This is a genomic window from Tenacibaculum litopenaei (genome assembly GCF_964514025.1).
Lineage (GTDB): Bacteria > Bacteroidota > Bacteroidia > Flavobacteriales > Flavobacteriaceae > Polaribacter > Polaribacter litopenaei.
Genome location: NZ_CAZEQT010000001.1, coordinates 461,372 through 518,867, shown reverse-complemented (window position 1 = coordinate 518,867; position 57,496 = coordinate 461,372). Strand labels below are relative to the sequence as shown.

Here is a 57,496-nt window from a genome sequence, read left to right as displayed (position 1 = left end):
CAAAGTCGATGCTTTCATTAGCCTCCTCATGGTGCAAACTCCCAGGTATTTCTTTGTATTGTAGGGCCAATACACATTTAATAAATCCTGCCACTCCTGCTGCTTCAAACAGATGACCTATATTACTTTTCACTGCACCGAGGGCAATTGACTTTTGCGTATACGTTTCACCTATTGCTTCACAAAGCGCTTGAAATTCGATAGGATCACCTAGGGCGGTTCCGGTTCCATGGGTTTCAACAAACCCTAAACTATTCAAGGCTACCCCCGCTCTTTGTGCTGCCTCTTTAATTACGGCTGTCTGCGCTTTCGGGTTGGGTGCTACCACTCCAGAAGAGGTCCCGTCTTGGTTTACTGCCGAGCCTTTTACAACCGCATAAATTCGATCGTTATCGGCAATGGCTCGGTCCAATTTCTTCAATACAACGGCCGCTACACCTTCTCCAATTCCTGCCCCATCAGAATCTTTTGCAAAGGGCTTGGTTTTTCCAGTTGGCGACTCAAATCCTACTTTGTATTTCTCTAATTCTGGTGAAATATACACTTTAGCTCCCCCTGCTATAGCTACTTCACAATCACCGTTAAACAGGGCATTTGCCGCCTGATGTATGGCTACCAATGACGAAGAACAAGCGGTATCTAAAGTAATGGCAGGTCCTTTTAAATCCATAAAATAAGACACTCTACTCGAAGCTATCGAACTGGTATTTCCCATTAATGACGCTGGGTTAATTGAACTGTCCGATTTTTCAACTATGTTTAAATATTGTGAATAGGCCAAATCACCTGAAGCTCCAAAAAACACCCCTACCTTGTCGTTATCCGGATGCAGACATCCAGCGTCTTCAAGAGCCCTCCACGAAGTTTGTAAATACAAACGTTGCAACGGGTTCATAGTCGTTGCTATCGACTTTGAAAACTTAAAAAACTCATGGTCAAAATGGTCAATACGCTCTAAAAAAGCGCCTTCACCAAAATCCTTATCAGAAGGACGAATACCGGCATTCTTATAAAATGGCGCCAGTTGTTCCTTACGACTTTCGGGAAACGCTGCTATCAAATCTTCTCCGTTTTTTAACAGTTCCCAATAGCCTTCCAACGTATCGGTTTTAGGAAGGTCTACCGCCATTCCAACAACGGCAATATCACCAGTATTTTTAACTGACTGTAAAGCATTTAACTCCGACTTATATTTTTCAATTTTGAACAAGGCTTTCTTCAACGGGCTTAAATTATTAAACCGTTCTTCAGGTGAATTCATCATGTCAATAGGTATTTTAAATGGTTAGTTATGGAAAAACCGACCTAAGAAATTTTCGTAACGTATCCTTAATCGTTTAGTAATTTTAAAACTTCTTCATCGGTCATGGCCTCTACACTGGCCAGTAAATCGGCATCGGTCATCGGTTTAGATTCAACCGTTTGAGTTACCGTAATGGAAGGGTACAATTGCTCTTCTACATAAGATGCCAATTGTGTAATTGTCGGGTGTTTGTATACTACTGTCGGTACTGAAGGCACCCCTAATCTTTTCGTTAGTAATTGATTTAATTGAATGGCGTGCATAGATTTAAAGCCCTGATCGCTCAACGGAGTTTCCAAAGCCAAATCGTCTGGTGCCAACTGCAGTAAACTCGCGCATTTCTCTTGCAACCAATTCATAATTTTCGCCCAGCGTTCTCTGGAGTTTGCTATGGATTTCCACGCTTCAGTAGTGCTTGTGATCAATGCTTGTTGCACGTCGCTTAGCACAGTATCAAATTCGCGATTCACATATTTTTTCAACAAAAAACTGTGCTGCACTTTTCCGCTGGTCGTTTTGGGAATTTCCCTTACTGGAATTACTTCATCCGGAATCATTCCTATGGCTTCTGAGAGTCTGTTTTGCACAGCTACTAGGAGTGGTATAAAGTGCTCTGGCTTCTTTTTAAACAAAACAAAGACCAATAGCTTTTCGCGTTCTTCAGCATTTCCTGGTATCCCACAAACCGCAACTTTTCCTAAGCTTATATCTGCAGTTCCCAATAAATACGATTCTATATCGTGCGCGTAGTAGTTTTGTCCTTGTAAGATCATCATGTTCTTTACACGACCTGTAATGACCACCGTATTGTTTTTCAGTAAAAAACCGAGATCTCCTGTCCTCAACCAACCGTCTTTTACAAAAGCATTGGCTGTAGCGGTTGGATTTTGATAATATCCTTGAGTCACGTTCATTCCTTTGATATCAATATACCCCAAGGTTTCGCGCGGAAGCTCATTCCCAGCCTCATCGTGAATCGCTACTTCGCAACTTAACAAAGAAGGTCCAATCCCCACAAAACTCAGTGTTTTTCCTTCTTCACTTTCTTCTTTAAATACCACCTGGTCACCAACATCTGTACTGGCTCTGTCTATGATATATTCGCGTACTGAAGTACGATTGTCTCCCATACTTACTCCTACTGAAGCTTCTGCAAGTCCGTAAGACGGAACGATACAGGTCTTTAGCAATTGATGTTTCCCCAAGGTCGTTGTAAACTCGTCACAGAGACTTGCGGATATGGGCTCTGCTCCATTAAAAATAGACTTGACACTGGAGAGGTCCCAGTCGATCTCTTTGTTAGCACGATAATATGCCTGTAAAAAATACTGGTATCCAAAATTGGGAGCGCACAATTTGCTGGCGCGATGTTCATGGGTTTTTTCCATCCACAACAAAGGACGGCGGATAAATAGGTACGTAGGCATCATCACATGCGTGCAGCCTGCCACGACACTGGTTAAATGAAAGGCGATCATTCCCATATCGTGAGTCAAGGGAATCCAACAGAAATAAACATCATCGCGGTCGATGTCCATACTTACTGTCAAATCGTATCCGTTGTAAATTAAATTTTCATGGGTGAGCATCACGCCTTTAGGGTCGCCGGTTGACCCTGAAGAAAACTGGATAAATGCGAGGTCTTGAGGTGCGGCTTCTACAATGTCTCCATCGAATTCGCTCTCAAATAAAGCGCCTGAATCGATCCACATATCCTGCATGGTGGCTACCGAAGTAAGTTCTGTCTGTTCTCCAAATTCGATAAGGCGATCTAAATTCGTAGTATCGCAAAACACAAAAGGGTTTACCAAGGTATCTACCACCTTAAAAAATTTGTGTTTGTGCTCATTTTTACCTCCAATAGCTAGAGGAACAGGCACAAATCCACCGAGCAAACAGGCCCAAAAACAACGGAGGAATTTAAAATTATCATCTTCGTAAATGATTACTTCACTTCCTTTTTTTAGTTCGTATTTAGACTGTAAGACGTATAAAAACTTTTTACACTGATCAAAGAAATCAGCGTATGAGACAAACATCTCTTCGGTACTTCCTTTTATAAATCGAATTCCATTGGTTGAATCCGAGGCGCGCGCGCCCATTAGTTCGTTTAAACTTCGGTAGTTATAAAGTGTATTCATAACTGTTCAATTATTAAAAAATTAAAAGAAAAAAAAGAGGAAAAATACGCTGAGAGCGCTAGGCCATATTGGCTAAATCTGCAATATAAGCTGCAGGTACAGTGGCGATAATATTTTGCTGAAGAGAATCGATGCGAACAACAACTTTACTCACGTTATTCACCTTGATAACTTCACATTCCAACCCTTGAAGCGGTCCGTAAGTCAATCGTTTAAAATCCCCCACACATGGCAAACCGGTATCGGTTTCAATGTCCATAATATTCTGATCTTCCACCAAAAACTTGATATTGTTAATCTCCCTATCAGTGACTCTTGCATACTGCCTTCCAAAACGTATAAAAGAGCAAGCTCCATCAACCGCTAAGGCTTTGTGAAACTCGGTAGGCGAGTTTAAATTTACAAACACATATGAAGGCAATAAAGGCTTCATAATCATTTTTTTCCTATCACTCCATTGTCGAAGAGTTCTAGTCAATGGAACAAACGATTCAAGACTACTCTCTTTAAGAGATTCATCGACTCGTTTCTCCCAACGGGACTTGACATACATAACATGCCATCCGCTAGCGTAATTCATAGTCTAGTAAGTTTTAAGGTTTGATTAAGAATGGATACGGCTTCGCCTCTCCCAATTACATGGGCTGAATTTCTTATCTTAATTTGATGGAATGCAATATCCCTTATAAGAATAGTTATTTTTTGTAGTAGGTGGTAAGGGTAAAATAACTATCATTTATTCACAGGTACAAGTATAGTAATTTTTTAGCTTATAAACCTACTTTAAGATTAAAAAACTGTAAATCTCCAATCACTAAGTTGTTAATTTACAGTTACTAAAACTTAACCAAACCAAACAAACAACTGAAAAACAACCACTTAGACCCCGATGGTTTATCCTTAAAAAAAGGAGTTTTTTTTCCAAATCTTCATTTATTTTACCCCAAACTGACAATTTCACAATCCACTTCCAAAGCCTTTATTTAAAAAAGAACACAAAAAAACCTCGATTAAAAAACCGAGGCTGTATATAATTCTGTTTTAATTTAAACTCAAAACGTTATTCTTTTTCTAATTTCTTTACACGTTGCTCTAATTTACTTAGCAAGAGTAGTAACTTTTTATTAGTTTCTTCAGCAACCTTTAAAGTAGTCTGTTGTTCTTTTAATTGTCGCTCCTGTTGCAAGGTATACAAGGTTAATTCTTCTATTTTCTGGAGGAGTTTCTTATTCATTTCTCCCAATTCAATCCCTTGAGCTATCTCAACTTCTTTTGCGCTTGGTATATTGATTAAGTGGCCTTTTTCACGGATATGTGCTTCAACTTCCGCAAGTGTAGGTAAGTCGTAATTTTCCTCAAAAACAAAATCGGGCCATTTACCATACAATGCTACCTTTACTTCCTCTGCAGCTATTTTACCCTTAACTCCTAATTTATATCCATGAGTATCTTTCGTTCCAATTCCTACGTTTCCGTTAGCATCAATTAGCATACGTTCTGCTCCGTTCGTTGAAAGTCCCAAAAACCCACCATTTGAACTCCCTCCTCTATAAAAGGAAATAAATCCATTGCGTTCATCCGCATCGTACTTCATTCCAAATCTAAAAGCTTCATCATTAGTGTTTGTAGTTCCTAAAGTTTTAGCATACAAATTAAACTTAAACTCATTGGCTGTAGCTAAAATAGCACCGTAACTATTATTCCCATTAACCACGTGTAATTTTGCACCTGGTGTAGTACTTCCTATACCTACATTACCCGTAGCATCCATAAAAAATTTCGCGTACTTCTTTTGACCAACTGCATCTGTTTGTTCCGATGCCGGTGCTACTCCAATCATAAAAGCATTCGCGTGATCAGTATAGGCATTTCCCATAAACCATTTATTGGTTTGACCAATACTAAAAATACCTGTCCCACGATAATTATTATGCGAATTCAAGTAGATTTTTGAGGCCATAAAATCCGTTCCGTTATTCGCTCCAACTTCGAGCAAACTATTTCCGTTGATAAAGAATTCTCTCCAGGTTTCCCAACTGGCATGATTCTCAGCAGATCGGCGAATATAATACCCACCTCCATTGAAGTTCATTTGAAAAACGCGCCCACCCGTAGTATCTCCCCAAGGTGCAAAAGTTAATAAACTACTATAGTACCCATTTCCTGGAGATTCAATAGAAATTCTTCTTTTAAATTCAAAACGCATCTCTCCTTTATAAAAAGAAGGTAATGAATTCGTTTCTCTCGCATTTTGTTGGGCATTCAACTTATCTGCAGATTGCGCATGAACTGCCATTCCAAGGCCCAAGACAGCCAACGCAGTTGTCCCTAATTTTCTTTTCATCATTTTTTTGTTCTCAGTTTTCATATATAGTTTAATTTAAAGTCACCAAAAAGGTGGAACTCTTATCACTTTTGTTACCCGCCTTATCGTAGGCTTGAACGTACCAGTAATAAGTTCCTTTGGTTAGGTTTTCTTTTTTATAGCTTTTGTTTATCCCAATATCTTTGAATTTGAGTTGTGTTAAATTGACATCTCCGTATACAAAGACACTGTCGAGTTCTTGAGTCCCGGGCACGTCGGTTCTCGTCCAAGTAAAATCAATCGTCGTTTGCGTTTGCACCGCATTGTTTGCTGGTAAGGTATTTTGAGGATTTGATGGCTTTTTCGTATCCACCTCAAGCTTTCTCTGAGCGTATTTTCCATTTTGACTAGCGCTTTGCGGACGCACCTGCCAAGAGAATTTGCCTTCGTTAAAACTATGCGTGTAGTTTAACACTTTCAACACTTTATCAAAAACGATAGTCCCGTTCATATCCGGTTGACCAATTTGCAAGCGGTATTCTGAAGCACCGCTAACTGCAGTCCATTGCATTTTCTGCGCTGCCGTGTTTACAACTGCATTCTCTAGCGGCGAAATCAACGTAGTTTCAGCATTAGAAAGATCTGTACTCGTCAAGGTAAATTTTCGGGTGGCATAATTAGTAGCATATTCACTATTTAGTCCTCGTACTCGCCATTCATAAGCTCCTGTTGCCAATTTTGTACTAAACGTACTTTTAGTAATAGTGGTATCTAGCACCACCTGTTGTGCGTTTGCAAATCCAGGGCGTGCCACTTGCAGTTGGTATCGTTCAGCTCCTTCTACCGATTCCCATAAAAAATTTACAGTAGTTTCTTGCACCGTGGCATTGTTTGCTGGTGCTGTCAAATTGATAACTTTGGTCGAAATATCATCGACAAAAATGGCTTCGCAGCCCATTAACAATCCTACCAATAACAGTATTATTAATCGTTTCATATCGTAAAAAAATCGTGTTCGTTAATTCGTAGTATTCTTAAAAACTCAAGTACTCTTGAATTCTTCGCTCTTCCAGTTTTTTAGGATCTCTCAACATTTTCTGAGAGCAACGCTCCCCATCACCTACCAAAGCACCTAATCGCACTTGTTTTTCTTCAGAAATATCCCAACAAAAGGAAGCCATTTTGTACCCAAAAGCGAAACTATTGTCCAAAGAGAGCGTTCCTATTTGTCGCTCCTTCTTATATAACAAAACTATGTTCTTATTGCGCTTATTAGAAGTCAAATACAAGGCATCGGCAGCTTTTAACTGCGTTTTCATTTCAGCAGTTAACACCATGCGAACTCCTGTAATAATCTTAGTATTAGGACGGTTTTTTATATAAGTTCTCGACGTCCTATTAACATCTTTATTGAGTTGCGAAAGCAATAGTACCTTATCCATAATCTCCAAGACGACAAACTTCGGTTTATTTTCCAAGCTATCGACGTACTTTACTACAGGGGCTGGCTGCCCTGAACTCATGTTAGTATATTCCTTAAATAAGTCCTCAGTAAAGTTGTGTACGCTATAGTTTAAGGCTACGGGCTTTTTTAATACCGGTATGCCTACAGTCTCAAAATCCGTCTTTCGAAACGATCTTTCCTTTGTACCCAACACAGCTAGTGAAACCTTTGTACTCGTCGCTTCAAAGGCATCTTTTTTAGGCAATACACTACAAGAAGTTATGAGTGCGATCAATGGCAGAAAGCACAGCAATTTTCTATAATTCATTATCAATTTATTAGCAATATAGTAGGGACAAAAGTACACTTTTTCGCATAGTTTTGAAAATCAGGTTCGTTAATCTTTACCCAGCGCTATTAACAACTTGCCACAGCCCGCCAGTAGTAGTAAAAACCAAGGAGTTCCGTGCAATACTAAATCGAACCAATCCATGAGCTTCATCCCCGATTCCGAGGAAAAGGCATTGCCTCCTAACAACCAACGTATTTTACCAACTATATGCGGTGATTGAAACGGTGCTAATCCTAGGGTCAAACAAGCCCCTAAAATATACAACCAGTAGTTACTGAGCTTTTTCATAAAACTAAATAAACCAATTCCACACTACTCCAAAACGAATGACAAAATCGCGATAAGGATGATTTGGAGCCGACAAATAATTTTTCTTCAAAAAGAAAGAACTGATATTATCCGCCTTAAAATAAATACGCGTTCTCCTTACCCTACCATTAAAGAATAAATCTACGGTCGGATACCCTATATCCGTAGTATTTTGCAGAGTAAATTCACCTAATAAAGGATTGTAGGCATTGGCTTTATAGGCTGAAAAATATTTCAGTGTGGCACCTATTTGTACATATAAAGGCTTTCCTTTAAACCAATGGTCGCTGTAATAGAGAGTATTTCTAGTCACAAACTCAGGAACTCTCAAAACACTAGCTCCACTTGCCACCTTTTGATACATTACGGTATTATCGAGTCCGAGCTTCCACCATTTAAATTCTTTGGAAGCTTTTAATTTCAAGTAATTGACATTCCCTGAAAATTGTTGTGGTAGTCCGTTCTCATCAAAATAAGTATACTTATCAATATTGGTCAAATCCAATGAGACATTTCCCCATTTACTAGTAAAATCTCCTCCGAGTACGCGGGTACCCACCGAGGTAAAGTTTTTCTCCCAGTTGTATTTTTGATAGCTACTTTGATGAAACAAAAAGTTGAAGTTTGGCTGACGGTCACTAATTTTTAATCGGGCTTTAACGGTAAAAACGCTATCTTTTTTATAGTAAGCCTCTGCCTCTAGAGAATTCCCTGCCAAGCGACCACTTCCCGGACTTAATAAACCACTCGCATTGACGTAAAAATTACCTACTTTACCTCTCCAGTCGGCCCCAAAAGACAGTGCCTTTCCTTTGATTCTATTGTTCTGCATAGGCACCGTATTATTCTGTAAATTCTCATACCCGTAATCATAGGTAGTATACATGGTCTTGATACGGAACCTACCGAGTACATACCTCGAATTAAAATCGACAAACAATGCATTATTATACATTAAAAACGTCGTTTTATTGGCGATGGTTCCCAGCATTCTATTGGTATCAAAAATATCAGATGCTGTGGTTTGTTTAAATTCAAAATACTTAGAATCACGTGTAAACTCGTGTCCTACTTTCAAATTTGAAAAATTACTAGTATTGGTCGTATCCTTGGTTTGTAAAAGTCGATAGCTTTGTTCAAAATACAAGCGTTTTCCTTCCAATATACTTTCTGCGTCGTTAAAATTAACGTCCAATCGCCCTCGATTCCCACTAAAATTTGGATTGTCTGTAAGGAAATTAGTAAGCGATTCAGCGGTTAACCCACCGTTTTCTTGATTTGTAAAATCCTGATTCACCGCATGCCCACGTACAGCGTATTGCCCTTTCGGGCTTTCGTAATGAAAGGTCAATCTAAAATTACCGGTGCTCGCCAAGGAACGCCTGTAGGCTCCCAAAGAACGCAATCCTCTATAGGCTATTCCGATATTAAATCGCTTTGAAAAATTGGTCGTAAACAAGGCGTCCAACACCTGCCCCTGTTCCAGTCCCGTTCGATACATAATTTCTGTGGTCGGGGTGGGTACCTGGTAGTACTTTACATCTTCTACCTCTAAGTAATTGAACTGTTTGGCTCGAAATCCGATATCTGGAAACAGGCTTTGACGAGAAAAATCGTATCCTAAATTATTAAATGTCTGCCCTTGGTTATGAAAGGCCAACAATTCAAAATTGTCTTTGCGTAAAAAATTGAACTTATAATACTTTTGAATGGTCAAAGTGGTATCGACGATCGTGGTATCGTTGCGGTGCGAAATTATTTTATAATCGGTGTACTTCGTTTTCCCGGTAAGTTTCACCTTAATTTCTCCATTATTCAATGAATCGATACGCTGATCTGTTCCAAGTGTTCTATCTGTTCTAGGGGAACCTCCTCCTCCATCAATGGTTCTCAACTGCGCAAAGGACTGCCATCCAAACAAACAGCACGCAAGTAACAATAGGTAATTCTTCATAGAAGCAAAAGTAAAATAATAAAACGAAAAAAAATGGTAATATTATCTTTGAAAACTGTTAATTTGTAGCATGTTGAAACTTCGTTATACAGATTATATTCACGAGGCAGGAACCGATGAAGCCGGCAGAGGATGCTTGGCAGGCCCCGTGGTAGCTGCCGCAGTTATTTTACCTCCTAATTTCAAGCATGAATTCCTCACAGACTCCAAGCAATTATCAGAAAAGAAAAGGGCTGCACTACGTCCGTATATCGAAGAGCAGGCCGTAGCCTATGGAGTGGCCTTTATCCACGAGAAAGAAGTTGATGAGCTGAATGTACTTCAGGCGTCAATAACGGGTATGCACAGGGCACTTGCTAAACTTCAAACCCCACCTGAATTTATTGCCGTCGACGGAAACAAATTCAAGCCCTATCACGATGTTCCTTACGAAACCTTAATCAAAGGGGACGGTCGTTTTTTAAACATCGCAGCCGCCTCTATACTCGCAAAAACGTATAGGGATGAATTTATGGAAAAAATTCACGAAGAATTTCCGGCGTACAATTGGCAAAAAAACAAAGGGTATCCAACCAAAGAACACCGCAATGCTATACGGGAATTTGGTCCGACCCCTTATCATAGAAAGTCTTTTAAATTACTCCCTGACCAGTTAAAATTATCCTTGTAGGCATTTATTTTGTCTTGGTCCCAGCACCCACAAAATGATCGGACTTACGCTTAAACAACACATTAAAGGTGGTTAAACTACCGTAAATACGGGTGATGTATTGCTGTAGATCTATTTTGTCCTGATCGGCAAGAGTTTTGCTTGCATTGATTTTTTGTTCCATGACACGAATTCTATCGCGAACCATCACTATTTTGTGAAAGAAAGTATCAATGGGTAATTCCTTCGCTGCCAATCCGGGGTCGGCAGGTTCTAAAATTAACTTCCCGCCTTTGTATTTATCTGCTATCGGAACAATCTCACTAATATCACTCCACTGTTTTAAAAGGGATTTCAAGGTCGTTTCTACTTCGTAAAAACTCACGGTATCTACTTCTTGATTCACTGCTTCGATAACTTCAAAGTCTTCATCTAAAGCAATGGTTTCAATTCCTTTTTTTTGAAAAGTTACCCAATAGTGCTTACTATCTACATTGGTCACTACTCCAAAGCCCATTTCAGGGTGATTAATTCTCGATCCTATTCCTAATAATTTCATAATTCATTATTTTTAACGATACTAAAATACTTATTTTTGTCTTCCAATTTTTTACAAAATGATTAAAAGAACACGAGTTGAAATAAGTAAGTGTATCATCCATAAGGTCGCAAATAAATACAATAGCGGACAAAATGCCTTATCGGAAAGCTTGGTGCGCTTTGATGAGGAGAGTTACGAATTACTAGTACCATTTTTATTAAAGCCTTTTGGCTCTGTTACTCAAAGTTACCGCTTTAGTCACCACGCAGATGTGCGTTTAAATGAGCTCAACAAATACAGCTCAGATATATTTGAAGACGAAGAAACATTTATTGAGCATTCAAAAAATATCGTAAACCACCTCTACGAACAGTCTAATTCGGCCAATATCAAAACGGGGGATGTCATTGTAGCCTATTTTGAAGGAATTGAATACAAAGATGTACTAACCGAAGCCGTTGGTGTTTTCAAAATTGAAAGTAAAGTGGACTTTTTCCAAACCTATTTGGATGAAGATAGCTTTGACGTGGTAGTTCAGAAGGGAATCTCCACAAAGAAGCTCGACAAGGGCTGTTTGATTTTAAACTCGTCAGATACGGAAGGAACGGTAGTACTATCTGTTGATAACAACAACTACGATGCCCAGTATTGGATTAAGAACTTTTTAAGTGTTAAATACGCTGACGACAGAAACTTACACACTCAAAATTACCTAGAACTTTGTAAAGAATTTTCCGAAGAGATTATCAAACCTGAATTTGGAAAGCAAGAACAAAGTACTTTTTTAGCCAATACTGTCGATTACTTTAAAGAACATGAAAGTGTGGATTACCACGATTTTAAAGACGATGTTTTTGTAGAAGACAAACACAAAGACCTTTTTGAAGACTACAAAAAACACTTTGAAAAACTCAACGACGTCTTGATCCGTAATAACTTCGACGTATCGGACGCTGTATTAAAAAAAGAGAAAAGTAAACTAAAAACAGAGATCAAGCTCGATACCAATATCCAAATAAAAATTGATGTCGATGCTCCAGATGCTCCATCGGAATACCTAGAACAGGGGTATGACGAAGAAAAGAAGATGAAATACTACAAAGTATTTTACAATACAGAAAAATAATAAAAAAGCGCTGGAGTTACCTTCAGCGCTTTTTTTATTATCGTTTATTCTTTGTCAGACATTTTCTTGACGTATTCCGTAACGATTACAATTTGCGTCCCTCCTACTTTACCTTCAATATAACGGGGATTCTCAGGATCCAGGCTAATGCGTCGCACGGCTGTCCCTTGCTTGGCTACCATACTAGAACCTTTTACCTTCAAGTCTTTAATCAGCACAACGTTATCACCCGCTGACAACACAACTCCGTTAACATCTCTATGGATTACCTTCTCGCTTTCGTCCAAATGATCTCCCGATGCCTTGGCAAACTGTAACTCTTCATCATCCAAATACATCATAGCCAGCAAATCTTGCGGCCAACCTTGATCTCTGAGACGTTGTAACATTCTCCACACCAACACTTTTACAGCTCGGAATTCACTCCACATACTATCGTTTAAACAACGCCAGTGATTTGCATCCAAAAGAGCTTCCTCAGTGATTTGCGATTTACAATTTGCACATATCAATACGGTTCCGTCAACCCCACCTGTGGAAACAGGAGGCACTTCATAGGTTGTTAAGTCCTCTGTTGCACTGCATAATTCGCACTGATTTCCACTGCGTTCTCGTAATTCTTCTACTAAGCTCATTTATGATTATTTTAAGAGACAAAAGTACATTATTAATTGATTTTCCCTATCTTTATTGTATGATATTACAAACAGAAAGACTCCTTATTAAAGAAGTTTCTCTAAATCACGCCCCTTTTTATTTTGAGCTTTTTTCAGACCCCGATTTTATCAAAAACATCAACGATAAAAACTTAAAATCCGTCGAGGAAACCGAAGTGTTTTTAGAGAACACCATGATTCCCAACCTCTGTAAAAACGGTTTGGGATTTTTCACCGTATTCGAAAAATCGACCCATACCCCTATTGGTGTCGCCAGTTTACTAAAACGCGATCAGTTAGATGCACTGGATGTAGGCTATGCTTTTTTACCAAAGGGAAGAGGTAAAGGCTATGCCACAGAAGCCACCAGAGCAGTGATGGATTACGCGCATACAAGCTTGCAACAATCCAAAATCATCGCTTTTACCATGCCTAAAAATGAAGCTTCGAAAAAAGTTTTACGAAATCTGGGCTTTACCTATGTCGGTGTAAAACGCGTGTATGAAAATACCGAAGATTGTTTGTTTGAGTACGAATTTTAATAATTTTCGCCCTATTTAGCCCGTTAAATGAGCTGAATACTTGTTTTTTTGTAAAATCCGATTTTTAGAGTTCGTGCTTTTTTGTTAAATTTGTCGTAGAAAGATTATACTTTAACAAAAAAATTAAGTCCGACCAAATGAAAATTAATTTAAGTAAGCAGAGAACTACTCGCTATAGTAAAAAAAAGCGTGAGAAGTTCTTGATCCTTCCTTTAGTACACAAAGGATCGATTTATTGGCTAGAAAACGTGCTAATCAAAAAGAACTTTAATGGAATCAATTACCAGATAACTGATGTAATTCGATTGTAGTAACCGATTCCAAAATTTTTCCCCTTTCGTTACGTAGTCCAAGAGAAGTCACTTCACTTTTATCTACATAAAGTCTCCCTTTTCCCCTTATTTTATTCTTCCAAATACAAAGAAATCAATCCTTCAGGAGTGGTTACTTCAATGGTTTTATCCTCTCTATTCACTGACTCAATAAAATCGTCAATCATTGGAATAAAAATTTCTTTACCATCTCGATCAATTTCGAAAAGAGGTTGAGCCGAAGTATCATTGATGTTTACAATAGTACCAACCGCACCGTAAGCACTGTCAATAACTGTAAAACCAATAACCTCGTGATAATAAAACTGTTTCCCAGTTAGTTTGGGTAACAAATCAATTGGCAAATAAATTCCAGCACGTAAAATGGCCTCTGCATCAGCTTCGGTATCTACATCCTCGAATTTCACGCGTAACATAGTTCCTTTACTCAGTGAAGATTTTTCAATAAAAAACGGAACCAAATTATTGCCTAAATCGACAAAAACTGATTCCATTTTTCCGTAAAGATGGGGTTCATCAGTATCTAATTTGATAATGACTTCCCCCTTAAAACTATGTTTTTTCACGATTTTGCCAAGATAAAAGCAATCTTCTTTCTGCATCATCGTTCACTAGTTTTTATTCTTCGCTATCCGCACCGTTTTCAGTTGCAACTTCCTCGCTGTCTTCAACAACAGGAGCCTTTGCAGCAATACGAGCTTCGTTTACAGCTTTTTCAGCTTCTAAAGCTTTCGCTTTAGCTTCTTCTTTAGCTTTTGCTAAACCTTCAGCTTTACCAGTAACCTTTCCAGCTTTTTCTTCTAACCAAGCGTTGAATTTAGCTTCTGCTTGCTCTTCAGTTAAAGCTCCTTTTCTTACTCCTCCAGCTAAGTGATTCTTCAACAAAGCTCCTTTGTAAGATAAGATTGCTCTAGCAGTGTCTGTTGGCTGAGCTCCATTTTGTAACCACTGTACAGCGCTATCAATGTTTAAGTCGATGGTTGCAGGGTTCGTGTTTGGATTGTACGTTCCGATTTTCTCTAAGAAACGTCCATCTCTTTTAGCTCTTGAGTCAGCAGCTACTACCCAATAAAAAGGTTTTCCTTTTTTACCGTGTCTTTGTAATCTAATTTTTACAGGCATAATTTTAATTTTTAAGGTACGCGTACCTTGATTATTAATTTTGAGTTTGCAAATTTAGTGCTTTTTTATGAAAGCACCACCTATTTAGCAATTATTTAAAAATAAAAATCACCTCAAAATGAGGTGATTACCAAATCAAAGATCGCATTTTATTAAATTATCCGAACACTCACTGCGTTTAGGCCCTTTTTTCCTTCTTTTAAATCAAATGCGACCGTGTCGCCTTCCTTAATATCGTCGAGTAAGCCCGTAACATGTACAAAGTACTCTGTGTTCGACTCTGATTCGATAATAAATCCAAATCCTTTAGATTCATTGAAGAATTTTACCCTTCCTTGTTTCATTGTAAATGTGTTAATGTTGCGCTCCTAAGTTACTACATTCTATCCAGATACACACAGCAAATCCGCATTTAAGTACCTCCCCTCTATTCACCAACTTTTAACCTGATTCAAGTGTTCTTACCACCTCCGGAAACGTTGATAACTTATTAGCGATATCCTAGAAAATCTTCGTATTTTTACCTCCTCATAATTTAGTAGGCTTCAATAAAAAAACACATCCATGTATTTAGTTTTTGATACGGAAACAACCGGTCTTCCCAAAAGTTGGAACGCGCCCATTACCGATACAGACAACTGGCCAAGAGCCATTCAAATCGCTTGGCAGTTACACGACGAAATGGGAGTGCTTGTGGAGCACAATGATTTTCTAATCCAACCCGAAGGTTTTAACATTCCGTACGATGCCGAACGAATTCACGGAATCTCTACAGACCTGGCCTTACAACAAGGAATCAGCCTGCAGGAAGGTGCCGAACTTTTTAAAGAAGCGCTGCTGAAAACAAAATTTATCGTTGGGCAAAACGTCGGATTCGACGTGAATATTATGGGCTGTGAATTTCACCGATTAGGGATGGAAACCAACCTCACCACATTGCCTGTGTTAGATACCTGTACCGAGCACACCGCTCAGCTGTGTCAAATTCCTGGAGGTCGTGGAGGTAAATTTAAACTCCCTACCCTAACGGAACTGCACAATCACCTCTTCGGTGTTGGATTTGGAGAGGCACACAACGCAACAGCCGATGTAGAAGCAACCACTCGTTGTTTCCTAGAGCTCATCCGTTTACGTCAGTACACTGAAGAGCAATTGGATGTTCCGGAAGACTATTTTAGTCGATTTTCAGAGGCCAATCCAATGCCTATTAAAGTCATTGGTCTCAAGCATCTCAACCTCAAAAAGGAAAGCGAAAAAATACGCAAACAGCAAACGAGTGCCGCCGATAGCGAATCGACACATACCTCAAGTGAGGGACTCGCAGCGCTTAAAGATGTGACTTTCGCTCATTTGCACAACCACACGCAATTTTCAGTGCTCCAATCGACCATACAAATTGGAAATCTCGTCAAAGCCGCGGCTAAAGATGGTATGCCCGCAGTAGCCCTAACGGACACTGGAAATATGATGGCAGCCTTCCATTTTGTAAAAGAAGTACTCGGCTATAACAAATCTGCAGAGACTCCTATCAAACCAATTGTCGGCTGTGAATTCTTTATTTGCGAAAACCATCTCGATAAATCTAAAAAAGACAACGGATATCAAGTTGTTTTCTTGGCTAAAAATAAACGAGGTTACCACAACCTCGCCAAACTTTCATCAAAAGCCTTTGTTGACGGGTTCTACTACGTTCCTCGAATCGACAAAGAACTGGTAAAACAATACAAAGAAGACATTATCGTTTTAACGGGTAACCTCTATGGAGAAGTACCGAGTAAAATCCTAAATGTCGGAGAAAAACAGGCTGAAGAAGCCCTGCTGTGGTGGAAAGAAGAATTTGGAGAAGACCTCTACATCGAAGTTATGCGCCACGGGCAAGAAGATGAAAATGTCGTTAATAAAACACTCCTAGAATTCTCCCGAAAACACGACATCAAAGCCATTGCCACCAATAATACCTTTTATTTAGAGAAGGAAAGTGCCAATGCACACGATATTCTCCTCTGTGTTAAAGACGGAGAAAAACAAGCTACTCCGAAAGGAAGAGGTCGAGGTTATCGCTACGGTCTTCCTAATGAAGAATACTATTTCAAGAGTACCGAAGAGATGAAAAAACTCTTCGCCGATATTCCGGACACTATTAGTAACATTCAGGAAATTGTCGATAAGATAGAAGTATTTACGCTCGCTCGTGACGTACTACTTCCAGCCTTTGACATCCCTGAAGAGTACCAAGACGCAAAAGATCAGGAAGACGGAGGTAAACGCGGTGAAAACAACTACCTAAAAGCACTCACCTATGAAGGTGCTGCCGAACGCTACGAAGAAATTACCGAAGATATTCGAGAACGACTTGATTTCGAACTCGAAGTAATTGCCAATACCGGATACCCTGGGTATTTCTTGATTGTACAAGACTTTATCAAAGCCGCCCGAGAAATGGGCGTTTCTGTAGGCCCCGGACGTGGATCGGCCGCAGGATCGGCCGTTGCCTACTGTTTAACGATTACCAATATAGATCCCATTAAGTACGATTTACTTTTTGAGCGTTTCTTGAACCCTGAGCGTGTATCCATGCCCGATATCGATATCGATTTTGATGACGAAGGACGTGGGCGCGTAATGGACTACGTGATCGACAAATACGGTGCCAATCAGGTAGCTCAGATCATCACCTACGGAACCATGGCGGCAAAATCGTCCATTCGAGACACCGCAAGAGTTTTGGATTTGCCTTTATTCGAGGCCGATAGGATTGCCAAACTAATTCCTGGAATCAAGCTACAAAACATCTTTGGAGATGACGAAAAGAGCAAAGGAAAGGTAGCTGGACTTCGATCGGAAGAAAAGGAAATGGTCCAAGAACTCCAGCGCATAGCCGACAGTGGTGGTTTAGAAGGCGAAACGATTAGTCAAGCACGCATTTTAGAAGGCTCCGTTCGAAATACGGGAATTCACGCCTGTGGGGTTATTATTACCCCAGACGACATTACCAATTTCGTACCAGTATCCGTTGCGAAAGATTCTGACATGTACGTCACTCAGTTTGACAACTCCGTCGTAGAAAGTGCCGGATTGTTAAAAATGGATTTCTTAGGGTTAAAAACACTTACCCTTATCAAAGACACCGTTAAAATTGTCAAAGCGCGTCACGATGTAGACCTCGATCCAGAAAACTTCCCTATTGACGACGTAAAAACCTACGAGCTTTTCCAGCGTGGAGAAACAGTAGGGATATTCCAATACGAATCTCCGGGGATGCAAAAGTACATGCGAGAGCTAAAGCCTACGGTATTTGCCGATCTTATCGCCATGAATGCCTTGTACAGACCTGGACCTCTTGAATACATTCCTTCTTTTATTAGAAGAAAACACGGAGATGAGCCCATCGAGTACGATTTACCCGCCATGGAAGAATACCTTGCCGAAACCTACGGAATTACCGTATACCAGGAGCAAGTAATGTTACTTTCGCAAAAATTGGCCGACTTTACCAAAGGTGAAGCCGATGTCCTCCGTAAGGCTATGGGTAAAAAGCAGATTGCCGTACTCGAAAAAATGAAGCCCAAATTCGTAGACCAAGCAGCAGCGAATGGTCACGACCCAGAAAAACTTGAGAAGATATGGAAAGACTGGGAAGCCTTTGCTTCGTATGCCTTTAACAAATCGCACTCTACCTGTTATGCATGGGTTGCCTATCAAACCGCTTACTTGAAGGCACATTATCCTGCCGAATACATGGCTGCTGTACTCTCAAACAACATGAACGATATTAAAACGGTTTCCTTCTTTATGGAAGAATGTAAACGCATGGGCTTGGAAGTACTCGGACCGGACGTCAACGAATCGTTTTCTAAATTCTCCGTAAACAAAGAAGGAGCTGTGCGTTTTGGAATGGCTGCCATCAAAGGAGTAGGAAGTAGCGCCGTAAACGCAATTATCAGAGAACGCAAAGAAAACGGAAACTTTACTTCGATTTTTGACATGTCGAAAAGAGTAGACCTTCGAGTTGCTAACAAGAAAGCCTTTGAAGGACTTATATTAGCAGGTGGATTCGACTCTTTTAACAAAGCTCATCGCGCTCAATACTTTGAATTGGACGAAAAAGGACAGAGTTTCTTAGAAAAAGCGCTGCGTTTTGGAAACAAGTTTCAGGAAAATAAAAACTCTTCACAGGTCTCGCTCTTTGGAGAAGCCTCAGCGGTAGAATTACCAGAACCCATCATTCCAGAATGTGAAACCTGGGGAACTATGGAACTGCTCGCCAAAGAAAAAGAGGTTGTTGGAATGTACATTTCCGCTCACCCACTCGACGACTTTAAAAACGAATTAAAATTTTGTAATGCCACCCTTAGCCACTATAAAAACTTAGCCAAATACGAAGGGATGGCCATGACGTTTGCAGGTATTGTAACCGATGTACAACACCGCGTATCCAAAGCGGGGAAAGGCTGGGCTTCTTTTATTGTAGAAGACTACAACGACAGTTTTGAATTCCGAATTTTTGGTGAAGAATACCTCAAATTCAAACACTTTTTGGTTCCCAACTCGTTTATTTTTGTCAAAACTATGGTAAAGCCAGGTTGGATTAACAAAGAGGGAATTAAGGGAGATCCGAGAGTATCGTTTACCGAATTCAGCCTACTCCATGATATCATGGACAAAATGTGTAAAAAAATCACCATTTCTCTTCCTTTAAACGAACTGAAAGAGTCACTTATCAAAGACCTACAACACCTGTTTGTCATGAATAAAGGATCTCAGAGTTTACATTTTACCGTGTGGGACGCCGAAGAGAAAATTGAGCTGACCATGCCGAGTAGAACCACCAAAGTAAAGATATCTAACGAGCTACTCAAAACACTCGAAGAACAGTTTATAAAATACAAACTCAACTAATAAAAAATTGGCTTTGGTTTCACGGATTTCTTTCCGAACGACAACCAAAGCCAATCATTTTTAATAAACGAACTGTACTATCGCATTTTACTGCTTAGTGACTTCTTTAAAAATAGTTTCTAGATTTTTATTTTCAGCATTTAATCCGAGAATTTTTAGCCCATTCTCTTGAGCGAAATCAAATATTGCAGGTCGCATATCCTCTTCACTATCGAACACCAAAATCCAATTGTTTTCAAGTGTATTTTTAAACGATACCAAATTCGGTAAACGCTTTACAAACTGCTCTTCTAATTTATAATCAAAGGTGACTCTTATTACCTGTTCAGTATCTGTTTTTAATGCTTTTAAGTCTTTATCAACTACAATTTCACCACGGTTCAAAATGACCACTCGATCACACACAGCCTCTACTTCTTGCATGATATGTGTTGATAATAATACTGTTTTATCTTTCCCTAAGTTACGGATCAACTCACGGACCTCTACCAACTGATTGGGATCTAAGCCTGTGGTGGGTTCATCCAAGATCAGCACTGCTGGATTGTGCAGTATGGCCGCGGCCAAGCCTACGCGCTGACGATATCCTTTTGACAGTTCTTTAATGCGTTTGTGAGCCGCCTCTTGAAGCCCAACCTGGGCAATCACCTGTGTTATCCTCTCCTTGTTTACCTTGTGGATTCCAGCTCTAAACGCTAAGTACTCTTTTACGTACATATCTACATACAGCGGATTGTGTTCAGGTAAATACCCTATTTCTTGTTGCACGGCAATTGGATTTTCTGCAACGTTTATTCCGCTGACATACAAAACCCCTGCACTGGGCTCTACATAGCCCGTTAACATCTTCATCGTCGTTGATTTCCCCGCTCCATTCGGACCTAAAAACCCGACAATTTCTCCCGCTTTCGCCTCAAATGATATGGCTTGAACTGCCACCTGCTCTCCATAGGTTTTCGAGACTGATTCTAACTTTATCGACATATTACTTTTTTCTTAAATAGGAAACGAAGCTATAGTTGTATTTATTTTTTTCATCGGCACTATAATCTTCTCTACTCACCTCTTCCCAAACTTCAGCATCGATTTCCGGAAAAAATACATCGGCTTCAAATTCTTCGTGTACCTCGGTAATATCGAGTTGTGTTACCGCCTCCATTGTCAGTGCTTGTCGGTACACTTGTGCACCGCCAATGATAAAAACTTCGGACTCTTTATGAACTGCTGCCAAGGCCTCTTCCATACTGTGAACCACAATACAACCTTCTTTTTTATAAGAGTTGTCAGTGGTGATGATCACACTAGTTCTATTCGGAAGTGGTTTCCCGATACTTTCAAAGGTTTTTCGCCCCATGATAATACTGTGCCCTGAAGTAACTCTTTTAAATCTCTTCAAATCTTCTGGAAGGTGCCAAATCAAATCGTTTCCTTTCCCTAACTCATTCGCCTTTCCTTTCGCTGCAATTACAGTAACTTTCGGCATGTTTATTTGCTCTAAATGCGATTCCATATGCTGTATATAATCTTCTATCAATTCTGAAAGTTGCATTAAAACAACCTCCGTACTCCCTACATTCACTTCTTTTGTATAGCTGGCTCTTGGCAATTGCCCCCAAACGTGGGCGAGTTGTTTGTTAACCACTATCCAAAGTTCCAAAATATCTTCTACAGGGCGGTCTTGCCAAAACTGGCTGAGCACCCAATTGTTTTGATCGTAACGTATTTGTGGTGCGGATTGAAACTGCGCACGTACAAATCGCTGCAAATTGGCCAAGGCCGAATCTACGAGATGCCCTAAAATTTCCTTGGCACTCCACGAATATGCATCGCGTTTGTACTGCCATGAATACGCACTTACTCGGGCCGCCTTCTCAGGGAATTCGACCAAGAGTTGTTTTAATTTTTCAATGGCTGGTGTTACTACATATTCTTCACCCATTCTTTAATATAACTTGTAAAATCTTCTTTTGAAGTACTCTTGTCATCTCGATTTTCTTCGATATTATCAATAAGTGTTTTGATGGCTATTAACACATTTTCATCGTTAATATCCGCAATACGTTCGTAAATTCCTTCTTTTATTAGATCTATTTCTGTAGTCATGATAACTCATTTAGTAGCACGTACTAAAATACTAACTTAGATCGTAGTTTCTATGAGAAAGACAATAAAAGTTCGTTAAAATTACACGGCCACCTTCCCTTTGATATGAGGGTGCGGATCGTAATTCACCAATTCAAAATCTTCAAAGGTAAAAGCTTCGATATCCTTCACAGCTGGGTTGATCTTGATAGACGGTAAAGACTTCGGTGTTCTCGACAATTGCAACGCCAATTGTTCTTTGTGGTTATTGTAGATATGGGCATCTCCAAAAGTGTGAATAAACTCTCCAGGTTCATAGCCACAAACTTGTGCCATCATCATGGTCAGTAACGCATAAGACGCAATATTAAACGGCACTCCTAAAAAGATATCCGCACTGCGCTGGTACAATTGGCAAGAGAGCTTACCATCAGCCACATAAAACTGAAAAAAAGCATGGCAGGGAGGCAAGGCTGCTTTGCCGTTTGCTACGTTGTCTGCAAAAGATTGCGAAGTATCTGGCAGGACAGAAGGATTCCATGCAGACACCAACATTCTCCTGCTATTAGGATTTGTTTTTAGGGTCTCAATTACCTCTTTTAACTGGTCAATTTCATCGCCGTTCCAATCGCGCCATTGCTTTCCGTACACCGGTCCTAAATCTCCGTTATCATCAGCCCATTCATTCCAGATTCTCACTCCGTTTTCTTGTAGGTACTTGATATTGGTATCTCCTTTAATAAACCACAATAGCTCGTAAATAATCGACTTTAAATGCAACTTCTTCGTCGTCACCATTGGAAACCCTTTACTCAAATCAAATCGCATCTGATATCCGAAAACACTGAGCGTTCCGGTTCCTGTTCTATCTCCCTTCTCATTCCCGTGATCGAGAACGTGTTGTACTAAATCTAAATATTGTTTCATACTGCTACTGCTTCACGTTGACTATTTACCGTGTAAAAATAAAAAAGCTTCAATAGGTTCTATTGAAGCTTTTAAAAATATATTCAAAAGTTATTAACCAATGATCATCCCTGCAATTGCAGCAGACATCAACGATGCCAAGGTACCACCAATTAACGCTTTCATTCCAAATTCAGACAGGACTTTTCGCTGTCCTGGTGCCAGTGATCCAATTCCTCCAATTTGTATTCCAATGGATGCAAAATTGGCAAATCCACACAGCATATACGTCGCCATAATCACCGACTTATTATAAGTCAAATGCGTAGCACTTGCGGCATTCTTCAACTCTGCCAACTGCGTATATCCAACAAATTCACTTGCTGCTAACTTAATTCCTAACAACTGACCCATCAAGGCCATGTCTTCACTAGCCACACCGATTAACCACATCAATGGTGCAAACAAATACCCAAGTATAAACTGCAATGACAGCTCTTTGTAGACCGTATTTGCTGCAATCAATTCATTTAACGAGGTAAAGTGCCAATTGAATCGCTCAATTCCATCAAAACCACCAATTCCTCCTAAAATACCATTGATCATGGCAATAAAGGCAATAAACACCAATAACATGGCTCCAACATTCATCGCTAACTGCAATCCTTCAGTCGTTCCGTTTGCAATTGCGTCTAATACATTTGATCCAATTTTATCTTGCGATACCTGAACATCGGTATTTACTTCTTCCGTTTGAGGGTGGAGTATTTTAGAAATCACAATGGCTCCTGGTGCAGCCATTACTGAAGCGGCTAATAAATGCTTTGCATAAAACAAGCGCAACGCTTCATCATCACCTCCTAAAAATCCGATATACGCTGCCAATACAGCTCCTGCAACTGTTGCCATACCACCGATCATTACCAACAACATCTCAGAGCGATTCATCTTTTCTAAATACGCCTTAATCAATAAAGGGGCTTCGGTTTGACCCAAGAAAATATTTCCTGCTACCGACAAGCTCTCTGCTCCTGAAATCTTTAAGGTTTTACTGAGCAACCAAGCCATTACTTTTACCACTTTTTGAATAATCCCTAAGTAGAATAACAGGGACGTTAAGGCAGAAAAGAAAATAATGGTAGGCAGTACTTGAAAAGCGAAAATAAACCCAAAAGTATTCATATCAGAAATCAAGCCTTTAAACAAGAACTCACTACCTGCTTGGGTAAACTCTAAGATCTGAACAAATCCTTTTCCAACGAAATCAAAGATGTCGGAAACAAACCCTAGGTCCAATCGGTAATCACCGATATTAAAACCGATGTCTTTACCCTTTAAAATCGTCACTGCGATAACGAGTTGAATTCCCAATCCGAGTCCTACAGTTTTCCAGTCAATTCCTTTGCGATTTGAACTAAACAAAAAAGCGAACAACAACAGTGAAGCCATTCCTAGTACTCCTCGTAAAAAGCCCGTCATGGTAAACCCTTGACTCGCTATAATTTCAGCCTTTGTAGGCGTTGTTTTTGGAGTAGCTTCCTGGGTAGTATCTTTATCTTTGGTCACCACAGGAGTTGTCACTGTTTTTGTACTATCTTTAACAGCGAATGCATACAATACATTTCTCTCAGACAACACCAAGCTATCTTGGGTACATTTGGTAATATTGTAATACCTCACTGTATCTTTTGGCTGCGAGTAGTTAAATATTAATAAATTGTTTTGGCGGATATAAGTTCCGGTAGCCTTTAAATTGTCTTTTGCCTTTAACTCATAGTTAAAAACTCCATTTGACAACTCAAAGAAATCGTTTTCGTTGACATCAACTAATTGATTACCTTCTAGGTTGGTAATTGATAAAAAATCCCACTTCTTCTCAATACTTTGCCCAAAAGTGAGCACACTCATACAAAGCATTAAAAACACTAATACCTTCTTCATTATTCTAGGTTAAAATTAAGGTTACGATCGTTTACTAATTTCGTCTCTAATTTTGGCTGCTAGCTCGTAATCCTCATTCACAACAGCCTCATTTAATTGGTTTTGAAGTTCTGATAGCGACAATTTCGCAAAAGAACTTTCTTCTGCTTCGTCTTCGAACGTCAATTCGAATTCATCTTCATCATCACTAGCCTCATCTAGGTCATCTTCAATCTTTAAATAGATTCCAGCCTTGTCCAAAATATTCTCATACGTGAATATAGGTGCCTGAAAACGCACAGCCAACGCAATAGCATCAGAAGTACGTGTATCAATTACCTCCTCTTCTCCATCGCGTTCACAAATTAAACTCGAGAAAAACACTCCATCCACTAACTTGTGAATGATGACTTGTTTTACTTGAATAAAAAAGCGGTCTGCAAAAGTTTTGAAAAGGTCATGGGTCAAAGGTCTCGGGGGTCTGATTTCCTTCTCTAGGGCTATAGCAATTGACTGAGCCTCAAAAGCTCCGATGATAATAGGTAAAGTTCTGGTACCTTCAAGTTCACTCAAAACGAGCGCATAAGCTCCACTCTGAGTTTGACTATAAGATATCCCTTTAATGGTTAGTTTAATTAGACTCATGTATCTTCATAAAAATAACAAAAAGGCTGTCTAACTTAGGCTTTTTGATAAGTTTTAGACAGCCTTTTTTAAGTGGGCACAATTTACTAAAAAATTATGGCTTGTTTTTCATTTTCTTAAAAAAAGAAAATGTAAGTTGTTATTTACAGTGAAATTACCCTTGTTTGAAGGCTTTCAATTTCTCTACTAATTGCGGAACAACCTCAAAAGCATCTCCTACGATTCCGTAGTCAGCAGCTTTAAAGAAAGGCGCTTCCGGATCGTTGTTGATTACTACTTTTACTTTTGAAGCATTGACTCCTGCTAAGTGCTGAATCGCTCCTGAAATACCAACAGCAATATACAAGTTAGACGCTACTGGTTTACCCGTTTGTCCTACGTGTTCACTGTGAGGTCTCCATCCTAAATCCGATACTGGCTTTGAACAAGCAGTCGCTGCACCTAAAACATCAGCTAACTCCTCGAGCATTCCCCAGTTTTCTGGTCCTTTCAATCCACGTCCTCCTGAAACCACTACATCTGCATCTGCAATAGTTACTGTTCCAGTCGCTTTACTGATTTCTTGTGAACTCACTCCTAATTCAGGTAAGCTTGCATCAAAAGACTCCACTGCACCTGAAACTGCTGCTTCGTGTGCTCCGTAAGAGTTTTTAGCAACACCTACTACCTTTACCTCTGTAGAGATCTCAGTATTGTTAAATCCTTTGTTAGAAAATGCTTTACGCTTCACCACAAACGGTGCCGTTGACGAAGGCAATGCCACTACATTTGATGCGTATCCTGCCTCTAAACCTACCGCTACGAGTGGTGCCACAGTTAACCCGTCAACACTAGAATCGATCACGACTACTTTTGCTCCTTTAGCTTCCGCTACTTGCTTGATGATCGCTGCATATCCTTTTGCATTGAAAGATGCTAAATCATTTTTAACCTCTACTACTGTTTCTGCTCCGTATGCGTATAACTCTGAAGCATCTCCTCCATTAATAGTTAAAACTACTGATGAAGTACCTAGTTGCTCTGCAACCTTTTTTCCGTATGAAACAACTTCAAAAGCTGTTTTTTTAAATTTTCCTTCCGATGAATCGGCAAAAACTAATACAGACATATTTTATATTTTTTTGCTAATCGACCAATAGCCAATCAGTAATGTTATTAAATTAATTAAATGGCTTTGGCCTCGTTGTGTAATAAATCGATTAACTCGTCTACTGAGTCTACTAACTTAACCGCTCCTTTCTCTGCTGGCTTCTCAAAAGTTTTCGTCAAAGAAGCTGCTGCAGCTCCAGTAGGCTCCACAACTGCTAATGGCTTTTTACGCGCCATCATAATCCCTCTCATGTTAGGAATACGTAAATCTTTCTCTTCAACGATCCCTTTCTGACCTGCTACTACCATCGGCAATGAAGAAGATACTTTTTCTTCACCTCCGTCAATCTCGCGCTCTAAAGTTACATTAGATCCTTCTACTTCAACACCAACACATCCATTCACAAAGTTAAAATCGACCATTGATGCCAACATTCCAGGTACCATTTGACCATTGTAGTCTGCTGATTCCTTTCCTGCCAATACTAAATCATACCCTCCTTCTTTTACAACAGCTGCCAATTCCTTAGCTACCATCATTCCATCAGTAGGTACAGCGTTTACGCGAATAGCATCATCCGCTCCAATTGCCAAAGCTTTACGCAACGTTGGCTCTGTAGAAGCATCTCCTACGTTTACAACAGTTACCTTAGCTCCTTGCTTTTCCTTGAACCACATAGCACGTGTTAAACTAAACTCGTCATATGGGTTGATTACAAATTGTACCCCATTTGTATCAAACTTAGTATCGTTCTCCGTGAAGTTAATTTTCGAAGTGGTATCAGGTACATGACTGATACATACTAATATTTTCATATATTGTTATTTTTAAGAAATCTTATTTTTGTCCGACGAAGTTACGGATTTTTTTTAAATTTACTATGCGTGCATAATAAATTATTTTCTCTTTTTTCCCGATATCCATACATTTACGCAATAAAACCCCTTTACGATTACATTAAATTGAAAAAAAGCCTCAAAAAACTTATAAAATATCTACACCTACTTCCTCTGATGGAAGTCGTACATTTTAGATATCTGCTCCTTAAAATGAGGAAAAAGAATCGCGCTTTTACCACGGCACACCCCACAGTGAGTTTACCGCCCCCATTTTATATTTATGAAACTTATGGTTTGGACTATCACAATTACTATTATGGAGGACAAAAAACTGCTGAATGGATAGCGACTAAAATACGCGAATTCAGTACGACCACCACGCCAAAGATTTTAGATTGGGGCTGTGGTTCAGGAAGAGTCCTTCGTCACCTACCTACGGCGTATCCTTCGGGCAATGTGTTTGGTGCTGATTACAATGCGAACTACGTAGCATGGTGTCAACAACACTTAACGAATTGCGAGGTCGTCAAAAATGACCTAGTACCGCCAATCCGCTTCGAAGATTCCTTTTTTGATGCTGTTTATAGCATTTCTATTTTCACCCACCTCTCTGAAACCAATCACGAAGGTTGGATGGGAGAACTGAGCAGACTCACCAAGTCATCAGGAGTCGTCATTATCAGTACGCACGGCAAGTCATTCTTATCCAAACTTTCCACCGAAGAACAGCAACGCTACCTCAATGGACAGCTCGTTGTTCACTCTTATAAAGTAGAAGGGAATCGTTTATACGCCGCCTATCAGCCTCCAAAATACTTTCAAAAACTCGCTGTAAAACACCATTTCCAAGTACTAGAACACCTTGAAAATCCAAGTATTAAGGGAAGACCACAGCAAGATATATGGATTTTAAGAAAAATCTAACCTTTACTTTACAGGTATTTTTATTACTTTTGCAATCTTGATAAACAACTACTTATAAAACGTATGAAAACAGTACAATTTAGAGAGGCCGTTTGCGAAGCAATGAGTGAAGAAATGCGCAAAGATGAAAGCATTTACTTGATCGGTGAAGAGGTTGCTGAGTACAATGGTGCTTACAAAGCTAGTAAAGGTATGCTAGACGAGTTTGGACCAAAGCGTGTAATTGATGCTCCTATTGCTGAATTAGGTTTTGGAGGAATTGCTGTTGGTTCGGCAATGAACGGAAACCGTCCTATTGTTGAATATATGACCTTCAACTTCTCTCTTGTAGGGATTGATCAAATCATCAACAATGCGGCAAAAATAAGACAAATGAGTGGCGGTCAATTTAACTGTCCAATCGTATTTAGAGGTCCTACTGCATCAGCAGGGCAATTAGCAGCAACCCACTCTCAAGCTTTTGAAAGCTGGTATGCAAACTGTCCAGGATTAAAAGTAATTGTACCTTCAAATCCTTACGATGCGAAAGGATTATTAAAGGCTGCTATCCGTGATGACGATCCAGTAATCTTTATGGAGTCAGAGCAGATGTACGGAGATAAAATGGAAATTCCAGAAGGAGAATACATCATCCCAATCGGTGTTGCTGACATCAAAAGAGAAGGAAGTGATGTTACTGTAGTATCTTTCGGAAAAATCATAAAAGAAGCTTATAAAGCTGCTGACGAACTTGCTAAAGAAGGTATTTCAATTGAAATTATCGATCTGCGTACAGTACGTCCTATGGATCACAAAACAATTTTAGAATCTGTTAAGAAAACCAACAGATTAGTTGTTTTAGAAGAAGCATGGCCTTTTGGTAGTGTTGCCTCTGAGATTACTTTTAGAGTACAAGACGAAGCATTTGATTACTTAGATGCTCCAATCAAAAGAATTACTACTGCTGATACACCAGCACCGTATTCTCCAGTACTTCTAGAGAAATGGTTACCTAATTACAACGATGTTATTACAGCTGTAAAAGAGGTAATGTACCTAAAATAAGAAATTTGAAATTGAAAAGATAACTACGAAATCCTTTTAACCTGAATTGGTTAAAAGGATTTTCAAGTGATAAGGAATTAATGATGCACCGGATATTATACTTGTTATTACTGATTGCTAGCTCAGTACACGCCCAGTTAACACTCAAAGGGAAAGTGGTCGATGAATTTGACAATCCTTTACCTTATGTTAATGTATCATTGCAAAACACTAACTTCGGGACAACCACAGATGACGATGGTCGTTTTTTTCTCAAAACAAAAAAATACAGAGGAACTCTAGAGGTATCTTTTGTTGGATTTGAGACTCAAACCATCCGCGTCAATCAAAAAACAAAATACCTCAATATTGTTTTAAAGGAAGAGTCTGATCAGTTAGATGAAGTAGTGGTAATATCCAAACCCAAAAAACGCTTAAAGAAAAAGGAAAACCCAGCGTATAAGATTTTAAAGGAAGTTTGGAAGCGCAAGCGAAAATTAGGTTTAAACAAAGTTTCTCACTACCAGTACAAAAAACACACTGCTATTGAAATTGGTTTAAACAACTTAGATACCTTGTTTTTAAAAAGTATCTTTAAAAAGAATTACGACCGAGAAATTAAACAGGTTCGTTATGACAATGACGGGATAAATTACTACATCCCCGTTTACCTCAATGAAAACGTTACTAAAGTCTACGGAGACAATACGAGAGCTATCGTCCGTGAAGACATTGAGGCTGAAAAAGAAGAAGGACTCGGAGCCCAAGGTTTCGTTTTTGACCGTATGTCAAATACCTTCCAAAATGTTGATATCTTTAGAAACAACATCACCCTACTGCAAAAGTCGTTTGTAAGTCCGATTTCATCAAATGGATTTGCTACGTATGATTACGTGCTTTACGACAGTATCGTAGAAAACAAAAAGAAGCTCTACAATATCTACTTTTTCCCGAGACGTGACGGTGATTTGGCTTTCCAAGGGAACATGTGGATTGCCGATGGGAACTACTCCATAAAGAAAATAAAAATGCGCGTGCATCCAAGTATCAACTTAAACTTCGTACGTGCCTTGAGTTTTGAAAAAGAATTTGAGGTAAAAAACGACAGTATTTACTTACCAACGCGCAATGCCTACGATGGTGATTTTACCTTAGTAGACAAAAATGAGAGCAACAAAGGGTTGACCATCAAAAAAACTGTAACTTTTGAAAATTACCTGTTAGATCATCCTAAACCCGCTGCCTTTTACAGTCAGAAAATAGAGAAAATACGTCCTGATCAATTTCAACGCGACAGTACCTATTGGACCGAAAAAGGAACCATTGCTCCTAAAGAAACCTACAACTTGATTCAAACGGTAAAGAAGAAGAAAAAAATCAAGAATATTACCGGGTTTATCAATACCATTGCCAATGGGTATTTCAATACCGGACTCGGCATTCAGTTTGGACCATTCTGGACTGTTTTTGCAAATAACCAAGTAGAAGGATTCCGAACTAAATTAGGCTTTAGAACTTTTAAGACCAAAGACGATCGCTTCCGTATGAACGGACACGTAGCCTACGGTTTTAAGGACAAAAAGTTCAAATACGGCTTGGAAGGACGTTATTTACTTTCGTATCAGCCGAGAATTGCCGTTGGTTTAGGATATCAGAACGATATAGAGCAACTCGGAAGTACCCTGCTAAACACTACACAACTTCTTGGAAACAGCTTTGGTACCACTGCACTTTTCAATCGTGGTGACAACTTTTTCCTTTCAAAAGTTCACAAGATAGCAGCTAATTTTGATTACCAGATAAAGTTAAATTTACACGTTGGATTTAATTTGACGCATTCGAGAATACGATCGGCATCTCCGGCGCATTTCTCGACGAGTTACTTGGATAACCAAGGAAAGCTACAGTCGAACATCGTCGATGTAAGCTCTGATGTGTACCTTTCGTATACACCGGGACGATTTGTATACGGATTGGGTGTTGAACGAAGATTTGGACGAAACATCTTCCCTACTTTTGTATTGAATTATCGAAGAGGATACAAAGGACCGTTCAACGGAACCCACAGCTATCACAAAATTCAATTCAAATACGCCCAGCCTATTTTATTAGGAGAATTAGGACTATTAGACGCTACCATTGAAGGAGGAAAAACCTTTGGAGAAGTACCCGTAGCCCTGTTAAATCCGGTGCCAGCCAACCAATCGTTTTCGTTAGTAAAAAACACGTTTGCCTTACTCAACTACTATGATTTTGTAACAGACACCTATGCCGCTACGCATTTAGAGCATCATTTTAATGGATTTATTTTTAACAGAATTCCGTTGTTAAAAAAGCTAAAGTTACGAAGCTTGCTAACCTTTAGAGCTGCTTACGGAAGTATCTCTGATGCGAACAGAGCCATCAACGACGGGGTCGTAAACCGCGCAGGAACTGCCAATATTTTGTACAATACCCCGAGTAAAATGTACTACGAATACGGAGTGGGTATCGAGAATATCGGTTACGGAAACTTGCGTTTTTTACGAATTGACGCCATCTGGAGAAGTAATTACACCCCTCCAAACGGATCGTTTATCAACCCTACACCGAAGTTTGCCATCCGCATCGGAATCAGACCGGGCTTGTAACCATACATTTAACCCTAAAATAACGAGCAATAATAGGACATAACTATGAAAAAATGCCTACTTTTGCCTTCCGATTTTAGAATAGATATAGTACGTTAATAATATGACTGCAAAAGAAAGAAAAACAGTAGACGTTTTAATAGAAATACCAAAAGGTAGTAGAAATAAATATGAATACGATTTTGATTTAGGAAAGATTCGTTTTGACAGAATGCTTTTCTCTTCAATGATGTATCCTGGTGATTACGGTTTTATTCCTCAAACTTTAGCGTTAGATGGTGATCCATTAGATGTATTGGTATTAGGAGCTGAGCCTACATTCCCAATGTGTGTAATGGAAGTGAAGCCGATTGGAGTATTCCACATGGCTGACGAAAAAGGACCAGACGAAAAGATCGTTTGTGTACCTGTATCAGATCCTATCTGGAATAAATACAACGATTTAAGCGATTTAAACCCACACCGTAAAGACGAAATCACACACTTCTTCCAAGTGTACAAAGACCTTGAAAAGAAGAAAGTTGATGTAGGAGATTGGGGTGATGCTAATGAAGCTTACGACATTTTACAAAAATGTTTAGATCGTTACGAAGCGAGTGAACACAAAGCAAACGCTGACTTTACTATTTAATTTTTAGCGTTCACAATACAAAAAAACTCTTAGGGCTCCCTAAGAGTTTTTTTATTACCCACTGATTTAGTTATATTTACCTAACTATAACTAATCAAAAAATTTAAACATGAAACAAAACATGATGTTCGTGCCAATCATTTTGGCATTACTAGGACTCGTTTTTATGTATGTAAAAATGATATGGGTAAAAAAGCAAAACGCAGGAAGTGACAAAATGCAATCCATATCCAAAAGCATCAAGGAAGGAGCTCTCGCATTTTTGGCAGCAGAATACCGCTTACTACTCATTTTTGTCGCCATTGCCTCAGTTGCTTTATTCGGAATTTCTCAAATTGTAAGTACTACCAGCGTAATGATTGTACCGGCTTTTGTGATCGGAGCGATTTTTTCGGCCCTTGCAGGAAACATCGGTATGCGCATCGCCACCGATGCTAACGCCCGCACCGCTGAAGCTGCAAAAACCAGCCTACCCCAAGCACTGCAAGTATCTTTTGGCGGTGGAACCGTTATGGGGCTCGGTGTTGCTGGTTTGGCCGTACTCGGATTGAGCTTGTTCTTCTTAGTTTTTGTCCAACAGTTTATCACCGAGGGAGGTAATTTCTACCAAGAAATGACCGTTGTGCTGGAAGCTCTTGCCGGTTTCTCACTAGGTGCTGAATCCATTGCGCTCTTCGCCAGAGTTGGTGGAGGTATCTATACCAAAGCAGCTGATGTAGGAGCCGATTTAGTGGGTAAAGTAGAAGCCGGAATTCCAGAGGACGACCCTCGAAATCCCGCGACTATTGCCGATAATGTAGGTGATAATGTAGGTGATGTTGCAGGAATGGGAGCCGATTTATTTGGCTCATACGTAGCTACAGTACTCGCAGCCATGGTATTAGGAAACTACCTCATCAGAGACATGTCTGCTACGACACCTTTTACGGACGATTTTAATGGAATGGGACCTATTTTACTGCCCTTGGTTATTGCAGGAGTAGGAATTGTCGCTTCAATAATCGGTACTTTCCTCGTAAAAATTAAAAATAACGACGCCAAAGAGGCACAGGTTCAGAAAGCACTGGACACCGGTAACTGGGTAGCTATTATTATTACCTTAATTGCCAGCTTCTTTTTAATCGATTGGATGCTCCCCGAAACACTCTATATGAACTTTTTTGGAGTTGGAATCCAAGAAGTAGCCGCTATCAATGTGTTTTGGGCTGCCTGTATCGGATTGGCCGTCGGAGCACTTATTTCAATGGTTACCGCTTACTATACTAGTCTCGGAAAAAAACCCGTACTACAGATAGTACAAAACAGTGCTACTGGAGCCGGAACCAATATCATCGCCGGATTAGCAGTCGGGATGAAATCTACGTTCCTCTCTGTGCTATTGTTTGCTGCAGCCATTTATGGCTCGTACTACTTTGCCGGTTTTTACGGTGTAGCACTCGCTGCTTCGGCCATGATGGCCACCACCGCAATGCAATTGGCTATTGACGCCTTCGGACCTATTGCCGATAACGCAGGAGGAGTTGCCGAAATGAGTGAGCTCGAAGATCACGTTCGAGAACGAACGGATATCCTTGACTCTGTTGGAAACACCACCGCAGCTGTAGGGAAAGGTTTTGCCATCGCTTCTGCCGCACTAACTGCCTTGGCACTATTCGCAGCCTATGTTACTTTTACTGGAATTGACGGTATCAACATATTTAAAGCCGATGTACTCGCCGCATTATTTGTAGGAGGTATGATTCCGGTCATTTTCTCAGCACTCGCGATGCAATCAGTAGGTAAAGCCGCCATGGAAATGGTCCACGAAGTACGAAGACAATTTCGTGAAATTCCAGGAATTATGGAAGGAACCGGTGAACCTGAATACGCGAAATGTGTTGATATTTCAACCAAGGCTGCCCTCAAAGAAATGCTGTTACCCGGACTTATTACCATCATTACTCCTATTGTGATCGGCCTCTTGTTTGGTGCGGAGCCACTAGGAGGATATATGGCAGGAGTTTGTGTTTCTGGAGTGATGTGGGCTATTTTCCAAAACAATGCCGGAGGAGCCTGGGATAATGCCAAAAAATCATTTGAAGCTGGAGTAGAAATCAACGGAGAAATGACTTATAAAGGTTCTGACGCACACAAAGCGGCAGTTACTGGAGATACCGTTGGTGACCCTTTTAAAGACACCTCTGGTCCCTCTATGAACATTTTAATAAAACTCACCTGTTTGGTCGGATTGGTGATTGCTCCAATCCTTGGAAATCACGGTGAACACACACAACACGCTCAGAAAGCCAATACCACCCACTGCAAGCCTAAAAAGCACGCTAAATGTAAGCACCATCACGCAGTAAAACATCGATCAACAAAGAAAATAGCGCAACAATAAAAACCTAAAACCTCGACCTAAGTCGGGGTTTTATTTTTGAATTACAAAGCGAATCGCTGTTCCGATAGGCCGTTGTGCTAATCGATTAATTGCCGAATCCGACAACTGTAAAACGCGTGGATAACCTCCGGTCACCTGGGCATCGCGCATTAAAACTATCAAGCCTCCTCCGGGTGTCAATTGTACCGTTCCCGGAAGTACTCCCGAGGTTTGAATAGCCGGTAAATTGTTCACTATCAGCTCGCGTAAACGATACCCCATCCGGTTACTTTCTGAGGTAATCGTAAACCAGGTGCTCTGTAACTGCTCTTGCTGTGACCTACTCAACAGATCGTATTCAACCCCTTTAAAAGCCCTTATGAAGTGGCTGTCATCTGCTTCACCGTACTTTATTCTTGACCTTAGAGGTACAAAAACTTCCTCCTTTGTCCGCTTGCACTTCAAATCAAAGCGCATTCCCTTACTAAGCCTATCATGTGCAGTAATCCCTCGATACCAGCTGGTACTTCCCATAATTTTTGGTAGTTTTAAGCCTCCTTCAAAAGCGATATAGGCCCGAAAACCACTTTTGAGCTTCCCCAGTCGCAACTGTTGTCCGGCTGTGGCCATCGTATAACTATGCATTCGTACTGTTTCTGTATCCAGCTTCGCCGTGTAATCAGCTCCCGCAATACAAAAACCAATATCGCAGTTAAATTGCATCGCAAAGCCCCCCATACAGATTTCAAAAACTGGTTCATTGGGATGATTTCCCACCAATAAATTTGCCCATTGCATGGCTTCCAAATCCATGGCTCCGGATACGGGAACTCCAAAATTACGATAGCCTGACCTTCCTTGGTCTTGTACCGAACTAGCAATTCCTCCCGCTAATACTTCAATCATAACGCATCGAATTTAAACAGTCTAAAGGAGTCTCCAGCCACCGTTTCTCGAGTTGACCATACTCCACTAAGGTCACTGGTTTCATACGAATCGTATCACCAGGACTACAAAAACATGGAGGATCTACTTTTGGATTAAACAGGCTTACAGGCGTTCTACCTATCAATTGCCAGCCTCCAGGGCTCTCGGAAGGATACATCCCCGTTTGGTTCCCTCCAATTCCTACAGCTCCTTTTGGCACCTTTGTTCTCGGAGTGGCTCTTCGCGGCATGGCTAGCTGCTCATCCAACCCTTCCAAATAGAGAAAACCCGGTAAAAAACCGATAAAACGCACCTGATACGTCACCTCACTGTGCAGCTGAACAATGGTATCGATACTGAGACCGAGCAAATTACTTGCCTCTTGTAAATCAACACCAAAAATCGGATCGTAGCAGACGGGAATATCCCAATGTCTTTTGCTGAGTACCACAGAAGTTTCACAGACCTCACAGCATTTCTTTACACTATCCATCAATTCACGTTCGACCACTATTGACTTTTCGAACACTACTAGCAAACTCTGGTAGGACAATACTACTTCATCGATCTTCCACAGAAATACGGTTTCGAGTTGTTGCTTTATCGCAATCATAGTCGCCAACAGATCGTCTTGCGCTGTAGGCCATTCGATCAAAACTGCCCGATCACCAAATAATTTATACCTCATCATTCTTGGCTAAATATACATTGCGATTCGCTAAAGCAGCAACCGTATAGTGCAATACCTCTACTACTTCTTTTGTATCACTGTGGAAACAGTACGTATCTGCGTGTAAGCTTTTAAATTCTCCAGAGATGACTTGCACCAATTGCCGCTCATAAATACTCAAAACCTGAGCAAATACTGCTTCTGGTCTTGTCAAAAGCGCTTGATGATGACTTCTTGACACCAATTGAACGTCGGCATCATACCTCCTATCTGCAAATGCCTCTTTCACGACTGCTACTCCCGCCTCTTCAGCACTTTTAGCGAGTTCCGACTGCATAGGCGCGTACAATTTCACATCGTTGCCTAACTCCAAAACCGCATCAACTACTACCACAGCAGTTTTCTTATCCACTGCTGCCAAGTTGTACAAGGCACCATGAGGTTTTACGTGGTATAAAGGAACTCCGGCAACCACACAACGATTGCACAAGGCTTCCAATTGTCTTTGTAAACTGGACAACAGGGCCTCTGGCTTCATCGGAAGTACTTTTCGACCAAAGTTTTCCACATCTGGAAAAGAGGGATGCCCTCCTACCTTCACCCGATGTTCTTTTGCTAATTGAAGTACGGCATCCATACTTTCCTGATTTCCTGCATGGCCACCACAGGCGATATTACAAGAAGAAAGTAACGGAAACAACGAGGGCTCATTACCAACACCTTCTCCCACATCACAATTGATATCTATTTGTTTTCTTACCATAGTCCTAGCACGCTTACAATACTCTTAACTCCCAAAAATACCGATGTTAGTAAAATCAGTCCTCCCATAAAATTCTGCCATCTAGAATTTCGATGTTCTCCTAATAGTTGTCGTTGATTCACCATCCACAACAACACGGCCACAATTACTGGTAGGAGTATTCCATTGGCTATTTGTGCAAACCGAATGATCAAAATGGGTTCAAATCCAATCGTAGAAAACACGACTCCTAACAGGACAATAACCAGCCATACCCATCGAAATTTCCGAGACTGCAAACCAGCATTCCATCCTAAGCAACCGTTGACTACGTACGCAGCGGCCAAGGGGGCTGTAATTGCCGAAGTCACTCCAGCCGCTACCAAACCTATTGCCAACAAATAGGTGGCAAAATCGCCAAAGACCGGACGAAGGCTCTCTGCCAAATCCATAACCGTTTCAACACCTGAGCTTTCTACAGCTGAGGCCGCTATTACGATTGCCATGGAAACAATTCCTCCCAAGGAAATGGCAATAACCGTATCCCAACGAGCTGCTTTCAAAAAGGACGCACCTTTCCACTTCTCGCTAACCAAGGAGGCGTGTAAAAACAAATTATACGGCACAATGGTAGTTCCGATCAATCCGACGAGGGTCCACAGTGCTCCATCGGGCAATGAAGGGAGGGCTATTCCAGACAACAAAGCGGTAATCGAAGGACGTATAACTATCGCTGTCAAGATAAAAGCTACGCTCATAATTCCTACGGCAACCATGAGAATTCGCTCTAATATTTTATAGTTCCCTACCCATAAAACAAGGACCACCAAACCTCCTACAACCACACTCCAAACATTCAACAAGCTAGTTCCTAGCTGCAACTTTTGCACACCAAAAAGCACTTCCAAACCAACGATTGCTCCACTGATATTACCAGCCTCATACGCTGCGTTTCCTATTACAATGGCCACCAAAATCAAGACGACCAAAAACCGTTGTAATCCTTTAGATTGCAACTCAGTGGTTACCAAGCTCGCAATACCTTTGCCGGTGATTATACCCAACCTAGCGGCCATTTCCTGTAAAACTATAGTCGCGAGCATGGCGAGTACCAATACCCAAAGCAGTTCTAATCCGAACTCAACTCCGGCCGTAGAACAAAGCGTTACGGTTCCAGGCCCTATAAAAGCTGCCGCAATCAACGTGGCAGGTCCTGTTTTTTTTATCCATTGCATCATAGTGATCGTATTTGCATTAAAAATAGCAAAAAAGAACGGGCTACTTTACCTGAGTTCAAATCGAAATAAAAGGAAAGCGCTTCCATTTAAATCTCGTTTCTTATTTTTGCCCAGTAATGAGGGTAGTTCGGAATTTTTCAATCGATCAAATAGAAGTTTTTAAACACAAACTTTTCCAGTGGTCACAGCAATTTGAAACGGTAGTGTGGTTGGATTCTAACCAACATCAGCAACAGTACGGATCGTTTGACTGTGCGTTGGCTATAGAAGAATTTACCTCAATTAAAACAGATTATTTTAACGGCTTTGAGAAACTCAAAGAGTACCAATCGCATACAAAAGATTACCTCTTTGGCTATATCTCCTATGATGTTAAAAACGATATTGAAAAATTGCATTCCAAAAACTTCGATGGGCTGCAATTTCCCGATTTATTTTTTTTCCAACCGCAAAAACTCATTTTCATCAAAGGTGACCAAGTGACCTTTCACTACTTACAGCACGTTGACGACGAGTTGGAAGAGGACTTTGAAGAGATTATCGAATATCATCCTGTGGTTACTCCTGAACCAGCAACTAGCGATCCTGTAAAAATTAAACTCAGGATGCACAAAGATGAATACCATCAAAAGGTTCGCGCGGTATTAGACCACATCCATAGAGGAGATATTTACGAAGCCAATTTTTGCCAGGAATTTTACGCAGAAAATCAAACGATAAATCCTTACAGGCTGTATCATGAGCTCAATAAAATATCGGAAGCTCCCTTTGCTACATTTTTTAAGCGAGATGATCTCTTTTTGCTCTCAGCAACACCAGAACGCTATTTGAGAAAAGAAGGTACTAAAGTTATTTCGCAACCGATTAAAGGGACTGCTAAACGCCTAATTAACCCTGTTGAAGACGAAAAATTAGCTTTTGACTTAGCAAGGGATACAAAAGAACGAGCAGAGAACATCATGATTGTCGATCTTGTTCGCAATGATTTATCGCGAACGGCTATCAAAGGTAGTGTCCATGTCGAGGAACTCTGTAAGGTATATACCTTTAAACAAGTACATCAAATGATTTCGACTATCTGTTCTGTAATCAACCCATTAACAACACACCCCGTTGATATTATTAAAGATACCTTTCCAATGGGAAGCATGACTGGAGCCCCTAAAATTTCTGCTATGGAAATTATAGAAAACCTCGAAGAAACCAAACGAGGACTCTATTCTGGTACCGTTGGCTATTTTACTCCTGAGGGCGATTTTGACTTTAACGTAGTGATCAGAAGTATCCTATACAACGAAACACTGCGCTATATTTCGTATTCTGTAGGGAGTGCTATCACGGCAAAGTCTACTCCAGAACGCGAATACGAAGAATGCCTTTTAAAAGCTAAGGCAATGAAATACGTTTTACAAAACTCTTAGTTTTTAAGTATATTTACTTCAACTAAAATCCAACACTGTCTTTTGGTTTGCCCCAAAAGCACCCAAAGACACTCAAAGAACGAAAAACGCGATGACACATCAAGAAGGAAGCTTCACTTATCAGCAGACTGAATTTTACACACAATATTGGACTCCTACTACGGCCCGAGCAGTTGTACTCCTCATTCACGGAATGGGTGAACATTCTGGTCGCTACGCGCACGTAGCTCATAAGTTGGTCGACAGCGGATATGCCGTGATGGCCTTTGACCACTTTGGTCATGGAAAAACCAAAGGAAAAAGAGGACATAATCCAGGGTATGCCTATGTTTTAGGAAGTATTGCCATGCTCATCGAACAGGCCAAGGAGACCTTTGGCGCCCTTCCTATGTTTCTGTACGGACATTCTATGGGAGGAAATGCAGTAATTAACTTTGTGCTCAGAAATCAGCCTGACCTGCAGGGAGCTATTGCAACCAGTCCATTTTTAAAACTCGCTTTTCAACCACCAGCATGGAAATTAACCCTCGGAAAAGTCATGCAAAAAATCGCTCCATCGATTACCCTTGGTAATGAATTGGATGCCAATGACATTTCTCGTATCCCAGAGGAAGTGGCTAACTATCAAAACGATCCTTTAGTACACGACAAAATTAGTCCAAACTTCTCCCTATCATTTATCGACAGTGGTGCCTGGGCTATTGAAAATGGGCAACAACTTCAACTCCCTATGTTAGTTTTGCACGGAACAGATGACAAAATTATCGACTGTAAGGGAAGTGAGGCCTTTGCTAGTAAAACAGCCTTAGCCAGTTTTAAATCGTACCCAGGTGGATATCACGAACTCCACAATGATTTGTGTCAGGACGAACTGATTCAGGACATTGTTACATGGTTAGACAAACAGGTTTAGGTTGATGCTTTTAGAATTTTCAAAAATTTTAAACGACAAATTTCCTTTTCTCAAAGGAAGCAAACTGCTACTCGCTGTTTCTGGTGGCTTAGACAGTGTCGTACTTACGCAGCTATTCAAAAAACTGGAATACGACATCAGCATTGCACACTGTAACTTTCAATTACGCGGTATTGAAAGTGATTTAGACGATCACTTTGTCAACCAGCTCGGCATTTCCTTAGAAATACCGGTATACACCAAACGTTTTGATACCGAAAAATACGCAAGTGAACACAAAACTTCCATACAGTTGGCGGCAAGAGAAGAGCGTTATCGGTGGTTTCAAGAAGTTTTAACGCTGCACAACTTAGACTATATTATTACGGCTCATCACGCAGATGACAACCTCGAAACCGTACTTATTAACCTGACAAGGGGCACGGGTTTGGACGGTTTACTCGGCATTCCAGCCGTTAATGACAACATCGTCAGACCGATGCTCGATTTCTCGAGAGAAACTATTTTTGACTATGCCAGCACAGCTCAAATTGTATGGCGAGAAGACAAAAGCAATGCAGAAACCAAATACCAGAGAAATAAAATCCGCCATCGCGTAATTCCCATTTTAAAAGAATTAAACCCAAAGGTCTTAAACAACGTTATCAATACCCAAAATCACCTAAAAGAAGCGCGTCAAATCATCCGTGATCGCATGGCTACTGTCGCTGAAAAAGCCCTGATTACTGAGGGGGACCTCATCAAGATAAACATACTAGAAATCAAAAAACTACAGCATCCAAAAGCCTACCTCTACCCCTTACTAAAGGACTATGGATTTACGGAATGGAACGATGTAATTCAATTATTAGACGCACAAAGTGGTAAGCTAATTACAACAAAATCACACACATTGCTAAAAGACAGAGATTTTTTATTACTTTTACCGTCTGATAAATTCGCAGCAACTGAAAACCAAGAAATTAAGATAGACAGTTCACTATCAGAGATTAAGACACCTGTGAATTTATTATTTAAAAACGTTCAAAAAACAACATCTTTAGACAAAAATTCTATTTATGTTGACAAAAATTTACTAAATTACCCCCTAACTTTGCGTAAGTGGAGGCAAGGCGATCTTTTTTATCCTGTTGGGATTAAGGGTAAAAAGAAGCTCAGTAAATATTTTAAAGACGAGAAATTATCAATAATTGAAAAACAACAAGTTTGGTTGCTTTGTTCAGGCAATAACGAAATAATTTGGGTACTTGGAAAACGACAAGACAGGCGTTTTAAAGCCTCAAATGAAACAACCGACATAATGCAAATAAGTATATATCAACCCCTGTAAACTATTATAGAATGAAAAAACTCTTTACTCTAATTTTATTTTTTATAGGTTTCGTTACTTTCTCCCAGACGGATGACAATCCGCTCTTGGTGACTCCTATAGTTGAAAAAGTATCTGATACTGAATATGATTTAATATTTGAGATCGTAATTGCTGAAGATTGGCATTTGTATTCTCAGTACAACCCAGAAGACGCTTCATTACCGATGACCATTACTCCTGCGGAAGGACAAACTGGTTATACTTTAAGTGGTAAAGCAAAAGAAAGCGAAACTGAAACGGAATTCAGTGAAATTTGGGGAAAAGATGAAATTTTCTTCGTCGAAGAAGCGCGTTTAGTACAGCGTATTACCGTGAGTGATCCTTCACTTACTCAAATTACCCTTAACTTAGATGCACAGGTTTGTAAAGAATACTGTTTACCTTTTGACGAAGACTTTACCTTCTCTTTAACTGGAGAAGAAGTAGCACAAACAGTTGCTCAAGTAGATGAACACAGTGAAAAATTATCGGAAGATCTCAAATTAGATTTGAAGAACACGATCATGTTACAATCTACAACCAACAAAGAAACTGACAAAGAAGACAGTAGCTTACTCAATATATTCTTATTAGGATTTGTAGGAGGATTGTTAGCCTTTTTAACACCTTGTGTATTTCCAATGGTACCATTAACTGTATCGTTCTTTACGAAGAGAACTGAGCAGAAAGGAAAAGGAATTGGTAGTGCTGTATTGTACGGATTTTTTATCGTATTAATCTACGGTTTATTAAGTGTACCTTTCCATTATTTAGATACTTTAGATCCTGAAATTTTAAATAATATCTCTACGAACATCTGGTTGAATTTATTCTTCTTCGTAGTCTTGATTTTCTTTGCAGGATCGTTCTTTGGATTGTACGAGATTGCCTTACCGAGCTCTTGGAGTAGCAAAGCAGATAGCGCTTCAGGTATTGGAGGGGTTTTAGGAATTTTCTTTATGGCATTGACTTTAGCCATCGTTTCATTCTCATGTACAGGACCTATTTTAGGTTCGTTATTAGCAGGTTCGTTATCATCTAATGGAGGTGCTATGCAGTTAACTGCTGGGATGACAGGATTTGGAGCGGCATTAGCCTTGCCTTTTGCATTGTTTGCATTATTCCCAAAATGGTTAAAAACTTTACCAAAATCAGGAAGCTGGTTGAATACAGTAAAAGTAGTTTTAGGATTCTTAGAATTAGCTTTCGCTTTCAAATTCTTATCAAATGCTGATTTAGTAGGTCACTGGAACTTATTAAAGAGAGAAGTATTTATCGGTATCTGGGCCTTATTAGCCTTCTTAATGGCCTTGTACTTATTCGGGTTCATCGGTAAGAAATACGGTAAAATCTCGATGTTTAGAATCCTTTTAGGAGTACTAGCCTTAGGTGTTGCTGTGTACTTAGCTCCTGGAGTTTTAGAAAAACCATCGTGGAATCAAAGTAAATTGTTAAGTGGATTTGCTCCACCACAGTTCCACAGTATCTATAAAAAAGGAGATAGCCAGTGTCCACTCAACCTGAACTGTTTTAAAGATTGGGATGAAGGAGTTGCCTATGCAAAATCAGTAAACAAGCCAATTTTATTAGACTTTACTGGATGGGCATGTGTAAACTGTAGAAAGATGGAAGAAAACATCTGGAGTCAACCAGAAGTATACGAGGTATTAAATAACGACTACGTATTGATTTCACTTTACGTTGACGATCACCAGAGAATGTTACCTGAGGACGAGCAATTCGATTATATCAAACCAAATGGTAAGATCAAGAGAATTAGAACTTATGGTGATAAGTGGGCAACCTTACAGATTGCGAACTTTAAAACTGCTTCTCAGCCATTTTACGTGTCTCTTAGCCCTGATTTAGAGGTATTAAATAGACCAGAGCAGTACACAGATAAAGACAGCTATTACAAGTGGTTAAAAGACGGATTAGACAGGTATAAAGCCAGTAGTAAATAAACCGCACTAACCGTAAATAATATAGAAAGCCTCTCCAATGGAGAGGCTTTTTTGTATGGATATGTTTGCAGTCACTATTGTAAACGCAATGCGCACTCTCTTTCGGCACACTGGCGTCCAAACTCTACACACACAGGACTCCCTGGTGGCTTACATTGCTTTCTTCCACCATTGATCGTGCGTTGTTCTTCTCTCTTTAGTTGTTTTCCTAAATTTAAAATTTGATGTTTCATGTTATTGTAGTTTAACGTTATTATTGTAAAATCGGAGTCCTTGCCCAGTATCAGTATTAGTCTTCTATACCCAATACAAAAGCACACTCCCACTCAGAACAATGACGTCCAAAATCAATACATACTTCACTCCAGCGAGGTTTGCATTGTTTTCTTCCTCCATTGATTTGCAATTGCTCCTTTTTTTGGAGCGCTTTCCCTAGATTTAAAACTTGTTTTTTCATTTTTATATAAATTAATGGTTAGCATTTTGTAGAGTAGCCTACCCACACGTACGTGTATAGACCGAGTTGTTTACCATGGGTTGATAATTCCTCCTAAACAAACATGCGTTTCATAGGTTCCTAAACAGCAGCCGTTGCTCAAAGGTGCTCCACCACACATTCTACACCTACTTGCTGGGTAGGTAGGGCAGCTCGCTCCTCCGTTAATTGACTGTTGACTCTTTTTATCGAGTAATTTTCCTAAGTTTTTGATGTTATTTTTCATGGTATTAAAGATTTGTCCGAACATCAAAATGCGATGTACGGATACAGTGATAGTAGCAGTAAAAACCACCACTAAAAAAAAATTAATTAAACGGTACTCTTAGTTAAAGTCCACAAACCGGATGAGTTGGAAGTACACACATGCCCTTACAGCACACATGATTGGGTACACCACAGGTTAATGAAAAAGGATCTAAGCAAACGCCGTAATTATCGTCATAAGCTCCTGTAATGTTCTTTTGCTCTTTAAGAGAGAGCACTGTTCCTAATTTTGAAATGTTTGATTTCATGATTATAAAAAATTTACTTTTAATAATCCTTGACCTATTTTAAGACACTCAAGGGTTTATGTCTATTCTTCGCGAGTTATATTATTTAATGACCTTTTTAAGCTGATAAAAAAATCGCTCAATCAGTCGTAAATCTTCCGTAATGATATCGGCAGTTCCTTGCATTTCTTGGCGAAACTCAATGTGCTTACCATAGGTAGTTACTAAGTCTTGCGCCAGGGATACATCGACCCTATAATTACCTTCGTTATCGGGTATCATAGAAATTGCCTGAACTTTACCGTTGAGTTTTCCAAACTCATCGGCGGGGTAATTCAAGAGTTTTATCTGGACCGATTGCCCCGTTTTAATTTTTCCAGAATTGGTTACAGGAGCTTTAATCTTTCCTATAAACATGTCGTAACGATCGGGAATAATGGTAAAAATCAATTCTCCAGCTTTCACCGTTTGATTTTCACTCCAAAATGATAAAAACGATACTTCTCCACTAATACTAGCTTTTAAGGCGTACTGCTTTTCCCAATCCATAATGGCCTTTTTGAGGTACAAAAATGATTGTATGGCCTTTTTTTTCAACCTCGTATCATTCTGCGTTTTCTTAATGGTAGTACCTTGTAGGTTTTTAGCAGAATTGCTGATTACTTCTCTCATTTGCGCGATCGAACTCTCTAATGATTTTGACGTTCGCTTTGCCTGTAGGTAATCGATCTCTCCTTGATCCATTTCTCGTTTAGAAATAACACCTTGACCGTACATTTTCCTACTCCTATCCACAGCTGCCTTTTTATAAACCAACTCTTTTTGATTAATCTCCTTTTGTGTAATCAATATCCTCAATCGTTCTTGCGCTTGTAATACGGACATTTGATTGGCCAATGATTCTGAATTAAACGGCGTCAATTGATTATTTAAATCGTATTCCGAATAATCGTTCTCAAACTGCGCATAACTACTGGTAATATCACCCAGCATCAGCGGAGGCAATTCATCAAAGGGAAAAGAAAAGTTATCTGTTTGTGTTTGTACAGTATCCACGATGCTTTTCAACAAGAGTACATCTTTATAAGCTGCGCTGTTCTCAATGACGGCCAGTACCTGATTTTTGACTACTTTATCACCTTCTTTAGTCAAAAACACATCAAACTGCCCACCGGACTTTGCATAGATTTTCTCTGGAGGAAAGGAGGTAGTCACCATTACTTGTGTAGTGATCACATCCGGGTACTTTACAAACCAAGAAATAAACAACAACACCAATACCAAAATAAGTACCAGGGTGTTTCCCCAACGAATCATCCAATTGGGGACTTTGGTCAATATTTCTTGAACTTCTTCACTTCTTAATTCAATATCGTCTGTAGATATCGGCATCTGCTTTTATTTAAAAATAGTCAGCGGTATTAAGGATACCGCTAACTCAGTTAGTATTAATTGATTCTAATAATCTCCATTAGGTCCATCACCTGGGCGTGACAAACACACATAACCACAGCCAGGAACGTACTGCCAAGGCAATACACAATCTACGTCAGCTACGGGTTCTGGGTAACATCCTCTTGGAGGTACTCCTCCCCCTCCGTGGATAGATTTTTGTACAGATTTACTCAGGGGTAAACCCAATTTTTTTAAGGTATTCATAAGCTTTTATATTACAGTACCGAAGGCTCGGTACTCGTTAACTAAATTTTTAATAACCAAGGAAGCAAGCACCTCCTTGGCTTGTTAATAATAATTATCGACGCTAGGTCGTACTGGGTTTACCTTGGATCTAAATCACCACCAGCTGCGATTTTACAAATAAATCCACAGCCTGAAATATATACCCAAGGGCTCGCACAATTCACTTCGGCGGTTGGGTATTCATAACAACCAGGACCAGGATATCCTGAACCTCCGTTAATTCCTTGTTGCTCATTTATGGAGAGCTTTTTTCCTAATGATTTTATATTTTTCATATTCTTATTTTTTGATCTAGTAGTGCTAAAAATGACTACTATTTTGATTCATACTAGGAATTTTCAAGTAGCAAAGACTAAGAACGTCCGCCACCTTCGTCGTAACGTATCTTACAGGTCATTCCACAACCTTCTATATATACCCAAGGGCTAATACAATCAACAGATGCATCAGGATATTCATAACATCCCGGCTTAAATCCGCCGTTACCTCCATTAATATTTCGTTGCTGACTAGTTGTTAGGGCACTCCCTAAATTTTCAATTTTTTTCATACTCTTTTTTATTTTATAAACAACACTGACCATTAACTATGGTACCCATGTTCGCTCCTCCTGAACCATTTGGAACAGCACAACGATCACCATCTGCACAATCAAATGCACAGAAAAACAAACCGAAGCAGAATCCTCTTCTACCTCCGTTAACCTCTTTTTGTTCTTGCTTGTTAAGAACCTTTCCTAAGTTTTGTAATACAGACTTTTTCATAATTCTTAACAAAATTTATTATACATCCAAGGAGCCATGCATAAATTGTGGGTAGCACAGCAACCTGTTGAGGGTGGGCAATCCGTGTGTTGTTCACAATAACGGAGTCCTCCATTAATCTTTTGTTGTTCCGCTCTACTCAGAGAGGTTCCCAACGTTTCTATAGTTTTAGTCATCACTATTAAAATAAGATTTGAAATTCCCCTGAACACTTAAAGACACTCAGGGACTGTGTCTATTCCTCGCGAAAAAAATATGTTTAGTATGGTACTTACTTTCCTAAATTCAATTGATTTTTTACCAGGTGATAATAGGCACCTTGTAAAGCAATCAATTCACTGTGGTTTCCTTGCTCTATAATCTTTCCCTTATCCAACACCACAATCTGATGAGCATTTTTAACCGTACTCAAACGGTGGGCAATGACAACAGCCGTTTTATCCTTAAAAAAGGTATTGAGATTCTCCATAATCACCTTTTCATTATTAGCATCTAAGGCACTAGTTGCTTCATCAAAAAACAGGTATTTTGGGTTCTTATACACCGATCTTGCAATGAGTAATCGCTGTTTTTGACCGGTACTCAAACCGTTTCCTTCACTCCCTATTTTGGTGTTTAAGCCCAGGGGTAATCCTTCTATATAATCTCCGATATTCGCCACATCAATGGCGTGTAACAATTTTTCTTTATCTACAAAATCTTCCCCAACGGCAATATTTTTAGCAATAGTATCATTAAATATATACCCTTCTTGCATCACCACTCCACAATTTCTCCTCCATTCCTTCTGCGAAATATTTCTCAAATTAAATTGGCCCACTGAAATTTCACCGGCATCAATTTGATAAAAACCTAGCAATAGCTTCATCAAGGTCGACTTCCCACTTCCGCTCACTCCTACGATAGCCGTAGTTTTGTTGGCAGGAATCTCTAAACTGAGATCTTTTAATACAGGCTCTAACCCTCCTGTATATCTAAAGGTCACCTTTGACAAACGTATAGCACTGTCGGGGATCTGCATTACCTTTTCATCTCCCGGTTTTTCTTCCTCCTCCATGTGATGAATTTCTCCCAAACGATCTAAGGAAATCTGTGCGTCCTGCAGGTCTCTCATAAAGTTAATGAGTTGAACGATGGGACCGTTTAACTGACCTACAATATAACTGATCGCCATCATCATACCGAGTGTAATATTACCGTCAATAACTAACTTCGCAGATAAGATAGTCACTAACATATTCTTTAGCTCATTGATCAGGTTTGACCCTACACTCTGAGTTTGTTCAAGTGCTAAACTCTTGGTTGCTACTTTAAAAAGTCGTGCTTGCACGTACTCCCAGTTCCAACGCATTCTCCTTTCAGCGTTGTGCAACTTAATTTCTTGCATTCCGTTAATCAATTCAATCACCTTACTCTGTTCTTGACTGACCTGACTAAACTTTTTGTAATCTAACTCTCTACGTTTTTTAAAAAAGAACAAAACCCAGGTAAAATACAAGATGCTTCCCAACACAAAAACGCCAAAAATTTGCATACTGTAATAGCCCAGTACTAAACTGAATACGATCAAATTGAAAAAGGAAAAGAGCACCGTTAAAGACGAAGTCGTCAGTATGCGTTCAATACGCTGATGGTCATTAATTCGCTGCAACAAATCACCGGTCATCCGCACGTCGAAATACGAAATCGGTAATTTCATTAACTTAATAAAGAAATCCGAAATTAGCGAAATGTTAATCCGGGTACTCAGGTGCAGCAAAATCCAACTGCGAATAATCTCTAACGATGCCTTTCCTAAAAATAAAAACAATTGTGCTACTAATATCAAGTACACAAAGTTGATATCCTGATTTTCTATACCTACATCGACCACACTTTGCGTTAAAAAAGGCAATATTAGCTGTAACAAACTCCCAGCTAACAACCCTATAATCAACTGAATAATAAAGCGTTTGTACTTAATGAGGTATTTAAAAATAAATGAAAAACCAAATTCTTCGTCTTCCTCAAACTCTTCTTGGTAAAAATTAGGAGTGGGCTCTACGATCAAGGCAATTCCTTCTTCCGTGAATTCATCGGCGTTATTTCCTATCCAATTTTCTATAAACTCTTCTTTGGTATACACCAGTAGACCATGAGCTGGATCAGAAATATACACCTTATCACGTTTAATTTTGTACAGTACTACATAGTGGTTTTTATTCCAATGTAAAATACAAGGTAAGGGTGCCTCTTTTAATTTATCATAGGCCAATTTTAAACCCAAAGATTTAAAACCTATCGACTCTACTGCCTCACTCAAACCTAACAAGCTACTCCCTTCACGAGTCGTTTCACTCAGTTGTCGAAGTTGCTGTGTGTTAATGGTTTTTCCATAGTGTTTGGCAATAATCTTAATACAAGTAGGGCCACAATCTTTAGCCTCAGTTTGTTGGTAATTCGGAAACTTTTTCAAAGAAATTTGATCTTTTTTTATTTTTTTTAACTTCTACAACACACTACTGCTCCGTAAACTGGATGTGGGTAGTACCCTCTACGGCAGGTATCCGTATCATTGATGTACCCAGCTCTACAAACAAAGCGGTTGTTACCACCATTAATAGCTTTACAGGTGTCTTTACTTAGTTCGGTTCCTAAAGATATAAGATGTTTTTTCATTTTTAAAAGTTTTTTTGGTTAACAGTTAGCTTATAAACACGGAGAATCTATTGGTAAGGCACATAAACCTCCCCATTCACCTCCACAGGCCAAACAATCTTGCTCATTTGTTGGCCAAGGACCAAATCCGGCCATTACAGCACGTTGTGCTTGCTTAGACAATTCAGTTCCTAATTTTTTTAAATTCGTTTTCATAATTAGTTTTAGTATTTAGTTTAGCGCTTCGCGCAGGGTTATTTTAGGGCGTGTTACTTATTGAAACACCGGACTCAACCTGCATGCTTCCATACAGTTCGCAAAATCCTCTTTGGTCGAATTATTGAAACGACACTGATTGATACATTCAAAACACAATACCGGATTTCCTCCAAGTATTTGTTGTTGCTGCTCTTTAGCCAAGGCTACACCGAGATTTTTGATACGAGTTTTCATTAACTTCTCTTTTTTTTAGAAAAATTTATATTTGACAATACGACATTGCTCTGCAATTGTCCATACAATTTCCTAATTCTATACGATCTCTGCTCGTCATTCTACAGTTGTCCATACAGGCAATACACTGTAAAAAATTTCCACCTTGAATTTCCCGCAACTGCCCTGTTTCTAATTCTTTTCCTAAAGTTTTGATGATGTTTTTCATTATTGAAATATTAAGATTACATTTGCGGTGAACATTTAAAGACACTCACCGAGTGTGTCTATTCTTCGCGAGAGAATATTGTTCGAAACCAAAGCTTTTGTGCTTTGGTTTTTTTTATAATGTTTTGGCAGCTTGAGCGCTGCTTTCTTCCAGTTCTTCTATAAAGAAAATAAGGTCAGACCTATCGTACTCTTTAGGATACGACATTCCGTTAATTAATATTTCTGGAGTAAAATTAATGGCGTTATCAGCACACCAGTTGTTTTGACGTTCCAATTCACTTAACTGATGTTCAGGAAATGCGCAACTTCCCCATTTCTGCAACCAGCGTTCAGCATTCCCCTTTTCATAAATCTCATTCATGGCTTTTAAACATTCGTGTTGCCCTTTATCCTTGTAGATTTCCAAAAGTCTCGATGTAATTTTCACCACATCCGCATCAGGAGTCCCTGTAGGCACGTTGAAGCGAATTTTGATTTTCACAAAATTCTTAAACCTCGCTAGCAGAGCATCTACTTGCTTGTGTACCGGCTTACAATGACCACAAAACGGGTTCGTTACAATCACTAACTCTAAGCTAGACATCGGATTTCCAAAAACAATTTCTTCACTCCCTGGGATTTCCGTCTGCAATACAGGTGACTTTCTCAACAGTGTCTCAAATATTCCGTAGTTACGTTTAAACTTAACATTCTCGATTTTACTTTTACGCAATGAAGTTACCTCAACCAACAATGGTTTTACCGACTTCCATACCCCAATACTCCCAACACCTATCAGAGCAAAAACAAGTCCGTCAATTAAATTCCACGAGAACTCATTAATAAAGGGTTGCCAAGACAATGCTGCCTGAACCCAGAGCACTGCTACTAAACTCAAACAAAGCATACACCACTTTTTTACAACGGCATACTGGTAATATATAGAATAGACTGTCATCGGAATTGCGAGTAGACTCACTGCATAAACCAGTGATAAATTATGCATCAACACCACTCCAGCGATACTCAATACACCGAAGTACAACATACTTAAATCACTTAACTTAACTCCTTTAAAAATCTCCGCTCCTTTAGACGTCAATACGGCATCACAATCCTTTTTATCGTCCACTCCTGAACAGAAGGCATTTCCAATAGTAGATTGCAGTCCTAATTCCTGTTTAAAAATTGCCAAGCTCACCACCAAGCCCACAACTGAAAGTCCCCAGTGAGCTGTTTCCAATAATTCGGCTGAATTTACAAACAACACTGCAGCTACTAAGGTCATAAAACCAGCCAACAAAAGGTAACTCAGCGTGTTTTTTGTTTTGGGTTTTTCAACGGTATCCGTTTTTTCAACGGCTACAATAATTCCTGTAAATCGCTGTAAAAACATCTCGTCATGCATGCTCTCCTTTTTACCCTCTGCAGGATACAAGGTATAATTGGTGCCTTTTCGTTCTACGATTACTAACTCCGACCCTTCGCGCTCAGATTTCACTTGAGCCATGTAGGACGGTGGTAATTGTACCAATGTTTCTTTATTTACAGGAATATCCGCTGCGATATTCTCGATAGAAAAATGGTCCAATACTCCTGTAATTGCATGTAAACTGGGATAAGAAGGGTGACTTTGGATTTGAAAATCCAACTCTTCTTTATCAAATGGGATTTTATTTTTACGTAGTAATTGAGCAACTAAGCTGCTGATAGAATTTTTCAATGTTGTTTTAGTTTTAGCTATTTATTACAGTATTTCCAAATTTATACTTAAAAAAATATAAATTTTATATTTTTTCAATAAAAAAAGTAAGGATATACACCACTTACTTTTACCATCTTAAATGAAGCCACTTTCTTTGGCCTTCATTATCAATTCTCTATGTCCACGTTCTTTAACGTTGAACATTTTTTTTAAGTGTCGTTTTCTTTTTTCAATAGCGGCAACGGAAAGGGGAATATATCCCAACATGTCTTTTACTTTTGCTCCGTTAGACAATTCGTACAAAATTTTGCGGTCTACATCGTCCAAAAAGAACTCCACAGAGACTTTTTTCCTCAACAATTTTAAGACGGTTTTACTGTAGTAAGGCGGGTCGTGTATGACTTCCTGAATGGCTTGGGTCAATTCATTAAAAGAGATATCACTTTTAATGAGAAGTCCATCTGGGTTCGTTGATCTAAATACGCTGTGAATAATGTATTTGTTGTCATTGGTTGTCGAAATGACCACGCGACAGTTTGGCAATTTATCTCGAATGTAGATTCCTAAATCTTCTCCTGAAATCATTTTGCTATTTTCAGCAGAGGGCAATTTAAGATCCAAGAAGGCCAAATCAATTTTAGCATTGGTTTGTACATAATGCTGAACAATGTGTACTCCTTGGTCATAACTATGCGCTTCCACAAAATTGAAAATCCCACAATTACAGCAATCTTGTACTTGCAGAAAAGCTTTCTTATAAGCTTCACATACCAAGGGGTAATCATTCACAATGAGCACTGTGAATTTTTCTTTTTCCATCATAAGTTATTTTTTAGTGTGTAGTAGTGCAGCAGCATTCACTGAAGACTCAGTAATTTACTGCGCAGTATATGTTCGACGACGAAAACTCGCGAAAAACAATCAAAAAAAGTATATAGCCTGCTCCTTTCTAAATTGAAAAATTCGCAATGGGAGCTCCGTAAATTTAGAGATAATTGTTATTAAAACAAAAAACTAATGTTAAGAATACAATTATTTTAACGTTTTTTTACTAAAAATAGTATGATACTCAGTAATTTTCGCGTATTTTATAGTAAGCAATTATTTTATCGTTACCGCTAAATGCTAAGCAATAACTCCCCCTTTACGCTAGACTAACCTTCTCTTTTTTTTCATTTTTTTTCGTCGATAACGTGCTAAAAATCAACAAAGCTCACATCTGTGTAACCATGTGCAAAAAATGTAACCTCTTGCCCAGCAGACATTTTAACACTTACTTTGCCTCAAAACAGCACTACCTCCTTTGCGCAATGGAATACCAACGGCTGAACATAAACTGTATTACAACCACAAAAACATGAAAACTACCCCCGAAAAAACAACGAGCTATCCGCGAGCCTTTTCCCATATCGGTATCACTGTCCCCGATTTGGAAGCTGCGGTACGCTTTTATACAGAAATACTCGGTTTTTACTGTATCATGCCTCCAACAGTGATCAATGAAGAAAACGAAACCCCTATCGGTATTATGTGTAGCGACGTATTTGGTACTGGGTGGAAATCATTTAAAATTTCACACTTAGCTACAAGCGATGGCATCGGAATCGAATTATTTGAGTTTAACTCCAGTAGAAAAACCACAGCCCAATTTCAACCTTTTCATTCAGGACTCTTTCATTTTTCTGTTCAAGATCCAGATATCGAAGGCCTCGTTGCGAAAATCGTCGCAGCAGGAGGAAAACAACGCATGCCAATACGGGCCTATTACCCCGGTGAAAAACCTTATCGCATGTGTTATGTAGAGGATCCGTTCGGAACCGTATTCGAAATTTACTCGCATGCCTATGAATTGCATTACGCTTCTGGCGCCTATAATTAACTTGGTTCAGAAGTAACAAACAGCCCCCTCAGCAAAGAAATCTATTTGTTTCCCCTTTTTCACGGTAGCATTTAACTACCCCAAGTAATTGCTTTTCCCTTTGGAAAAGTAATTGCTTTTTATAGCTGGTAGTAATCACTCTTACCGTTCTGATACTAATAAATGCTGTTGCTCAGCAAAATCTTTTCCCCATTGATCCATCGCCATGATCACGGGCAATAAGGATCTACCTTCTTCCGTCAATGCATAGGCTACTTTAGGAGGAACTTCAGGATATACCGTTCGGGTTACTAAACCGTCCTTTTCCAGGGCTCTAATGGCATAACTAAACATTCTGTTCGATATCCCCGCAATGGATTTTTGTAAAACTCCAGAGCGTTGAGGACCGTCTTTGAGGTGATACATGATAAGTGTTTTGTATTTGTCACCAATTAAATGCAATACAAATGCTAAAGAACACACAAACTCTTTGTCTTTATAAACTATTTTCTGGCTTTGCATAGAAGTCTTATTTTGGGTAGGTACCATGGGGACTAACAAATATACCGAAATTTAAAAAAATCGTATAAATCGAATTTCATAGGGATTCAAACCTTGAATAATACAAATTCCTATAACCAAGATTGCCTAAAGCGATACTACCGTTTGAGTCCCCCATCTTGATATTATAAATAAAAGTACCTATAATTTAGTTTAAAAAATATCCTGATCCAACAAATCTAAACACAGGCTTTGACAGTCCATTTATTTACTACTTTAATGAATAGGATTTTAAAATAGTCCTATCTTGTGGGAGGAGGTCGTTCTATTAACGTAATAAAAACATAATTCCCTGCCCCTCTCCATATTTTTTAACTACCTTTAAAACACTGTTAATCAACCCAAAAAAAACTGCGAGGAAATTACTATTTAGAATTATAATATTGCTGTCAATTTCCTTTTTCATATGTAACTGCAACACATCAGAGGTCGCTTCTACAACAGAAGAATATCACAATTTTCAAAACCTAGGGGTTAAAGAAAGTGATTTTTTAAAATTAGATATTCTTAGATCAAAAGGAAACACTTTGAATGATAAAAAAGACTTTGCTTTAAGGTTAAACTTATACAAGGCTTATTATAAAAAAGAGGGTGAGAAGGAGGTATTCTTTGCCCCAGTTAGAATGTTTGGTGATTATCCAAGAGATTACTTATTTGTAAAAATAAACAACGTCGTAACAGAACGTTTTTTTACTTATATCGGTAAGTATAAGAAAGAAATACATATTCACGATTTAAAAGGAACACTTATTGATATTATTAAAATTAATAGTAAAGGAATTGGAAGTTCTGTTTTGAATAAATCAACGGCTAGTAAAAATGAACTATGCCCAAAAACGGTATACATAAAATGTAGTTCCGGCCAACATAGTTTTGAAAATGAAGAAACAGTACATTCTTGTAGTTATTGGGATAACGCTGATAAAGGGAATCCCCCTTCAATGTTTGTTCAATTTTCTTCTTGCGAAACTCCTATCCCAGGAGGTGGTGGAAGTGTAGGTCCCGGAGGGTCTGATTCAGGAGGGAATTCTGTAACAGTCCCTGGAGGTGGTAGTGGAGGTGGGCTTCCCATAACTGATATGTGTTTAATGAGGACAGACTGTGATTATTGTCCTAAACTTAAAAGAACGGTCACAAAAAAAGAATGTGAAGATATAATTATCAATTATTTAAGTGGAAAATCAAAATGTGTATATGATAAATTAACTAGGTCTAGTAGAAACTTTAAAGACATGATTAAAAAGTTTGATGGTCAATTTCCCGTTAGTCATTTAAAATTCACAATAAATAATAGTATTGGCTTAAACACATATGGTATTACTATCCCTCCAGTAGATTATATTACTGAAATTCAAATAAATGAAAACAGACTATCTAACTTATCAGATTTAGGAGTTGCAGCAACATTAGCCCATGAATTAATTCATGCTGAAATTTTCAGAAAATTGTTATCCGCTGCTCAGCGTGGTGATTTAAACACTGCAATTATGAGTCAACAAGAAGCTGAGAACTATGTTAATTCATTAAAAGATAATTTTCCCGGATTATATAATTATTATGTAGAAAGATGGAATCCAATGTGGAATCATAATATGATGGCTTCCCATTACAGAACTACCATAGCAGATATTTTACAGAGTTTTGATAATAATAGACTTTCCCGTTCAAAATATGAAGCTATAGCATGGGCTGGTTTGGGTGAAATAGAAAATAACCAAAGTACTATAGCTTGGCAAAATTTGATTTCTAGCGAACAACAAGCCATTACTAATATACTAAATAAACATTTTTTTTAATGGAACTTCAAATTGTAATTAATTATGGATAAAATATTTTTGTTTTTATTTTTACTAATAGGGGGTAATATTCTGTCACATTCTCAAGAAAAGAAAGATGATTATTTTGTATTTCATAAAGGAGGAGAAAAACATTTAAAACCAATTAAGTATATACTTTTCAATTCAAAAATTCATAAAAAAAATAAGTCTAATGAAAAAGTATATTTCTACATAGAAGGTGAAGTATTTAAATTTTCTAAAAGAAAAAATAAAATAGATACTTGTAATATTAAGAATCTAAAAAAAATCAAAATTTCAAAAACTAATCAATTATCTAGCAATGAATTTAAATTTATTAAACAAAAATTGAAAGAAGATAAGTATTGGAAAGATAAAAAAGATCAGTATCTAATACCGATAACAAATAACCACAATTATTTTAAAGTTATAATTATAGAAAAATATAAAGATAAGCTTTTGAAATATGATGTTGATTGGACTTATATAGGAACAAGAGGGTTTAAGGTTAAATAATTCATAATTTATAAAAACCAAAAAGCATAAATTAATTTGATCATCCTCTAAGTTTAGGTCAGAAAAACAGTTAAATAAATTATTTAGCAACTGATTTATTATCCTATTTTTTTTAGGAATTAGACACTTTTAATGATATTTGATTTTGGATTCCTCACGCCTTCCTTGAGCTATTGGCACAAATCTATGTTCAGGTAGGTATTTTCATATTCTACCGCTCTCCATAGTTGTTCAACATATACAGTATCAATAGCACTTCCTTTTCCAGGACTCTAATGGCATAACTAAACATTCTGTTCGATATCCCCGCAATGGATTTTTGTAAAACTCCAAAGCGCTGAGGACCGTCTTTGAGGTAATACATGATAAGTGTTTT

The 57,496-nt window shown here is 39.1% G+C and carries 61 protein-coding genes (2 of these 61 cut by a window edge); 17 read left to right on the top strand and 44 right to left on the bottom strand.

Features of this window, described 5'->3' with window-relative positions; translation table 11 throughout:
• The 8 genes from ACKTS5_RS02300 to ACKTS5_RS02265 all read right to left on the bottom strand — a co-directional run.
• Window positions 1-1,264 carry the start of an aminotransferase class III-fold pyridoxal phosphate-dependent enzyme gene (locus tag ACKTS5_RS02300; protein WP_408042216.1) on the bottom strand. Its footprint begins 3,674 nt before the window's first position, so the window shows 1,264 of its 4,938 coding nt (coding positions 1-1,264); it begins with the start codon at window positions 1,262-1,264; its stop codon lies beyond the left edge, outside the window.
• Window positions 1,265-1,329: 65 nt separating this feature from the next.
• A complete protein-coding gene (locus ACKTS5_RS02295; protein ID WP_408042215.1) occupies window positions 1,330-3,444 on the bottom strand; it encodes an AMP-binding protein in 2,115 nt (704 codons plus the stop codon).
• Between the two features lie 58 nt (window positions 3,445-3,502).
• Window positions 3,503-4,024 carry a UpxY family transcription antiterminator gene (locus ACKTS5_RS02290; protein ID WP_408042214.1) on the bottom strand — a complete coding sequence of 174 codons (522 nt, stop codon included), beginning with the start codon at window positions 4,022-4,024 and terminating at the stop codon, window positions 3,503-3,505.
• 480 nt (window positions 4,025-4,504) lie between these two features.
• Complete coding sequence (locus tag ACKTS5_RS02285) at window positions 4,505-5,791, bottom strand: hypothetical protein (protein ID WP_408042213.1); 1,287 nt, start codon at window positions 5,789-5,791, stop codon at window positions 4,505-4,507.
• A gap of 28 nt (window positions 5,792-5,819) precedes the next feature.
• Complete coding sequence (locus ACKTS5_RS02280) at window positions 5,820-6,746, bottom strand: hypothetical protein (RefSeq protein ID WP_408042212.1); 927 nt, start codon at window positions 6,744-6,746, stop codon at window positions 5,820-5,822.
• A 37-nt stretch (window positions 6,747-6,783) separates the two neighbouring features.
• On the bottom strand, window positions 6,784-7,521 hold the full coding sequence (locus ACKTS5_RS02275) for a hypothetical protein (RefSeq protein WP_408042211.1): 738 nt from the start codon (window positions 7,519-7,521) through the stop codon (window positions 6,784-6,786).
• A 69-nt stretch (window positions 7,522-7,590) separates the two neighbouring features.
• Window positions 7,591-7,833: a hypothetical protein gene (locus ACKTS5_RS02270; protein WP_408042210.1), complete on the bottom strand. Its 243-nt coding sequence runs from the start codon at window positions 7,831-7,833 to the stop codon at window positions 7,591-7,593.
• Between the two features lie 4 nt (window positions 7,834-7,837).
• A complete protein-coding gene (locus ACKTS5_RS02265; RefSeq protein WP_408042209.1) occupies window positions 7,838-9,808 on the bottom strand; it encodes a putative porin in 1,971 nt (656 codons plus the stop codon).
• Between the two features lie 70 nt (window positions 9,809-9,878).
• On the opposite strand from ACKTS5_RS02265, the gene ACKTS5_RS02260 reads away from it, so the two are divergent.
• A complete protein-coding gene (locus ACKTS5_RS02260) occupies window positions 9,879-10,478 on the top strand; it encodes a ribonuclease HII (protein WP_408042208.1) in 600 nt (199 codons plus the stop codon).
• Between the two features lie 4 nt (window positions 10,479-10,482).
• Here the strand turns inward: ACKTS5_RS02260 and ACKTS5_RS02255 are convergent, their stop codons facing one another.
• Entirely contained in the window at window positions 10,483-11,016 is a 534-nt protein-coding gene (locus ACKTS5_RS02255; protein ID WP_408042207.1) for a hypothetical protein, read from the bottom strand.
• A gap of 58 nt (window positions 11,017-11,074) precedes the next feature.
• Between ACKTS5_RS02255 and ACKTS5_RS02250 the strand changes: the two genes are divergently transcribed.
• The gene (locus ACKTS5_RS02250; protein ID WP_408042206.1) at window positions 11,075-12,124 is read left to right on the top strand and encodes a nucleoid-associated protein; all 1,050 of its coding nucleotides are present in this window, start codon (window positions 11,075-11,077) and stop codon (window positions 12,122-12,124) included.
• Window positions 12,125-12,168: 44 nt separating this feature from the next.
• Here the strand turns inward: ACKTS5_RS02250 and ACKTS5_RS02245 are convergent, their stop codons facing one another.
• Window positions 12,169-12,759 carry a PhnA domain-containing protein gene (locus ACKTS5_RS02245; RefSeq protein WP_408042205.1) on the bottom strand — a complete coding sequence of 197 codons (591 nt, stop codon included), beginning with the start codon at window positions 12,757-12,759 and terminating at the stop codon, window positions 12,169-12,171.
• 59 nt (window positions 12,760-12,818) lie between these two features.
• On the opposite strand from ACKTS5_RS02245, the gene ACKTS5_RS02240 reads away from it, so the two are divergent.
• Complete coding sequence (locus tag ACKTS5_RS02240) at window positions 12,819-13,322, top strand: GNAT family N-acetyltransferase (protein ID WP_408042204.1); 504 nt, start codon at window positions 12,819-12,821, stop codon at window positions 13,320-13,322.
• Window positions 13,323-13,459: 137 nt separating this feature from the next.
• Window positions 13,460-13,633, top strand: a complete 174-nt coding sequence (locus ACKTS5_RS02235; RefSeq protein ID WP_408042203.1) for a hypothetical protein — start codon at window positions 13,460-13,462, stop codon at window positions 13,631-13,633.
• Between the two features lie 92 nt (window positions 13,634-13,725).
• On the opposite strand, the gene rimM is transcribed toward ACKTS5_RS02235, so the two are convergent.
• The 3 genes from rimM to ACKTS5_RS02220 form a co-directional block, all read right to left on the bottom strand.
• Window positions 13,726-14,256: a ribosome maturation factor RimM gene (gene rimM, locus ACKTS5_RS02230; protein ID WP_408042292.1), complete on the bottom strand. Its 531-nt coding sequence runs from the start codon at window positions 14,254-14,256 to the stop codon at window positions 13,726-13,728.
• Window positions 14,257-14,272: 16 nt separating this feature from the next.
• On the bottom strand, window positions 14,273-14,776 hold the full coding sequence (locus tag ACKTS5_RS02225; protein ID WP_408042202.1) for a 30S ribosomal protein S16: 504 nt from the start codon (window positions 14,774-14,776) through the stop codon (window positions 14,273-14,275).
• Window positions 14,777-14,928: 152 nt separating this feature from the next.
• Entirely contained in the window at window positions 14,929-15,120 is a 192-nt protein-coding gene (locus tag ACKTS5_RS02220; RefSeq protein WP_408042201.1) for a cold-shock protein, read from the bottom strand.
• 220 nt (window positions 15,121-15,340) lie between these two features.
• Between ACKTS5_RS02220 and dnaE the strand changes: the two genes are divergently transcribed.
• Window positions 15,341-19,675 (top strand): DNA polymerase III subunit alpha, encoded by a 4,335-nt coding sequence (gene dnaE, locus ACKTS5_RS02215; RefSeq protein ID WP_408042200.1) that lies wholly within the window; start codon window positions 15,341-15,343, stop codon window positions 19,673-19,675.
• Window positions 19,676-19,762: 87 nt separating this feature from the next.
• On the opposite strand, the gene gldA is transcribed toward dnaE, so the two are convergent.
• From gldA to ACKTS5_RS02175, 8 genes are all read right to left on the bottom strand, one after another.
• Entirely contained in the window at window positions 19,763-20,659 is an 897-nt protein-coding gene (gene gldA / locus ACKTS5_RS02210) for a gliding motility-associated ABC transporter ATP-binding subunit GldA (RefSeq protein WP_408042199.1), read from the bottom strand.
• Between the two features lies 1 nt (window position 20,660).
• Window positions 20,661-21,614: a dihydrofolate reductase gene (locus ACKTS5_RS02205; protein WP_408042198.1), complete on the bottom strand. Its 954-nt coding sequence runs from the start codon at window positions 21,612-21,614 to the stop codon at window positions 20,661-20,663.
• Window positions 21,596-21,778: a hypothetical protein gene (locus ACKTS5_RS02200; RefSeq protein WP_408042197.1), complete on the bottom strand. Its 183-nt coding sequence runs from the start codon at window positions 21,776-21,778 to the stop codon at window positions 21,596-21,598. The genes ACKTS5_RS02205 and ACKTS5_RS02200 overlap by 19 nt, the downstream gene beginning before the upstream one ends.
• An 81-nt stretch (window positions 21,779-21,859) precedes the next feature.
• Window positions 21,860-22,684, bottom strand: coding sequence for a thymidylate synthase (locus ACKTS5_RS02195; protein ID WP_408042196.1), 825 nt, complete (start codon window positions 22,682-22,684; stop codon window positions 21,860-21,862).
• 93 nt (window positions 22,685-22,777) lie between these two features.
• A complete protein-coding gene (locus tag ACKTS5_RS02190; RefSeq protein ID WP_408042195.1) occupies window positions 22,778-24,604 on the bottom strand; it encodes a NupC/NupG family nucleoside CNT transporter in 1,827 nt (608 codons plus the stop codon).
• 21 nt (window positions 24,605-24,625) lie between these two features.
• Window positions 24,626-25,228 (bottom strand): bifunctional nuclease family protein, encoded by a 603-nt coding sequence (locus ACKTS5_RS02185; protein ID WP_408042194.1) that lies wholly within the window; start codon window positions 25,226-25,228, stop codon window positions 24,626-24,628.
• 154 nt (window positions 25,229-25,382) lie between these two features.
• Window positions 25,383-26,336, bottom strand: coding sequence for an electron transfer flavoprotein subunit alpha/FixB family protein (locus ACKTS5_RS02180; protein ID WP_408042193.1), 954 nt, complete (start codon window positions 26,334-26,336; stop codon window positions 25,383-25,385).
• 56 nt (window positions 26,337-26,392) lie between these two features.
• Window positions 26,393-27,133, bottom strand: a complete 741-nt coding sequence (locus ACKTS5_RS02175; RefSeq protein ID WP_408042192.1) for an electron transfer flavoprotein subunit beta/FixA family protein — start codon at window positions 27,131-27,133, stop codon at window positions 26,393-26,395.
• 234 nt (window positions 27,134-27,367) lie between these two features.
• Here ACKTS5_RS02175 and ACKTS5_RS02170 point away from each other — a divergent pair, with 234 nt between their 5' ends.
• The 5 genes from ACKTS5_RS02170 (at window position 27,368) to ACKTS5_RS02150 (ending at window position 34,745) form a co-directional block, all read left to right on the top strand.
• Complete coding sequence (locus ACKTS5_RS02170) at window positions 27,368-28,081, top strand: class I SAM-dependent methyltransferase (protein ID WP_408042191.1); 714 nt, start codon at window positions 27,368-27,370, stop codon at window positions 28,079-28,081.
• Between the two features lie 63 nt (window positions 28,082-28,144).
• Window positions 28,145-29,125, top strand: a complete 981-nt coding sequence (locus ACKTS5_RS02165; protein WP_408042190.1) for a pyruvate dehydrogenase complex E1 component subunit beta — start codon at window positions 28,145-28,147, stop codon at window positions 29,123-29,125.
• 80 nt (window positions 29,126-29,205) lie between these two features.
• Window positions 29,206-31,734 carry a DUF5686 family protein gene (locus ACKTS5_RS02160; protein WP_408042189.1) on the top strand — a complete coding sequence of 843 codons (2,529 nt, stop codon included), beginning with the start codon at window positions 29,206-29,208 and terminating at the stop codon, window positions 31,732-31,734.
• A gap of 103 nt (window positions 31,735-31,837) precedes the next feature.
• Window positions 31,838-32,365 (top strand): inorganic diphosphatase, encoded by a 528-nt coding sequence (locus ACKTS5_RS02155; protein WP_408042188.1) that lies wholly within the window; start codon window positions 31,838-31,840, stop codon window positions 32,363-32,365.
• 109 nt (window positions 32,366-32,474) lie between these two features.
• Window positions 32,475-34,745, top strand: coding sequence for a sodium-translocating pyrophosphatase (locus tag ACKTS5_RS02150; RefSeq protein WP_408042187.1), 2,271 nt, complete (start codon window positions 32,475-32,477; stop codon window positions 34,743-34,745).
• Window positions 34,746-34,775: 30 nt separating this feature from the next.
• Here the strand turns inward: ACKTS5_RS02150 and ACKTS5_RS02145 are convergent, their stop codons facing one another.
• The 4 genes from ACKTS5_RS02145 to ACKTS5_RS02130 are packed head-to-tail and all read right to left on the bottom strand — an operon-like array spanning window position 34,776 to window position 38,301.
• Window positions 34,776-35,630, bottom strand: coding sequence for a 5-oxoprolinase subunit C family protein (locus ACKTS5_RS02145; RefSeq protein WP_408042186.1), 855 nt, complete (start codon window positions 35,628-35,630; stop codon window positions 34,776-34,778).
• Window positions 35,623-36,342 carry a 5-oxoprolinase subunit PxpB gene (gene pxpB / locus ACKTS5_RS02140; protein ID WP_408042185.1) on the bottom strand — a complete coding sequence of 240 codons (720 nt, stop codon included), beginning with the start codon at window positions 36,340-36,342 and terminating at the stop codon, window positions 35,623-35,625. Before pxpB ends, ACKTS5_RS02145 begins: the two co-directional genes overlap by 8 nt.
• Window positions 36,329-37,084, bottom strand: a complete 756-nt coding sequence (gene pxpA / locus ACKTS5_RS02135) for a 5-oxoprolinase subunit PxpA (RefSeq protein ID WP_408042184.1) — start codon at window positions 37,082-37,084, stop codon at window positions 36,329-36,331. Before pxpA ends, pxpB begins: the two co-directional genes overlap by 14 nt.
• Window positions 37,078-38,301: an Nramp family divalent metal transporter gene (locus ACKTS5_RS02130; protein ID WP_408042183.1), complete on the bottom strand. Its 1,224-nt coding sequence runs from the start codon at window positions 38,299-38,301 to the stop codon at window positions 37,078-37,080. The genes pxpA and ACKTS5_RS02130 overlap by 7 nt, the downstream gene beginning before the upstream one ends.
• Before the next feature lie 116 nt (window positions 38,302-38,417).
• Between ACKTS5_RS02130 and ACKTS5_RS02125 the strand changes: the two genes are divergently transcribed.
• From ACKTS5_RS02125 to ACKTS5_RS02110, 4 genes are all read left to right on the top strand, one after another.
• Window positions 38,418-39,722 carry an anthranilate synthase component I family protein gene (locus ACKTS5_RS02125; protein ID WP_408042182.1) on the top strand — a complete coding sequence of 435 codons (1,305 nt, stop codon included), beginning with the start codon at window positions 38,418-38,420 and terminating at the stop codon, window positions 39,720-39,722.
• Between the two features lie 91 nt (window positions 39,723-39,813).
• Window positions 39,814-40,635 carry an alpha/beta hydrolase gene (locus tag ACKTS5_RS02120; protein ID WP_408042181.1) on the top strand — a complete coding sequence of 274 codons (822 nt, stop codon included), beginning with the start codon at window positions 39,814-39,816 and terminating at the stop codon, window positions 40,633-40,635.
• A 4-nt stretch (window positions 40,636-40,639) separates the two neighbouring features.
• Window positions 40,640-41,965: a tRNA lysidine(34) synthetase TilS gene (gene tilS / locus ACKTS5_RS02115; protein ID WP_408042180.1), complete on the top strand. Its 1,326-nt coding sequence runs from the start codon at window positions 40,640-40,642 to the stop codon at window positions 41,963-41,965.
• 11 nt (window positions 41,966-41,976) lie between these two features.
• On the top strand, window positions 41,977-43,950 hold the full coding sequence (locus ACKTS5_RS02110) for a protein-disulfide reductase DsbD family protein (RefSeq protein WP_408042179.1): 1,974 nt from the start codon (window positions 41,977-41,979) through the stop codon (window positions 43,948-43,950).
• Between the two features lie 74 nt (window positions 43,951-44,024).
• Here ACKTS5_RS02110 and ACKTS5_RS02105 read toward each other — a convergent pair whose 3' ends face one another.
• The 17 genes from ACKTS5_RS02105 to ACKTS5_RS02025 form a co-directional block, all read right to left on the bottom strand.
• Window positions 44,025-44,183, bottom strand: coding sequence for a hypothetical protein (locus tag ACKTS5_RS02105; protein WP_408042178.1), 159 nt, complete (start codon window positions 44,181-44,183; stop codon window positions 44,025-44,027).
• A 56-nt stretch (window positions 44,184-44,239) separates the two neighbouring features.
• Window positions 44,240-44,407: a hypothetical protein gene (locus ACKTS5_RS02100; protein ID WP_408042177.1), complete on the bottom strand. Its 168-nt coding sequence runs from the start codon at window positions 44,405-44,407 to the stop codon at window positions 44,240-44,242.
• 70 nt (window positions 44,408-44,477) lie between these two features.
• Window positions 44,478-44,672, bottom strand: a complete 195-nt coding sequence (locus ACKTS5_RS02095; protein WP_408042176.1) for a hypothetical protein — start codon at window positions 44,670-44,672, stop codon at window positions 44,478-44,480.
• 103 nt (window positions 44,673-44,775) lie between these two features.
• Entirely contained in the window at window positions 44,776-44,961 is a 186-nt protein-coding gene (locus ACKTS5_RS02090) for a hypothetical protein (RefSeq protein WP_408042175.1), read from the bottom strand.
• An 81-nt stretch (window positions 44,962-45,042) separates the two neighbouring features.
• Entirely contained in the window at window positions 45,043-46,332 is a 1,290-nt protein-coding gene (locus tag ACKTS5_RS02085) for an HlyD family efflux transporter periplasmic adaptor subunit (protein ID WP_408042174.1), read from the bottom strand.
• A 66-nt stretch (window positions 46,333-46,398) separates the two neighbouring features.
• Complete coding sequence (locus ACKTS5_RS02080; protein ID WP_408042173.1) at window positions 46,399-46,599, bottom strand: hypothetical protein; 201 nt, start codon at window positions 46,597-46,599, stop codon at window positions 46,399-46,401.
• Between the two features lie 119 nt (window positions 46,600-46,718).
• The gene (locus tag ACKTS5_RS02075; RefSeq protein ID WP_408042172.1) at window positions 46,719-46,916 is read right to left on the bottom strand and encodes a hypothetical protein; all 198 of its coding nucleotides are present in this window, start codon (window positions 46,914-46,916) and stop codon (window positions 46,719-46,721) included.
• Window positions 46,917-46,993: 77 nt separating this feature from the next.
• On the bottom strand, window positions 46,994-47,191 hold the full coding sequence (locus tag ACKTS5_RS02070) for a hypothetical protein (protein ID WP_408042171.1): 198 nt from the start codon (window positions 47,189-47,191) through the stop codon (window positions 46,994-46,996).
• A gap of 13 nt (window positions 47,192-47,204) precedes the next feature.
• Complete coding sequence (locus ACKTS5_RS02065; RefSeq protein ID WP_408042170.1) at window positions 47,205-47,405, bottom strand: hypothetical protein; 201 nt, start codon at window positions 47,403-47,405, stop codon at window positions 47,205-47,207.
• Between the two features lie 5 nt (window positions 47,406-47,410).
• Window positions 47,411-47,581, bottom strand: a complete 171-nt coding sequence (locus tag ACKTS5_RS02060; protein ID WP_408042169.1) for a hypothetical protein — start codon at window positions 47,579-47,581, stop codon at window positions 47,411-47,413.
• A gap of 95 nt (window positions 47,582-47,676) precedes the next feature.
• On the bottom strand, window positions 47,677-49,860 hold the full coding sequence (locus tag ACKTS5_RS02055) for a peptidase domain-containing ABC transporter (RefSeq protein WP_408042168.1): 2,184 nt from the start codon (window positions 49,858-49,860) through the stop codon (window positions 47,677-47,679).
• 26 nt (window positions 49,861-49,886) lie between these two features.
• Window positions 49,887-50,063 (bottom strand): hypothetical protein, encoded by a 177-nt coding sequence (locus ACKTS5_RS02050; RefSeq protein ID WP_408042167.1) that lies wholly within the window; start codon window positions 50,061-50,063, stop codon window positions 49,887-49,889.
• A 30-nt stretch (window positions 50,064-50,093) separates the two neighbouring features.
• Window positions 50,094-50,258, bottom strand: a complete 165-nt coding sequence (locus ACKTS5_RS02045; protein WP_408042166.1) for a hypothetical protein — start codon at window positions 50,256-50,258, stop codon at window positions 50,094-50,096.
• Between the two features lie 57 nt (window positions 50,259-50,315).
• Window positions 50,316-50,495, bottom strand: coding sequence for a hypothetical protein (locus tag ACKTS5_RS02040; protein WP_408042165.1), 180 nt, complete (start codon window positions 50,493-50,495; stop codon window positions 50,316-50,318).
• Window positions 50,496-50,520: 25 nt separating this feature from the next.
• A complete protein-coding gene (locus ACKTS5_RS02035) occupies window positions 50,521-50,703 on the bottom strand; it encodes a hypothetical protein (RefSeq protein ID WP_408042164.1) in 183 nt (60 codons plus the stop codon).
• Window positions 50,704-50,817: 114 nt separating this feature from the next.
• Complete coding sequence (locus tag ACKTS5_RS02030; protein WP_408042163.1) at window positions 50,818-52,407, bottom strand: vitamin K epoxide reductase family protein; 1,590 nt, start codon at window positions 52,405-52,407, stop codon at window positions 50,818-50,820.
• A 117-nt stretch (window positions 52,408-52,524) separates the two neighbouring features.
• Entirely contained in the window at window positions 52,525-53,211 is a 687-nt protein-coding gene (locus ACKTS5_RS02025) for a response regulator (protein WP_408042162.1), read from the bottom strand.
• Window positions 53,212-53,746: 535 nt separating this feature from the next.
• On the opposite strand from ACKTS5_RS02025, the gene ACKTS5_RS02020 reads away from it, so the two are divergent.
• Window positions 53,747-54,268: a lactoylglutathione lyase family protein gene (locus ACKTS5_RS02020; protein ID WP_408042161.1), complete on the top strand. Its 522-nt coding sequence runs from the start codon at window positions 53,747-53,749 to the stop codon at window positions 54,266-54,268.
• Window positions 54,269-54,409: 141 nt separating this feature from the next.
• Here the strand turns inward: ACKTS5_RS02020 and ACKTS5_RS02015 are convergent, their stop codons facing one another.
• Window positions 54,410-54,769 (bottom strand): winged helix-turn-helix transcriptional regulator, encoded by a 360-nt coding sequence (locus ACKTS5_RS02015; RefSeq protein ID WP_408042160.1) that lies wholly within the window; start codon window positions 54,767-54,769, stop codon window positions 54,410-54,412.
• A gap of 566 nt (window positions 54,770-55,335) precedes the next feature.
• Here ACKTS5_RS02015 and ACKTS5_RS02010 point away from each other — a divergent pair.
• The gene (locus tag ACKTS5_RS02010) at window positions 55,336-56,604 is read left to right on the top strand and encodes a hypothetical protein (RefSeq protein WP_408042159.1); all 1,269 of its coding nucleotides are present in this window, start codon (window positions 55,336-55,338) and stop codon (window positions 56,602-56,604) included.
• A gap of 24 nt (window positions 56,605-56,628) precedes the next feature.
• A complete protein-coding gene (locus ACKTS5_RS02005) occupies window positions 56,629-57,120 on the top strand; it encodes a hypothetical protein (RefSeq protein ID WP_408042158.1) in 492 nt (163 codons plus the stop codon).
• 211 nt (window positions 57,121-57,331) lie between these two features.
• Here ACKTS5_RS02005 and ACKTS5_RS02000 read toward each other — a convergent pair whose 3' ends face one another.
• Window positions 57,332-57,496: the 3' portion of a winged helix-turn-helix transcriptional regulator gene (locus tag ACKTS5_RS02000; RefSeq protein ID WP_408042157.1), read on the bottom strand. The gene runs 84 nt beyond the window's last position; the window shows 165 of its 249 coding nt (coding positions 85-249); its start codon lies off the right edge, out of view; the stop codon is at window positions 57,332-57,334.

Excerpts from the sequence above, each read along its gene's own strand:
- ACKTS5_RS02295 (WP_408042215.1), bottom strand. The coding sequence starts at position 3,444 with ATGAATACACTTTATAACTACCGAAGTTTAAACGAACTAATGGGCGCG.
- ACKTS5_RS02290 (WP_408042214.1), bottom strand. The coding sequence starts at position 4,024 with ATGAATTACGCTAGCGGATGGCATGTTATGTATGTCAAGTCCCGTTGG.
- ACKTS5_RS02285 (WP_408042213.1), bottom strand. The coding sequence starts at position 5,791 with ATGATGAAAAGAAAATTAGGGACAACTGCGTTGGCTGTCTTGGGCCTT.
- ACKTS5_RS02280 (WP_408042212.1), bottom strand. The coding sequence starts at position 6,746 with ATGAAACGATTAATAATACTGTTATTGGTAGGATTGTTAATGGGCTGC.
- ACKTS5_RS02275 (WP_408042211.1), bottom strand. The coding sequence starts at position 7,521 with ATGAATTATAGAAAATTGCTGTGCTTTCTGCCATTGATCGCACTCATA.
- ACKTS5_RS02270 (WP_408042210.1), bottom strand. The coding sequence starts at position 7,833 with ATGAAAAAGCTCAGTAACTACTGGTTGTATATTTTAGGGGCTTGTTTG.
- ACKTS5_RS02265 (WP_408042209.1), bottom strand. The coding sequence starts at position 9,808 with ATGAAGAATTACCTATTGTTACTTGCGTGCTGTTTGTTTGGATGGCAG.
- ACKTS5_RS02260 (WP_408042208.1), top strand. The coding sequence starts at position 9,879 with ATGTTGAAACTTCGTTATACAGATTATATTCACGAGGCAGGAACCGAT.
- ACKTS5_RS02255 (WP_408042207.1), bottom strand. The coding sequence starts at position 11,016 with ATGAAATTATTAGGAATAGGATCGAGAATTAATCACCCTGAAATGGGC.
- ACKTS5_RS02250 (WP_408042206.1), top strand. The coding sequence starts at position 11,075 with ATGATTAAAAGAACACGAGTTGAAATAAGTAAGTGTATCATCCATAAG.
- ACKTS5_RS02245 (WP_408042205.1), bottom strand. The coding sequence starts at position 12,759 with ATGAGCTTAGTAGAAGAATTACGAGAACGCAGTGGAAATCAGTGCGAA.
- ACKTS5_RS02240 (WP_408042204.1), top strand. The coding sequence starts at position 12,819 with ATGATATTACAAACAGAAAGACTCCTTATTAAAGAAGTTTCTCTAAAT.
- ACKTS5_RS02235 (WP_408042203.1), top strand. The coding sequence starts at position 13,460 with ATGAAAATTAATTTAAGTAAGCAGAGAACTACTCGCTATAGTAAAAAA.
- rimM (WP_408042292.1), bottom strand. The coding sequence starts at position 14,256 with ATGCAGAAAGAAGATTGCTTTTATCTTGGCAAAATCGTGAAAAAACAT.
- ACKTS5_RS02225 (WP_408042202.1), bottom strand. The coding sequence starts at position 14,776 with ATGCCTGTAAAAATTAGATTACAAAGACACGGTAAAAAAGGAAAACCT.
- ACKTS5_RS02220 (WP_408042201.1), bottom strand. The coding sequence starts at position 15,120 with ATGAAACAAGGAAGGGTAAAATTCTTCAATGAATCTAAAGGATTTGGA.
- dnaE (WP_408042200.1), top strand. The coding sequence starts at position 15,341 with ATGTATTTAGTTTTTGATACGGAAACAACCGGTCTTCCCAAAAGTTGG.
- gldA (WP_408042199.1), bottom strand. The coding sequence starts at position 20,659 with ATGTCGATAAAGTTAGAATCAGTCTCGAAAACCTATGGAGAGCAGGTG.
- ACKTS5_RS02205 (WP_408042198.1), bottom strand. The coding sequence starts at position 21,614 with ATGGGTGAAGAATATGTAGTAACACCAGCCATTGAAAAATTAAAACAA.
- ACKTS5_RS02200 (WP_408042197.1), bottom strand. The coding sequence starts at position 21,778 with ATGACTACAGAAATAGATCTAATAAAAGAAGGAATTTACGAACGTATT.
- ACKTS5_RS02195 (WP_408042196.1), bottom strand. The coding sequence starts at position 22,684 with ATGAAACAATATTTAGATTTAGTACAACACGTTCTCGATCACGGGAAT.
- ACKTS5_RS02190 (WP_408042195.1), bottom strand. The coding sequence starts at position 24,604 with ATGAAGAAGGTATTAGTGTTTTTAATGCTTTGTATGAGTGTGCTCACT.
- ACKTS5_RS02185 (WP_408042194.1), bottom strand. The coding sequence starts at position 25,228 with ATGAGTCTAATTAAACTAACCATTAAAGGGATATCTTATAGTCAAACT.
- ACKTS5_RS02180 (WP_408042193.1), bottom strand. The coding sequence starts at position 26,336 with ATGTCTGTATTAGTTTTTGCCGATTCATCGGAAGGAAAATTTAAAAAA.
- ACKTS5_RS02175 (WP_408042192.1), bottom strand. The coding sequence starts at position 27,133 with ATGAAAATATTAGTATGTATCAGTCATGTACCTGATACCACTTCGAAA.
- ACKTS5_RS02170 (WP_408042191.1), top strand. The coding sequence starts at position 27,368 with ATGAGGAAAAAGAATCGCGCTTTTACCACGGCACACCCCACAGTGAGT.
- ACKTS5_RS02165 (WP_408042190.1), top strand. The coding sequence starts at position 28,145 with ATGAAAACAGTACAATTTAGAGAGGCCGTTTGCGAAGCAATGAGTGAA.
- ACKTS5_RS02160 (WP_408042189.1), top strand. The coding sequence starts at position 29,206 with ATGATGCACCGGATATTATACTTGTTATTACTGATTGCTAGCTCAGTA.
- ACKTS5_RS02155 (WP_408042188.1), top strand. The coding sequence starts at position 31,838 with ATGACTGCAAAAGAAAGAAAAACAGTAGACGTTTTAATAGAAATACCA.
- ACKTS5_RS02150 (WP_408042187.1), top strand. The coding sequence starts at position 32,475 with ATGAAACAAAACATGATGTTCGTGCCAATCATTTTGGCATTACTAGGA.
- ACKTS5_RS02145 (WP_408042186.1), bottom strand. The coding sequence starts at position 35,630 with ATGATTGAAGTATTAGCGGGAGGAATTGCTAGTTCGGTACAAGACCAA.
- pxpB (WP_408042185.1), bottom strand. The coding sequence starts at position 36,342 with ATGATGAGGTATAAATTATTTGGTGATCGGGCAGTTTTGATCGAATGG.
- pxpA (WP_408042184.1), bottom strand. The coding sequence starts at position 37,084 with ATGGTAAGAAAACAAATAGATATCAATTGTGATGTGGGAGAAGGTGTT.
- ACKTS5_RS02130 (WP_408042183.1), bottom strand. The coding sequence starts at position 38,301 with ATGATGCAATGGATAAAAAAAACAGGACCTGCCACGTTGATTGCGGCA.
- ACKTS5_RS02125 (WP_408042182.1), top strand. The coding sequence starts at position 38,418 with ATGAGGGTAGTTCGGAATTTTTCAATCGATCAAATAGAAGTTTTTAAA.
- ACKTS5_RS02120 (WP_408042181.1), top strand. The coding sequence starts at position 39,814 with ATGACACATCAAGAAGGAAGCTTCACTTATCAGCAGACTGAATTTTAC.
- tilS (WP_408042180.1), top strand. The coding sequence starts at position 40,640 with ATGCTTTTAGAATTTTCAAAAATTTTAAACGACAAATTTCCTTTTCTC.
- ACKTS5_RS02110 (WP_408042179.1), top strand. The coding sequence starts at position 41,977 with ATGAAAAAACTCTTTACTCTAATTTTATTTTTTATAGGTTTCGTTACT.
- ACKTS5_RS02105 (WP_408042178.1), bottom strand. The coding sequence starts at position 44,183 with ATGAAACATCAAATTTTAAATTTAGGAAAACAACTAAAGAGAGAAGAA.
- ACKTS5_RS02100 (WP_408042177.1), bottom strand. The coding sequence starts at position 44,407 with ATGAAAAAACAAGTTTTAAATCTAGGGAAAGCGCTCCAAAAAAAGGAG.
- ACKTS5_RS02095 (WP_408042176.1), bottom strand. The coding sequence starts at position 44,672 with ATGAAAAATAACATCAAAAACTTAGGAAAATTACTCGATAAAAAGAGT.
- ACKTS5_RS02090 (WP_408042175.1), bottom strand. The coding sequence starts at position 44,961 with ATGAAATCAAACATTTCAAAATTAGGAACAGTGCTCTCTCTTAAAGAG.
- ACKTS5_RS02085 (WP_408042174.1), bottom strand. The coding sequence starts at position 46,332 with ATGCCGATATCTACAGACGATATTGAATTAAGAAGTGAAGAAGTTCAA.
- ACKTS5_RS02080 (WP_408042173.1), bottom strand. The coding sequence starts at position 46,599 with ATGAATACCTTAAAAAAATTGGGTTTACCCCTGAGTAAATCTGTACAA.
- ACKTS5_RS02075 (WP_408042172.1), bottom strand. The coding sequence starts at position 46,916 with ATGAAAAATATAAAATCATTAGGAAAAAAGCTCTCCATAAATGAGCAA.
- ACKTS5_RS02070 (WP_408042171.1), bottom strand. The coding sequence starts at position 47,191 with ATGAAAAAAATTGAAAATTTAGGGAGTGCCCTAACAACTAGTCAGCAA.
- ACKTS5_RS02065 (WP_408042170.1), bottom strand. The coding sequence starts at position 47,405 with ATGAAAAAGTCTGTATTACAAAACTTAGGAAAGGTTCTTAACAAGCAA.
- ACKTS5_RS02060 (WP_408042169.1), bottom strand. The coding sequence starts at position 47,581 with ATGACTAAAACTATAGAAACGTTGGGAACCTCTCTGAGTAGAGCGGAA.
- ACKTS5_RS02050 (WP_408042167.1), bottom strand. The coding sequence starts at position 50,063 with ATGAAAAAACATCTTATATCTTTAGGAACCGAACTAAGTAAAGACACC.
- ACKTS5_RS02045 (WP_408042166.1), bottom strand. The coding sequence starts at position 50,258 with ATGAAAACGAATTTAAAAAAATTAGGAACTGAATTGTCTAAGCAAGCA.
- ACKTS5_RS02040 (WP_408042165.1), bottom strand. The coding sequence starts at position 50,495 with ATGAAAACTCGTATCAAAAATCTCGGTGTAGCCTTGGCTAAAGAGCAG.
- ACKTS5_RS02035 (WP_408042164.1), bottom strand. The coding sequence starts at position 50,703 with ATGAAAAACATCATCAAAACTTTAGGAAAAGAATTAGAAACAGGGCAG.
- ACKTS5_RS02025 (WP_408042162.1), bottom strand. The coding sequence starts at position 53,211 with ATGATGGAAAAAGAAAAATTCACAGTGCTCATTGTGAATGATTACCCC.
- ACKTS5_RS02020 (WP_408042161.1), top strand. The coding sequence starts at position 53,747 with ATGAAAACTACCCCCGAAAAAACAACGAGCTATCCGCGAGCCTTTTCC.
- ACKTS5_RS02015 (WP_408042160.1), bottom strand. The coding sequence starts at position 54,769 with ATGCAAAGCCAGAAAATAGTTTATAAAGACAAAGAGTTTGTGTGTTCT.
- ACKTS5_RS02005 (WP_408042158.1), top strand. The coding sequence starts at position 56,629 with ATGGATAAAATATTTTTGTTTTTATTTTTACTAATAGGGGGTAATATT.